General features: G+C 68.3%; 55 protein-coding genes and 1 tRNA gene (2 of these 56 cut by a window edge). 28 read left to right on the forward strand and 28 right to left on the reverse strand.

Going from position 1 to position 54,408, the window contains the following annotated elements; all coding sequences use genetic code 11:
* Nucleotides 1-234: the 5' end (the start) of a sulfate ABC transporter substrate-binding protein gene (locus FM069_RS11390; RefSeq protein ID WP_143488429.1), read on the reverse strand. The gene continues 765 nt to the left of window position 1, outside the view; the window shows 234 of its 999 coding nt (coding positions 1-234); the start codon lies at nt 232-234; its stop codon lies off the left edge, out of view.
* A gap of 74 nt (nt 235-308) precedes the next feature.
* Nucleotides 309-491, reverse strand: a complete 183-nt coding sequence (oscA, locus tag FM069_RS11395) for a sulfur starvation response protein OscA (RefSeq protein ID WP_143488430.1) — start codon at nt 489-491, stop codon at nt 309-311.
* Between the two features lie 422 nt (nt 492-913).
* Between oscA and desA the strand changes: the two genes are divergently transcribed.
* A complete protein-coding gene (gene desA / locus FM069_RS11400; protein WP_143488431.1) occupies nt 914-2,104 on the forward strand; it encodes a delta-9 fatty acid desaturase DesA in 1,191 nt (396 codons plus the stop codon).
* A 145-nt stretch (nt 2,105-2,249) separates the two neighbouring features.
* On the opposite strand, the gene FM069_RS11405 is transcribed toward desA, so the two are convergent.
* Nucleotides 2,250-2,438 (reverse strand): hypothetical protein, encoded by a 189-nt coding sequence (locus FM069_RS11405; RefSeq protein WP_143488432.1) that lies wholly within the window; start codon nt 2,436-2,438, stop codon nt 2,250-2,252.
* An 89-nt stretch (nt 2,439-2,527) separates the two neighbouring features.
* A complete protein-coding gene (locus FM069_RS11410) occupies nt 2,528-3,487 on the reverse strand; it encodes a LysR family transcriptional regulator (protein WP_143488433.1) in 960 nt (319 codons plus the stop codon).
* Between the two features lie 141 nt (nt 3,488-3,628).
* On the opposite strand from FM069_RS11410, the gene FM069_RS11415 reads away from it, so the two are divergent.
* Genes FM069_RS11415 through FM069_RS11425 form a run of 3 tightly spaced genes read left to right on the forward strand, consistent with a single transcriptional unit; the run spans nt 3,629 to nt 6,750 of the window.
* Nucleotides 3,629-4,690 (forward strand): HlyD family secretion protein, encoded by a 1,062-nt coding sequence (locus FM069_RS11415; RefSeq protein WP_143488434.1) that lies wholly within the window; start codon nt 3,629-3,631, stop codon nt 4,688-4,690.
* Entirely contained in the window at nt 4,690-5,721 is a 1,032-nt protein-coding gene (locus FM069_RS11420; RefSeq protein WP_143488435.1) for a DUF2955 domain-containing protein, read from the forward strand. Before FM069_RS11415 ends, FM069_RS11420 begins: the two co-directional genes overlap by 1 nt.
* Nucleotides 5,722-5,781: 60 nt before the next feature.
* A complete protein-coding gene (locus tag FM069_RS11425; RefSeq protein WP_143488436.1) occupies nt 5,782-6,750 on the forward strand; it encodes a GGDEF domain-containing protein in 969 nt (322 codons plus the stop codon).
* 249 nt (nt 6,751-6,999) lie between these two features.
* On the opposite strand, the gene FM069_RS11430 is transcribed toward FM069_RS11425, so the two are convergent.
* Entirely contained in the window at nt 7,000-8,763 is a 1,764-nt protein-coding gene (locus tag FM069_RS11430; protein WP_143488437.1) for a M14 family metallopeptidase, read from the reverse strand.
* Nucleotides 8,764-9,070: 307 nt separating this feature from the next.
* Between FM069_RS11430 and FM069_RS11435 the strand changes: the two genes are divergently transcribed.
* From FM069_RS11435 to FM069_RS11445, 3 genes are all read left to right on the forward strand, one after another.
* Nucleotides 9,071-9,520 (forward strand): hypothetical protein, encoded by a 450-nt coding sequence (locus tag FM069_RS11435; protein ID WP_143488438.1) that lies wholly within the window; start codon nt 9,071-9,073, stop codon nt 9,518-9,520.
* 100 nt (nt 9,521-9,620) lie between these two features.
* Nucleotides 9,621-10,949, forward strand: coding sequence for a hypothetical protein (locus tag FM069_RS11440; RefSeq protein WP_143488439.1), 1,329 nt, complete (start codon nt 9,621-9,623; stop codon nt 10,947-10,949).
* Nucleotides 10,946-11,599, forward strand: coding sequence for a LysE family translocator (locus FM069_RS11445; protein ID WP_143488440.1), 654 nt, complete (start codon nt 10,946-10,948; stop codon nt 11,597-11,599). The genes FM069_RS11440 and FM069_RS11445 overlap by 4 nt, the downstream gene beginning before the upstream one ends.
* 6 nt (nt 11,600-11,605) lie before the next feature.
* Here FM069_RS11445 and FM069_RS11450 read toward each other — a convergent pair whose 3' ends face one another.
* Nucleotides 11,606-12,430 carry an AraC family transcriptional regulator gene (locus FM069_RS11450; protein WP_178106723.1) on the reverse strand — a complete coding sequence of 275 codons (825 nt, stop codon included), beginning with the start codon at nt 12,428-12,430 and terminating at the stop codon, nt 11,606-11,608.
* A 216-nt stretch (nt 12,431-12,646) separates the two neighbouring features.
* Here FM069_RS11450 and FM069_RS11455 point away from each other — a divergent pair, with 216 nt between their 5' ends.
* From FM069_RS11455 to FM069_RS11465, 3 genes are all read left to right on the forward strand, one after another.
* Nucleotides 12,647-14,065: a sodium:proton antiporter gene (locus FM069_RS11455; protein WP_143488442.1), complete on the forward strand. Its 1,419-nt coding sequence runs from the start codon at nt 12,647-12,649 to the stop codon at nt 14,063-14,065.
* 134 nt (nt 14,066-14,199) lie between these two features.
* Nucleotides 14,200-14,778, forward strand: a complete 579-nt coding sequence (locus FM069_RS11460) for an RBBP9/YdeN family alpha/beta hydrolase (RefSeq protein ID WP_143488443.1) — start codon at nt 14,200-14,202, stop codon at nt 14,776-14,778.
* 90 nt (nt 14,779-14,868) lie between these two features.
* On the forward strand, nt 14,869-15,792 hold the full coding sequence (locus tag FM069_RS11465) for a sigma 54-interacting transcriptional regulator (protein ID WP_143488444.1): 924 nt from the start codon (nt 14,869-14,871) through the stop codon (nt 15,790-15,792).
* A gap of 63 nt (nt 15,793-15,855) precedes the next feature.
* Here FM069_RS11465 and FM069_RS22150 read toward each other — a convergent pair whose 3' ends face one another.
* Nucleotides 15,856-16,203: an STY0301 family protein gene (locus tag FM069_RS22150; protein WP_325063569.1), complete on the reverse strand. Its 348-nt coding sequence runs from the start codon at nt 16,201-16,203 to the stop codon at nt 15,856-15,858.
* A gap of 392 nt (nt 16,204-16,595) precedes the next feature.
* Between FM069_RS22150 and FM069_RS11470 the strand changes: the two genes are divergently transcribed.
* Entirely contained in the window at nt 16,596-17,378 is a 783-nt protein-coding gene (locus tag FM069_RS11470) for a MetQ/NlpA family ABC transporter substrate-binding protein (RefSeq protein WP_143488445.1), read from the forward strand.
* 162 nt (nt 17,379-17,540) lie between these two features.
* Nucleotides 17,541-18,731, forward strand: a complete 1,191-nt coding sequence (locus FM069_RS11475) for a trans-sulfuration enzyme family protein (protein WP_143488446.1) — start codon at nt 17,541-17,543, stop codon at nt 18,729-18,731.
* 71 nt (nt 18,732-18,802) lie between these two features.
* On the opposite strand, the gene FM069_RS11480 is transcribed toward FM069_RS11475, so the two are convergent.
* The 5 genes from FM069_RS11480 to tauA all read right to left on the reverse strand — a co-directional run bounded on the left by FM069_RS11480 (nt 18,803) and on the right by tauA (nt 24,721).
* Nucleotides 18,803-20,827: an OPT family oligopeptide transporter gene (locus tag FM069_RS11480; RefSeq protein WP_143488447.1), complete on the reverse strand. Its 2,025-nt coding sequence runs from the start codon at nt 20,825-20,827 to the stop codon at nt 18,803-18,805.
* A 401-nt stretch (nt 20,828-21,228) separates the two neighbouring features.
* Nucleotides 21,229-22,062: a taurine dioxygenase gene (gene tauD, locus FM069_RS11485; protein WP_143488448.1), complete on the reverse strand. Its 834-nt coding sequence runs from the start codon at nt 22,060-22,062 to the stop codon at nt 21,229-21,231.
* A gap of 36 nt (nt 22,063-22,098) precedes the next feature.
* Complete coding sequence (gene tauC / locus FM069_RS11490) at nt 22,099-22,932, reverse strand: taurine ABC transporter permease TauC (RefSeq protein WP_143488449.1); 834 nt, start codon at nt 22,930-22,932, stop codon at nt 22,099-22,101.
* On the reverse strand, nt 22,929-23,714 hold the full coding sequence (tauB, locus tag FM069_RS11495; RefSeq protein ID WP_143488450.1) for a taurine ABC transporter ATP-binding subunit: 786 nt from the start codon (nt 23,712-23,714) through the stop codon (nt 22,929-22,931). Before tauB ends, tauC begins: the two co-directional genes overlap by 4 nt.
* 26 nt (nt 23,715-23,740) lie before the next feature.
* Nucleotides 23,741-24,721, reverse strand: a complete 981-nt coding sequence (tauA, locus tag FM069_RS11500; RefSeq protein WP_143488451.1) for a taurine ABC transporter substrate-binding protein — start codon at nt 24,719-24,721, stop codon at nt 23,741-23,743.
* Between the two features lie 342 nt (nt 24,722-25,063).
* Between tauA and FM069_RS11505 the strand changes: the two genes are divergently transcribed.
* Nucleotides 25,064-25,504: a hypothetical protein gene (locus FM069_RS11505; protein WP_143488452.1), complete on the forward strand. Its 441-nt coding sequence runs from the start codon at nt 25,064-25,066 to the stop codon at nt 25,502-25,504.
* Nucleotides 25,505-25,515: 11 nt separating this feature from the next.
* Here FM069_RS11505 and FM069_RS11510 read toward each other — a convergent pair whose 3' ends face one another.
* The 5 genes from FM069_RS11510 to FM069_RS11530 form a co-directional block, all read right to left on the reverse strand.
* Nucleotides 25,516-25,998, reverse strand: a complete 483-nt coding sequence (locus FM069_RS11510) for a DUF3828 domain-containing protein (RefSeq protein WP_143488453.1) — start codon at nt 25,996-25,998, stop codon at nt 25,516-25,518.
* Nucleotides 25,999-26,529: 531 nt separating this feature from the next.
* A tRNA-Phe gene (locus tag FM069_RS11515) sits at nt 26,530-26,605 on the reverse strand.
* A 75-nt stretch (nt 26,606-26,680) separates the two neighbouring features.
* The gene (locus tag FM069_RS11520) at nt 26,681-26,953 is read right to left on the reverse strand and encodes an oxidative damage protection protein (protein ID WP_143488454.1); all 273 of its coding nucleotides are present in this window, start codon (nt 26,951-26,953) and stop codon (nt 26,681-26,683) included.
* Between the two features lie 37 nt (nt 26,954-26,990).
* Nucleotides 26,991-28,055: an A/G-specific adenine glycosylase gene (gene mutY / locus FM069_RS11525; RefSeq protein WP_143488455.1), complete on the reverse strand. Its 1,065-nt coding sequence runs from the start codon at nt 28,053-28,055 to the stop codon at nt 26,991-26,993.
* On the reverse strand, nt 28,052-30,280 hold the full coding sequence (locus tag FM069_RS11530) for an AsmA family protein (RefSeq protein ID WP_143488456.1): 2,229 nt from the start codon (nt 30,278-30,280) through the stop codon (nt 28,052-28,054). The genes mutY and FM069_RS11530 overlap by 4 nt, the downstream gene beginning before the upstream one ends.
* Nucleotides 30,281-30,501: 221 nt before the next feature.
* Here FM069_RS11530 and hisB point away from each other — a divergent pair, with 221 nt between their 5' ends.
* The 9 genes from hisB (at nt 30,502) to FM069_RS11575 (ending at nt 37,257) form a co-directional block, all read left to right on the forward strand.
* Nucleotides 30,502-31,095, forward strand: coding sequence for an imidazoleglycerol-phosphate dehydratase HisB (gene hisB / locus FM069_RS11535; RefSeq protein ID WP_143488457.1), 594 nt, complete (start codon nt 30,502-30,504; stop codon nt 31,093-31,095).
* Nucleotides 31,095-31,733: an imidazole glycerol phosphate synthase subunit HisH gene (gene hisH / locus FM069_RS11540; protein ID WP_143488458.1), complete on the forward strand. Its 639-nt coding sequence runs from the start codon at nt 31,095-31,097 to the stop codon at nt 31,731-31,733. The genes hisB and hisH overlap by 1 nt, the downstream gene beginning before the upstream one ends.
* Before the next feature lie 3 nt (nt 31,734-31,736).
* Nucleotides 31,737-31,997 (forward strand): DUF2164 domain-containing protein, encoded by a 261-nt coding sequence (locus tag FM069_RS11545; protein WP_143488459.1) that lies wholly within the window; start codon nt 31,737-31,739, stop codon nt 31,995-31,997.
* 73 nt (nt 31,998-32,070) lie between these two features.
* Nucleotides 32,071-32,814 carry a 1-(5-phosphoribosyl)-5-[(5-phosphoribosylamino)methylideneamino]imidazole-4-carboxamide isomerase gene (gene hisA / locus FM069_RS11550; protein WP_143488460.1) on the forward strand — a complete coding sequence of 248 codons (744 nt, stop codon included), beginning with the start codon at nt 32,071-32,073 and terminating at the stop codon, nt 32,812-32,814.
* 109 nt (nt 32,815-32,923) lie between these two features.
* Nucleotides 32,924-33,694, forward strand: a complete 771-nt coding sequence (gene hisF / locus FM069_RS11555; protein WP_143488461.1) for an imidazole glycerol phosphate synthase subunit HisF — start codon at nt 32,924-32,926, stop codon at nt 33,692-33,694.
* A gap of 182 nt (nt 33,695-33,876) precedes the next feature.
* Nucleotides 33,877-34,641, forward strand: coding sequence for a substrate-binding periplasmic protein (locus FM069_RS11560; protein ID WP_143488462.1), 765 nt, complete (start codon nt 33,877-33,879; stop codon nt 34,639-34,641).
* A gap of 185 nt (nt 34,642-34,826) precedes the next feature.
* Nucleotides 34,827-35,561 carry a substrate-binding periplasmic protein gene (locus FM069_RS11565; RefSeq protein WP_143488463.1) on the forward strand — a complete coding sequence of 245 codons (735 nt, stop codon included), beginning with the start codon at nt 34,827-34,829 and terminating at the stop codon, nt 35,559-35,561.
* Nucleotides 35,562-35,646: 85 nt separating this feature from the next.
* Nucleotides 35,647-36,405 carry a substrate-binding periplasmic protein gene (locus tag FM069_RS11570; RefSeq protein WP_143488464.1) on the forward strand — a complete coding sequence of 253 codons (759 nt, stop codon included), beginning with the start codon at nt 35,647-35,649 and terminating at the stop codon, nt 36,403-36,405.
* Nucleotides 36,406-36,504: 99 nt separating this feature from the next.
* Nucleotides 36,505-37,257, forward strand: a complete 753-nt coding sequence (locus FM069_RS11575; protein ID WP_143488465.1) for a substrate-binding periplasmic protein — start codon at nt 36,505-36,507, stop codon at nt 37,255-37,257.
* Between the two features lie 67 nt (nt 37,258-37,324).
* Here the strand turns inward: FM069_RS11575 and FM069_RS11580 are convergent, their stop codons facing one another.
* The 3 genes from FM069_RS11580 to gpmI form a co-directional block, all read right to left on the reverse strand.
* Complete coding sequence (locus tag FM069_RS11580; RefSeq protein WP_143488466.1) at nt 37,325-38,650, reverse strand: S41 family peptidase; 1,326 nt, start codon at nt 38,648-38,650, stop codon at nt 37,325-37,327.
* 33 nt (nt 38,651-38,683) lie between these two features.
* Complete coding sequence (locus FM069_RS11585) at nt 38,684-39,970, reverse strand: murein hydrolase activator EnvC family protein (protein ID WP_143488467.1); 1,287 nt, start codon at nt 39,968-39,970, stop codon at nt 38,684-38,686.
* Nucleotides 39,971-40,215: 245 nt separating this feature from the next.
* Nucleotides 40,216-41,748: a 2,3-bisphosphoglycerate-independent phosphoglycerate mutase gene (gene gpmI, locus FM069_RS11590; protein ID WP_143488468.1), complete on the reverse strand. Its 1,533-nt coding sequence runs from the start codon at nt 41,746-41,748 to the stop codon at nt 40,216-40,218.
* A gap of 237 nt (nt 41,749-41,985) precedes the next feature.
* Here gpmI and FM069_RS11595 point away from each other — a divergent pair, with 237 nt between their 5' ends.
* From FM069_RS11595 to secB, 3 genes are read left to right on the forward strand one after another with little or no spacing between them, the layout of a single operon-like run.
* Nucleotides 41,986-42,399, forward strand: a complete 414-nt coding sequence (locus FM069_RS11595) for a rhodanese-like domain-containing protein (RefSeq protein ID WP_143488469.1) — start codon at nt 41,986-41,988, stop codon at nt 42,397-42,399.
* A gap of 1 nt (nt 42,400) precedes the next feature.
* Complete coding sequence (gene grxC / locus FM069_RS11600) at nt 42,401-42,661, forward strand: glutaredoxin 3 (protein WP_143488470.1); 261 nt, start codon at nt 42,401-42,403, stop codon at nt 42,659-42,661.
* Nucleotides 42,662-42,686: 25 nt separating this feature from the next.
* On the forward strand, nt 42,687-43,160 hold the full coding sequence (secB, locus tag FM069_RS11605) for a protein-export chaperone SecB (RefSeq protein ID WP_143488471.1): 474 nt from the start codon (nt 42,687-42,689) through the stop codon (nt 43,158-43,160).
* Nucleotides 43,161-43,219: 59 nt separating this feature from the next.
* On the opposite strand, the gene FM069_RS11610 is transcribed toward secB, so the two are convergent.
* The 3 genes from FM069_RS11610 to trmL all read right to left on the reverse strand — a co-directional run bounded on the left by FM069_RS11610 (nt 43,220) and on the right by trmL (nt 45,157).
* Nucleotides 43,220-43,540, reverse strand: coding sequence for a protealysin inhibitor emfourin (locus FM069_RS11610; RefSeq protein WP_143488472.1), 321 nt, complete (start codon nt 43,538-43,540; stop codon nt 43,220-43,222).
* The gene (locus FM069_RS11615; RefSeq protein ID WP_143488473.1) at nt 43,537-44,583 is read right to left on the reverse strand and encodes a M4 family metallopeptidase; all 1,047 of its coding nucleotides are present in this window, start codon (nt 44,581-44,583) and stop codon (nt 43,537-43,539) included. Before FM069_RS11615 ends, FM069_RS11610 begins: the two co-directional genes overlap by 4 nt.
* Before the next feature lie 112 nt (nt 44,584-44,695).
* On the reverse strand, nt 44,696-45,157 hold the full coding sequence (trmL, locus tag FM069_RS11620; RefSeq protein WP_143488474.1) for a tRNA (uridine(34)/cytosine(34)/5-carboxymethylaminomethyluridine(34)-2'-O)-methyltransferase TrmL: 462 nt from the start codon (nt 45,155-45,157) through the stop codon (nt 44,696-44,698).
* Between trmL and FM069_RS11625 the strand changes: the two genes are divergently transcribed.
* Nucleotides 45,156-45,599 carry a hypothetical protein gene (locus tag FM069_RS11625; protein ID WP_143488475.1) on the forward strand — a complete coding sequence of 148 codons (444 nt, stop codon included), beginning with the start codon at nt 45,156-45,158 and terminating at the stop codon, nt 45,597-45,599. The two genes, trmL and FM069_RS11625, sit on opposite strands and share 2 nt — an antisense overlap.
* Before the next feature lie 262 nt (nt 45,600-45,861).
* On the opposite strand, the gene ntrC is transcribed toward FM069_RS11625, so the two are convergent.
* The 5 genes from ntrC to glnA all read right to left on the reverse strand — a co-directional run bounded on the left by ntrC (nt 45,862) and on the right by glnA (nt 51,415).
* Nucleotides 45,862-47,298 (reverse strand): nitrogen regulation protein NR(I), encoded by a 1,437-nt coding sequence (gene ntrC / locus FM069_RS11630; RefSeq protein WP_143488476.1) that lies wholly within the window; start codon nt 47,296-47,298, stop codon nt 45,862-45,864.
* Complete coding sequence (gene glnL / locus FM069_RS11635) at nt 47,295-48,380, reverse strand: nitrogen regulation protein NR(II) (RefSeq protein WP_143488477.1); 1,086 nt, start codon at nt 48,378-48,380, stop codon at nt 47,295-47,297. Before glnL ends, ntrC begins: the two co-directional genes overlap by 4 nt.
* 274 nt (nt 48,381-48,654) lie before the next feature.
* The gene (locus FM069_RS11640; protein ID WP_143488478.1) at nt 48,655-49,266 is read right to left on the reverse strand and encodes a DUF4124 domain-containing protein; all 612 of its coding nucleotides are present in this window, start codon (nt 49,264-49,266) and stop codon (nt 48,655-48,657) included.
* Nucleotides 49,267-49,269: 3 nt separating this feature from the next.
* Nucleotides 49,270-49,803 (reverse strand): DUF4124 domain-containing protein, encoded by a 534-nt coding sequence (locus tag FM069_RS11645; protein ID WP_143488479.1) that lies wholly within the window; start codon nt 49,801-49,803, stop codon nt 49,270-49,272.
* A 205-nt stretch (nt 49,804-50,008) separates the two neighbouring features.
* Entirely contained in the window at nt 50,009-51,415 is a 1,407-nt protein-coding gene (gene glnA / locus FM069_RS11650; protein ID WP_143488480.1) for a glutamate--ammonia ligase, read from the reverse strand.
* Nucleotides 51,416-51,740: 325 nt separating this feature from the next.
* On the opposite strand from glnA, the gene thiI reads away from it, so the two are divergent.
* Both thiI and typA read left to right on the forward strand, forming a co-directional pair.
* Nucleotides 51,741-53,195, forward strand: coding sequence for a tRNA uracil 4-sulfurtransferase ThiI (thiI, locus tag FM069_RS11660; protein WP_143488482.1), 1,455 nt, complete (start codon nt 51,741-51,743; stop codon nt 53,193-53,195).
* Between the two features lie 154 nt (nt 53,196-53,349).
* Nucleotides 53,350-54,408, forward strand: the 5' portion of a protein-coding gene (typA, locus tag FM069_RS11665) for a translational GTPase TypA (RefSeq protein WP_143488483.1). 759 nt of this gene lie beyond the right edge of the window; 1,059 of the gene's 1,818 nt are visible here — the first part of the coding sequence; the start codon lies at nt 53,350-53,352; the stop codon falls past the right edge of the window.

The following is a 54,408-nucleotide window of genomic DNA, read 5'->3' on the forward strand; positions in this document are numbered from 1 at the left end:
CTTCAGGCCGTCGATCACCGAGCGCGCCTGTTTGCCGGAGCCGCCGTGGGACTGCTGGATCTTCACGTCTTCGCCGCTTTCCTGTTTCCAGTGCTTGGCGAAGGCGGCGTTGTATTCCTGGTACAGCTCGCGGGTCGGGTCGTAGGACACGTTGAGCAGCTCGGTGGCGGCGCTGGCCTCACCGGCGAGCAGGGCAGCGGCCAGGGCGGCCAAGGCGAAACGGCGGATGGACATGCTACGGCTCCTGTTCATTCCGGCTGGCGGCGCCGGCGGGGTCGGGCGACGGCATCGGCTGCCGCCCGGCGGGGTCAACTGGTCTTGTTGGAAGGCGCTTGCAGGCGGAATTTTTCCTTGCGCTCGATCTGCACCACCTGGCCGTTGTGCACTGTGATTTCCACCGCGCCGAAGCGCAGGCCGGTGAGGGCGGTCTGGATTTCCCGCAGGATGACGGTTTCGTCCTGGTGATCGACGCTACGAAGTGTTGCGCTCATCTCGTGCTCCTTGTCTGGTGGAGGCCCGCGGTCCCTGAGGGCGCCTCGCGTGGCGTTGGGCGCATTTAAACAGCGGCGGATTATTCTTAAAAATACTGTTTAAGAATTTTTATATAACCGTAATTCGCTATCGCGTAGACGGCTATCCCGCGGCGGGTCGTATCGGCCGTGCCGGCCTATCGGACGAACGGGGCCAGGCGCCTGGCCGCACCCGGCAGGCGGTTGCCGTTGCGCTGGACAGGCCATGCGCCGGGGCTGGGGCACAAGGGGGTGGACCCGGGAGCGGGCCTGGTCACGAAGGGTTACAGTTGTTCACCGAGCGAGAGGCAAATCCGCGCTGGTTTTACTACCCTCCTTGGTAATAATGCCGGCCTGCGCGGCGCGGCCGCGTCTCCCGATTACACAGCGAGGCCTCCCTCCCGATGTGGTACAACGGTTTGCTCGACCTCTCTCCCTGGCAACTGGTGGCGGTGACCCTGGCGATCACCCACGTCACCATCGTCGGCGTCACGGTCTACCTGCACCGCTTCTCTGCGCACCGCGCCCTCGACCTGCACCCGGCGCTGCAGCATTTCTTCCGCTTCTGGCTGTGGCTGACCACGGCCATGAACACCCGCGAGTGGACCGCCATCCACCGCAAGCACCACGCCAAGTGCGAAACCCCCGACGACCCCCACAGCCCGGTGCACAAGGGCCTGGGCACCGTGCTGCGCAGGGGCGCCGAGCTGTACCGGGCCGAGGCCGAGAACGAGGACACCCTGCGCATCTACGGCAAGAATTGCCCGGACGACTGGATCGAGCGCAACGTCTACAGCCGCTTCCCCACCGGCGGCGTGGCGCTCATGGCGGTCATCGACCTGGCCCTGTTCGGCGCCCTCGGCCTGACGGTATGGGCGGTGCAGATGGCCTGGATCCCGCTGTGGGCCGCCGGCGTCATCAACGGCCTTGGGCACGCCATCGGCTACCGCAACTTCGAGTGCCGCGACGCCGCCACCAACCTGGTGCCCTGGGGCATCCTCATCGGTGGCGAGGAACTGCACAACAACCACCACACCTACCCCAATTCCGCCAAGCTTTCGGTGAAGAAGTGGGAATTCGACCTGGGTTGGGCGTGGATCAAGCTGTTCAGTGCCCTGGGCCTGGCCAAGGTGGCCCGGGTGGCGCCCATCGCCCACCGGGTGGAGGGCAAGGGCAGCCTGGACATGGACACCGCCATGGCGATCCTCAACAACCGCTTCCAGATCATGGCCCAGTACCGCAAGCTGGTGATCGCGCCCCTGGTCGCCCAGGAAGTGGCCAAGGCGGATGCCTCGGTGCGCCACCTCTACCACCGCGCCAAGCGCCTGTTGTCCCGGGAGACCAGCCTGCTGGAAGAGCGCCACCACGCGCGCATCCAGGACCTGCTGGCCCAGAGCCAGGCCCTCAAGGTGATCTACGAGAAGCGTCTGGCGCTGCAGCAGATCTGGGCCCGCACCAGCAGCAACGGCCACGACATGCTGGCCGCCATCAAGGACTGGGTGCAGGAAGCCGAGGCCAGTGGCATCCAGTCGCTGCGCGAGTTCGCCGAGCAGCTGAAGACCTACTCCCTGCGACCGGCGCCGGCCCTGGCCTGACGCGGCAACGTTGCACCCGAGGCCGGCTCCTGCCGGCCTTTTTCATGCCCGCCGGTTTTTCACGGGCAAAAAAAAGGCCGCTCGGGGCGGCCGGGAAGGGACGTCGATAAAGGAGCATCGGGTATCGACGTCAGGAGGAGTGGGCTCAGCTGTCGCGGCGCGCGGCGCTCTCGGCATTCAGCCGGGCGATGGTCTCGTCGTGGGAGGTGGTCTGCGCGGCGCCTTTCTGGACGGCTTCGACATGAGCGATGAAGGCGGGCGACTCTTCGGCATGGCCAAGGGTGGCGAACAGCAGCGCGGAGGCGGACAGCAGGGCAGTGGCAAGGGTTTTCATGGGTCGGTCCTCTGCAGGCACGTTTGGAACACCCGTGCAGGTTATTGCGTTGCGCTGGCCGGAAAAATCCCCTTGAATGGGAATGACTGTTACTCTCGCTGCAACAATCCATCCGGGACCGCCCAATGGGCCGGGTTTTCCAGGACACGCTCGTCCTCGGCGAAGGCTCGGGGCAGCTCGTCGCGCAGGAAATCCACCCAGGTCTTGATCTTCGCGTCCAGGAACAGCCGTGACGGGTAGAGGGCGAAGATGCCGCGCTTCTGCAGGCGATAACCCGGCAGCACGCGCAGCAGCTTGCCTTCCCGCAGGGGTTCGGCGGCGACGAAGAACGGCAGCAGGCACACACCCATGCCGGCCTGGGCCGCCTTGGCCAGGGACTCGGCGACGTTCACCTGGAAGGTCTGCCCTGGCTGCAGGGCGTGTTCCCCTTCCGCATCGCGGAAAGTCCAGGTGTCCGGGTAGATCGGGTCCAGCAGGCGCAGGCAGCGGTGCTGGCGCAGGTCGTCCGGGCGCTGCGGCACGCCGTGCCGGCGCAGGTACTCCGGCGCCGCGCAGACCACGCTGTAGAGCTGGCCCAGGGGCTGCGCCACCAGTTGCGAGTCCGGCAGCTCCCGGGCGAAGGTGATCACCACGTCCTGGCCTTCCTCCAGGGGATCGGGGTTGCGCTGGGAGAGGGTCAGCTCGATCACCACCTGGGGGTAGGTCTCGCAGTAGCGGGCGATCAGCGGCGTGATGTGCAGGCCCAGCCCGGTGAGGCTGTGCAGCCGCAGCCGGCCGCTGGGGGTGAGATGGGCGCCGCGGGCCTCGGCGGTGGCCTCGTCGATCTGGGTGAGGATCTGCCGGCAGCGCTGCAGGTAGCGCTCGCCGGCCTCGGTCAGCGCCAGACGCCGGGTGGTGCGGTGCAGCAGCCGCGCCTGCAGGTGCTGCTCCAGTTCCGAGACCAGCCGGGAAACCTGGGCGGTGGACAGGTCCAAGGAGCGGGCTGCGGCGGTGAAGCTGCCGGTTTCGATGACCCGTACCCAGACGCGCATGCCTTGCAGGGTGTCCATTGTTGCTCCTTGCGTAAAGCTGATTCTCGATGTCGAGGGATTATCCCAGAAAACCTGCTGAATATACTGCGCGACCTTGAGCGCGCAGGCGTCGGCTTACGCCTGTCCGTCGTTCCCGCTCCCTGTTGCATGAGATGACCCATGACCCCGGATCAACGCTTCGCGCGCCGTGTCCAGATCGCGATCGCCGCGTTCGTCCTGCTTTTCGTCTATTTCCTGGCCGCCGACCTGTGGATGCCGATCACCCCCCAGGCCCAGCTGACCCGCCCGGTGCTGCGCATCGCGCCACGGGTGGCGGGCCAGGTGCTGGAGGTGGCGGTCGCCAATAATGGCCTGGTGCAGGCTGGCCAGGTGCTGTTCCGACTCGACCCCGAGCCGTTCCGCCTGGCGGTGGAGGCTGCTGAGCTGGCGATGGAGCAGGCCCGCCAGGACAACCAGCGGCTCGACGCGTCCCTGGCGGCGGCCCGGGCCGAGCAGGCCGCCGCCGAGGCATCGGCGCGGGAGCTGGAGCAAGAGGCGACGCGCCTGCGCCAACTGGTGGACCGCCAGCACGTCTCCCGCCAGTTGTACGAGCAGACCGAGGCGCAGCGGCTGGCGGCCCGGGCCAAGGTGCAGGCCAGCGCCGCGCGGATCCGCGAGCTGGTGGTGCAGCGCGGCGCCGGCGGCGAGGACAACCTGCGCCTGCGCCAGGCCCATAACGACCTGCAGCGGGCGCGGCTGAACCTGGCCTACAGCGAGGTCCGCGCCGAGCGCGACGGCGTGGTCAGCAACCTGCAGCTGAGCCCTGGCGCGTTCGTCGCCGCCGGCGCGCCGGTGGCCGCCCTGGTGGCGACCGACGCCGACATCAGCGCCGACTTCCGCGAGAAGACCCTGCGCTACGTGGGGGCTGGCGACCGCGCCTCGGTGGTGTTCGACGCCCTGCCGGGCCAGGTCTTCGCCGCCCGGGTCAGCGCGGTGGACGCCGGGGTGCGCGAGGGCCAGTTGGAAGCCAACGGCTACCTCGCCGCGCCCGCCGCCTCCGACCGCTGGGTGCGCGATGCCCAGCGCCAGCGCCTGCACGTTCACCTGGAGCAGCCCCTGGACCGCAGCCTGCCCAGCGGTGCCAAGGCCACGGTACAGCTCTACCCCCACGGCTCGCCCCTGGCCGCTGGCCTTGGGCGCCTGCAGATCGCCGCCATCAGCCTGCTGCACTACATCTACTGATGGCGCTCAAGGCGGGGCTCGACCTCAACGACCTGCGCCAGTGCCTGCGGCTGGCCGGTGGCGGCACCCTGGGGCTGTTCGTCTGCAAGCTGTTCGCCCTTGACAACGGCTCGTTCTTCTGTGTCTACCCGATGCTGCTGCTGGGCCTCACGCCGCGCCTGGACGCCCATGCGGTGCGCCAGTTCCTGGCCCAGGCGGTGGTGGTGAGCGTCGAGGTGCTGCTGCTCCAGGGCCTGTTCGGCGACCGCCCGCTGCTGATGCTGCCCCTGGTGTTCGTGCTGTTCCTGCACCGCTTCGCGCTGATGGCCCGGGGTCCGCTGTTCCTCTACGGTGCCCTGGGGGCGGTGTTCCTGTCGATGCAGCTGCATTTCGCCAGCTACCCGGACACCCACCTCTACGACCTGGTGGCGAGCAACCTGGTGGCGGCCCTGCTGACGGTGCCCATCGCCTGGCTGATGGTCTACCTGTTCCCCGATGCCGAACCGCGACCGCCCCGCACGCCCTCGGCCAAGGACACGCCGAGCCGGCGCCACGAGGCGCTGCTGGGGGCGACCATCGCCACCCTGTCGTTCACCCTGTTCCAGTGCCTGGACCTGCGGGACTCGCTGTCCGCCCAGGTGGCCTCGATCCTCGTGCTGTTCCCCATGCACTGGCACGGCATCCGCTTCGCCGGCCGCATCCGCGCCCTGGGCACCCTGCTGGGCTGCGGGGTGGGGCTGCTGCTGCAACTGCTGCTGTACGACCACTACGACGTGCTGCCCCTGGTGACCCTGCTGTACTGGATCGCCGCCTTCTGCTGCGCCCGGGTGCATACCCTGGAGCACGGCGTGCCGGGGGTCGGCTTCGGTGCGCTGACCACCCTGGCGATCCTCTTCGGCCAGTACCTGACACCGCGCCACGACTTGTTCTACAGCATCGTCTACCGGCTCAGTTCGGTGTGCGTCGCCGTATACATCACATTGCTCGCGGTGTTCCTCATCCATCGACTCTTGAATCGTTTTTCTGCCACCCGTCACATCAGCCACAGCTGACCGTCGTCAGGGCCCGCCGCCCCGCATAAGCTGGGCCGACCCCTTCACGAGACGGCAGCGATGGACGATTCCCCCCAGGCGCCCAGCGAACTGGAACAACTGACCCTGGCCCTGCTGCACAGCCGGGCCGAGGCGGAGCGCCTGCGGGAACGCGAGCAGCTGTTCAGCACCCTGCTGGGCAGCGTCAACGCGGTGCTCTGGGCGTTCGACTGGAACGCCGGGCAGATCATCTACGTCAGCCCCGCCTACGAGACCGTCTTCGGCCGCTCCGCCGCACTGCTGCTGGCCGACTACGACGAGTGGCGCAACAGCATCTACCCGGACGACATGGAGTACGCCGCCCAGAGCTTCGCCGAGGTGTTCGCCCGAGGCTCGGTGGAGACCCGGGAGTACCGCATCATCCGCGGCGACGGGCAGATCCGCTGGCTCAGCGACAAGTGCTTCGTCAGCCCCTACGACGACAGCCAGCCGCCCATCGTGGTGGGCATCGCCGAGGACATCACCGAGAAGAAACGCATGGAGGGCGAGCTGCACCGCCTGGCCACCCTCGACGTGCTGACCCAGAGCAGCAACCGCCGCTACTTCTTCGAGTGCGCCGAGCGGGAATACGAGGTCGCCCGGCGCAACGGCAGCGCCCTGGCGTTCCTGCTGCTGGACGTGGATGACTTCAAGAAGGTCAACGACACCTACGGCCACCAGGTGGGCGACCAGGTGCTGCAGCGGGTCGCCCAGTGCGCCGCCTCGGCCCTGCGCCGCGCCGACCTGTTCGGGCGTATCGGTGGCGAGGAGTTCGCCGCGGTGCTGCCGGGCTGCGACCCGCAGCAGGCCCGGCAGATCGCCGAGCGGTTGCAGCGGGAGGTGCAGCGGCAGACCTTCAATGCCGAGGGCGCCACGTTCGGCGTCACCCTCAGCCAGGGGCTCACCACCCTGCGCAGCAGCGACCGTGACCTGGACGCGCTCTACAGCCGGGCGGACGAGGGCATGTACCGGGCCAAGCGCCAGGGCAAGAATCAGGTGGTGGACAACTAGCGGAGGGCTGTCCGGGGCGACTTCTCCTGTCCGGCTGCGGCGAGAGCCGTGCTCGGCCGCCTCCCTACGCTTTCGCTCTCGGCGTCGGCGTCGGCGTCGGCGCTTGCTTGCGGGGTTCGGCAGGTGAAGGTGCCCTTCGGGAGTTCCGCCTTCACCTGCCGATGCACGTCTTCCAACCCCGGGCTTTTAATCGCGCCATGAAAAAACCCGCCCGACGCGGAAGCGCCGGGCGGGTTCGTCGCGTGCCGGTTACGGCCGGCTGCCGGCGGTGCTGTCGATCACCAGGAACGTCGCGCTGACCGCGCCCCAGGTACCGCCCGTGTCACGGCTGCGCACGTAGACCAGGTGCTTGCCGTTGGATAGCCCGCCGGTGGCGATGCTGCCGCTGAGGCTCTCGGTCTTGGCGTTGAACGCACCGTCGGTGGCCTGCAGCGGGTAGGCGGTCGCGCCGGTTTCCCAGGGCGCCTTGTCGATGTAGTACTCGGCGGCGGCGATGTTCTGGGTCGGCTCGGTGCCGTTGCTGTTGTTGTAGCGGCTGTCGGTGGTCACCGCTTTCAGGGTCACCACGGTGCCCGGGCGCACGCCGCTGGTGGAGGCGAGGCCGGCCAGGCCGAGGCTGGTGATGTCCGGGCCGCCGGGGGTGACGTAGGGGGTGCGCACCACCTTGGCGGCGTAGATCAGCGCCGGCAGGTTGCCCTTCTTCACCGCGTTGTCGTAGCTGGAGCAGCTCTGGAAGAACGCCGTGCCCAGCTCGATGGTGTAGGCGGCGACGCCCAGTTCGCCATAGCTCACGCCATCGCTGGTGCCGTCGGTGGGGTACAGACCCACCGACTGCTGCGGGGTATAGCCGTTGAAGAAGGCGAATTTGCGCCCCAGGGTCTGCAGCGCCGTGCCGTTGGGCGCGGCCTGGGAGGTGTCGCCCCAGGGCCACAGCACCAGCTGGCTGTAGCTGTGGATATCCAGGTGGATGCCGCTGGTGTCGCGGGGCGCGGCGTCGTTGCGGTTGGGCCCGCGGCGGTCCGGCCAGAGGCCGCGCACGTAGCGTTCCAGGGCTTGTACCTCGGGCTCGGAGCCGGCGGAGCGGCCGCGGTAGGTCTCGTTGCAGGTGTTGCCGCTGGAGCCCTGGCCGTTGGTGCTGTTCCAGCCGAAGGTGAAGTTGCGGTTGAGGTCGGCACCGCGGCTGTTGCTGGTGGCGCCGCAGTAGGCCTGGTTGGTGTTCTTGCGCCAGGACAGCCCGGTCTCGGCCTTCTTGCGGCCGTCCGGGTTGGTCTGCAGCATCAGGTGCACTTCGTGGTGGTCGAGAATCCAGGTGGCGTCCGGGTCGGTGCCGTAGCCGTCCACCAGCCAGCGGGCGAAGTCCAGGGCCAGGGGCGCGGTAGCGTACTCCCGGGCGTGGATGGCGCTGTTGACGAACAGCTTGGGCTTGTCGCCGCCCTTGGCCTTGTTGGTCAGTTTCAGCACGCCGATCTCGTAGCCGCCCAGGCCCTGGGTCTTCTGCCAGGACTCGCCGACGTCGATCCATTGGGCCAGGTTGGGCTTGCTGCTGGCCAGGCTCTTGGCGATGGCGTAGGTCTCTTCCACCGTCGGGTAGCAGCTGTAGCCGGGGATGCCGGCCACGGCGACGTTTTCCACCTGGCGCGTGGCCTTGGCGGTCTCGCCACCCAGGGCGCGGGCCTGGGCGGCGTCCAGGGCCTGGTTGCGCTTCTCGATGAAGGCGGTGTCGCGCTGGAAGGTGAAGCCGAAGGGGCGCAGCTTGTCCAGGTCCGCCGGCTCCAGCTCCATCACCAGGTAGCCGTCGCGGTAGTGGGACTCCAGCAGTTGCGAGTGGAAGCTGATGGCGGCCTTGCGGGCGATCTCCTGGCTCGGGAAGTAGGCCCGGTAGATGTTGGTGGAGGCCTTCTCCTGCTCGATCAGCTGGAGGTTTTCCTGGGTATCTTCATGGGCGTAGAGCGCCGGACTGAGCAGCGCGAGGGCCAGCAGGGTCCGCGAGAACAGCGTGGAAGTGGGTTTCACGTTTCGATTCCTTGACGTGTCATCTTCCCGACGAGCCTCGTGGTCGAGGCCGACTGCACAGGAGCCGGGCGGGCGCCCGGGGGTTGAAGGAGAGGGGACGATGTCTGCTGCCGGCGTCCGTATCCGTATCGGCCACGACCTTGTACGACCGTACGGATGCGCGCAGCGAGTGGGTTGAACGTAGAAGCGCAACCGGGCCCTGTCAAATGCGCTGTAGCGCCGATGATCCGTGGCCTCCAGCGCAGCGGCGGGCAATTTCCCGAGGGCCTGCTAAGGTGTTCCGGACGCGAGGTCGAGGAGGTCGCTGGTGACCGGTTCCCGTTCATTCCCGCCGCTGCGGGCGGCCCTGCTGGCGCTGGCCCTGTTGGGTGCCGGCATGCCGCCGACGGACGAGCGCGCCCTGGCCACGGACTTCGCCACCCTGCGCCAGACTCGCGGCCACTTCGACGGGGCGCCTTGGAATGCCGAGCTGGACGCCTGGCAGGGGCGCAAGCACCAGGTCATGCAGGCGCTGCTGGCGCGGGTGCGCCAGGGTGGCTACGACGCGGCGCGGGTGCGGACCCTGCTGGGGGCGCCCGACGAGACCTGGCCGGCCGGCGACCCCGAGGGCGCCGCCCTGCGGGACCAGGTCGAGTGGCAGGGCCGACCGGCCGGCGAGCTGTGGGCCTACCACTGGCGCGGGCGCCACGACCGCCTGCTGTTCGCCTTCGAACGGGGCCGCCTGCGCGCCTCCGGCTGGCTCTACGCCGGGGAGTGAGGCGGACCGGGCGGTCAGCCGCCCATAGCGCAATTTTTTACAAGTCGGGGTTCCCGCCGCGTGCCCACACTGGGGGTTCTCAGTGAGGGGGAGCACCATCATGCGGAATGAAACGTCGATCTTCTGGCCCAGCAGCCATCGGCATTACATCAGCAGTCTGCGGCTGGATGTGGAAGAGACCGGCCTGTCCCGGCGAACCCTGTCCCTGATCCCGCCGCTGCTGAAGATCGTCGACGCGATGCGCGACCTGGAATCCCTGCCGTTCACCCTGACCAGCGAGCTGGAGTCCCTGCGCCGGCGCGCGGCGGATACCCTGGAGGCGATCGCCGACACCCTGCGCGACCCGGCCTCGACGCGAAACCTGTACCTGCGCGCGCAGATTCTGCGGGGCAGCGACCACCGCCAGCTGGCCCAGGAGATCATGGGCAGCCTGGAACAAGAGCTGATCGTGGTCTGCGGGCGCCTGAGCACCTGGCTGGGCAAGTCCTCCGGCTACTACAGCTCGGCGCTGTTCGCGGTGCCGGACGGCCTGTCCCAGGCCATCAGCGACAGCGCCGACGACGCGCTGCCGGCGGCCTTCGAGGAACTTCAGGGGCTGTTCGCCGAACGCCTGGAGCTGCGCCGGCACTTCCCGCTGCAGTGGGCGCGGCTGATCGCGGCGGCCGGGGAGGCCAACCTGTACCCGAAACATTTCGCCTATTTCCTGCCGGAGGACGAGGGCGCCAAGTACTCGCCCAACAAGCGCTCCCTGGTGTTCATGAACACCTACCACGCACTGTTCAACCTGATCACCCAGGAAGAGTCCACCAACCACCTGTACCTGCACGACGCCGAGCTGGACATGGCGGAAATCCCCACCTACCTGGTGGCCTGGTTCCGCGGCCACGACCTGGGCCACTCGATCCTGCGCCCGCAGACCGACTTCCGCCCGCTGAACAAGGTGGACCGGTGGGGCTCCATGCAACTGCAGGAGGCCCTGGCCGACAGCTTCGGCCTGCTGCTGTGCAACACCCGCGCCTGGCGCCAGCGGCTGGGCATGCACAGCGGCATGCTGAGCATGGTGTTCGTGCTGGAGATGCTGCGCTACCTGCGCCGCGACCCCTGCTCGTTCCCCGACGCGGGCGCCGCCTTCATCGAGCTGCAGTTCCTGATCCGCAACGGCTACGCCGACATCGACCGCGAGACCCGCAAGATCAGCACCAGCAGCGAGCGGCTGATGGCCGGCATCGCCGCCCTGCTGGACACCCTCAGCCGCAGTGTGCTGGCCAACGACCTGCCGGCCACCCTGGATTTCATCGAGCGTTACGCGCCGCATCGCAACAGCGAGGCCCTGGACGAGCTGATGCAGCTGCTCGGCCAGTCCAGCCATACCCTCGACTACGTGCAGCCGATCTTCCATTGCGCCGGCCAGGTGGGGGTGTCTCCATGAACCCGGCGTCCAACGGCTTCCTGCTGTCCCTGTCGCTGTGCATGGACATCGGCATCGTCAACATCGCGATGATCACCCTGGCCCTGCAACGCGGTTTCTGGAACGGCTTCTGGCTGGGCTTCGGGTCCTGCGTGGGCGACCTGATCTACGCCCTGCTGGCCCTGGGCGGCATGGTCCTGCTGCTGCAGTTCGAGCCGGTGCGCTGGGTGATGTGGGTGGGCGGCAGCCTGGTGATGCTCTGGTTCACCTGGCGCATGTTCCAGGCGGCGCGCCGGGCGGCGCGGCTGGAGCTGGCCGAGGACACCGGCAGCCGCCGCGACCATGGCCGGCAGTTCCTCCGCGGCCTGCTGCTGGCGTTGTCCTCGCCGTCGGCGATCATCTGGTTCGCGGTGGTGGGCGGCGCGCTGATCGCCAAGTCCGGGTCTGGCGGCGACTGGCGGGTGACCGCGCTGTTTCTCTCGGGCTTCTTCGCCGCCGGGCTGGCCTGGACCATCGCCCTGTGCCTGCTGGCCAACCGCGGCGGCACCCTGCTGGGCGACCGCCTGCTGCAGTTCAGCTACGCAGCCTCGGCGCTGCTGTTCGCCTGGTTCTCCTGGCAGGTGATCACCTCCGGCTACCAGAGCCTGATCGTCGCCCCGCCGCCCGTCTGAGGCGGCCTAGCGAAGGCCGAGGGCCGGCCAGGTGGGCTGGGCGAATCGCCGCGGGCTGGCGCCCACGCACTTGCGGAAGGCGTTGCTGAAGTGGCTCTGGTCGTAGAAGCCCAGGTCGTAGACCACGTCCTGAATGTCCTGCCCGGCGCGCAGGCGCCGCTTCGCCTCCAGCAGGCGCAGCTGCATGTGGTACTTGCAGGGGGTGAGGCCGGTCTGGGCGCGGAACGCCCGCAGCAGGTGGTACTTGCTGACGCCGCTGATGCTGGCCAACTCGTCCAGGGACACCTGGCGGCTCAGGTGTTCGTGCAGGTAATCGGTGAGCAGCAGGTCGCGGGGGCCGGGGGTGGCGTCCGGCAGCGGTTCGTCGTCCCGGCCATCGCCCAGCAGCCGCGCCACCAGTTCGTGGAGCAGCGCATCCAGGGCATCGTGCTGGCCGTGCCGGCCCAGCTGTTCCATTTCCACGATCAGTTGGCTCAGCCGCGGGTCGCGTTGCAGCGGCCGGCGCAGCTCGGGATGGTGGCCGCTGATGAGCCCGCCCTGGGTGGCGATGTCGCGCATCAGGTCCGGACTGAGGTAAAGGGAGATGAATTCCAGCGGCGTGCGCTGGCAGGAATAGGAGGACGCCTGCAGGGCGTTGGGGTTGTAGGCGGTCACCTCGCCGGGGCGCACCTCGAACTCGCGACCGTCCAGCCAGACCGACTCGCTGCCGGACAGGTTCGCGCTGATCACGTACTCGTCGTGGGTATGCTTGGGAAAGGCGTCGGCATTGCTGGCGCGGATGCGCACGATTTCGAGTCCGGCACGACGATACAACCCTATTAGCTTCGGCATGGCGCCACTCCTTGCGAATAGGAAATTCGGTGGGATCGTATCAGTGTGCCAGATAGCCCGGGGCGCAAGGCAACCCCGTCGGTCCTTTCGCCGCAGCGTGGCAGGAAACATCCGGTCGCGCGGCGGGCTAACGCCTTGCCTGCAGGGGTGCTTAAAATCGACGTCTTTTACCGGCGCTGCCCTCGACGCGGTTGCCGCTCAGTACGAGGACCCCCGATGCGCCCATTCCGCCCCGGCCTGCTGTTGCCGATCCTGACGCTGCTTCCCGGCCTGGCCCTGGGCGCCGAGCTCGACGGCGCGTCCCTGAGCCTCGCCTGGACCCTGCCGTTCGCCGGCATCCTGCTGTCCATCGCGTTGTTCCCGCTGTTCGCCGCAGGTGTCTGGCACCACCACTTCGGCAAGATCGTCGCGCTCTGGAGTCTGGCCTTCCTGGGGCCGTTCGTGGCCGTGCACGGGCTCCACGACAGCGCTGTCCTGGTGGCCCACGCGCTGATCGCCGAGTACATCCCGTTCATCGTCCTGCTGTTTGCCCTCTACACCATTTCCGGCGGCATCCTGGTCTGGGGCCACCTGCACGGTTCCCCGCGGCTCAACACCGGCCTGCTGGCCATCGGCACCCTGCTGGCGTCGCTGATGGGCACCACCGGGGCGGCGATGCTGCTGATCCGGCCTTTGTTACGGGCCAACGAAAACCGCCAGAACAAGGTCCACGTGGTGGTGTTCTTCATCTTCCTGGTGGCCAACGTGGGCGGCGGCCTGACGCCCCTGGGCGACCCGCCGCTGTTCCTGGGTTTCCTCAAGGGGGTCGACTTCCTCTGGACCGTGGAGCACATGGCACTGCCGGTGCTGATCGCGTCCCTGGCCCTGCTGACGGCGTTCTACCTGTTGGACCGCCACCTGTACCGGCGCGAGGACCCGGTGAAGACCGCGGACATTTCCCGTGACACCCCACTGCGCCTGTATGGCAAGGCGAACGGCCTGCTGCTGCTGGGGGTGATCGGCGCGGTGCTGATGTCCGGCCTGTGGAAGCCCGGCATCGGCTTCCACGTGCTGGGCACCGAGGTACAGGTGCAGAACCTGCTGCGCGATGGCCTGCTGCTGGCCTTGGCTGCTGCATCCCTGCTGCTGACCCCGCGCCAGGTGCGGGCCGGCAACGAATTCAACTGGGCGCCGATCCTTGAGGTGGGCAAGCTGTTCGCCGGGATCTTCGTCACCATCGCCCCGGCCATCGCCATCCTCCGGGCCGGCCGGGAGGGGCATCTGGCGGGGCTGGTGACGCTGGTGAGCGACGCCGACGGCGCGCCGCTGGACCTGATGTACTTCTGGATGACCGGCCTGCTCTCCAGCTTCCTCGACAATGCGCCCACCTACCTGGTGTTCTTCAACCTGGCCGCGGGGGACGCCACGACTCTGATGCAGCAACTCCCCGGCACGCTGCTGGCGATCTCCATGGGCTCGGTGTTCATGGGCGCCCTGACCTACATCGGCAACGCGCCGAACTTCATGATCAAGGCGATCGCCGAGCAGCGCGGGGTGGCGATGCCCAGCTTCTTCGGTTACCTGCTCTGGTCCTGCGCGATTCTCCTGCCGTTGTTCGCGCTCATGAGCGTGGGGTTCTTCGTGCTGGCGACCTAGGATCGGCCTGCGCCGGAGAAGGACGGAACAAAGCGAATTAGCTTATAAGTAATAAATAAATAATTTCTTATTACTTAACAGTTATATGAACGGTGCCTAGACTGGCCCCCATCGCCAGCCAAGGAGGTGCCGCCATGGGCAGCCAAGCCGTTCGTTATCTGATCCTGCCAGGATGGCAGGGCTCGTCCGATGCCCACTGGCAGAGCCACTGGCAGCGCAGCCTGCCCAATGCGGCGCGGGTCGAGCAGGCCGACTGGGACCAGCCCGATGCCCAGGCCTGGGTAGCGGAGCTGGAGCGGCAGGTGGCCGCCGAGGACGCCCCGACGATCCTCATCGCCCATAGCCTGGGCTGCGTCACCGTGGCGCGCTGGGCGACCCGGGCCACCCGCTCCCTGCCGCGGGTGCGCGGCGCGCTGCTGGTGGCGCCCGCGGACGTGGAGCGGCCCGGCTGCCCGGACGTCCTGCGCGGCTTCGCGCCGATCCCCCGCCAGCCGCTGCCGTTCCCGGTGCAGGTGGTGGGGTCCGACAACGACCCGGCCTCCAGCGCCGGCCGCACCCTGCAACTGGCCCGGGAGTGGGGCGCCCAGGCGGCGATCCTCAGTGGCGCCGGGCACATCAACGTGAAGTCCGGGCACCACCGCTGGGAACAGGGCTTCGCCCACCTCTACCGCCTGCAGAACCGCATCGAGCAGATGCAGCGCCGACGCGCCTGATCCGCGTCGTCCTCCGCCCTTTTCCGCCACGCCGCGGGCGCCCGTCCGGGGCGCCTGCCCGCGTTCGCTTCACCGTTTCGAGAGACCGCCATGAGCCGATTCCATACCCCCCTGCCCCCCCTGCTGACCTTCGCCGATGCCGACCGCAGCCCGCTGAGCATCCGCGCCCGCGCCCTGGTGTTCGTCGACGCCCGTTCGCGGCGCCTGCGGGAAGACGTGGAGGCCTTGGCGCCCGGCAGCGTGCCGGTGCTGATCCGCGGCGAGATGGGCACCGGCAAGGAGCTGCTGGCCCGCCACATCCACCGCGGCAGCGAGCGGCCAGGGCTGTTCGTGGCGGTCAACTGCGGCGCCATCAGCAAGGCCCACGCCGAGGCCGAGCTGTTCGGCCACGTCGCCGGCACGCACCCGGGCTCCGCCAGCAGCCGCGCCGGCTGGTTCGGCTCGGCCAATGGCGGCACCCTTTACCTGGACGAGATCGGCGACCTGCCCCTGCCGCTGCAGGCCAAGCTGCTGGCGGTGCTGGAGAGCCGCGAGGTGGTGCGGGTGGGCAGCCGCCAGCCGACACCGGTGGACGTGCGCCTGGTGGCCGCCACCAGCATCGACCTGGCCCAGGCGGTAAGGGCTGGCAAGTTCGACGGCCGCCTGTACCGCTACCTAGAGGCCGGCGCCCTGGAACTGCCGCCGCTGCGGGAGCGGCCGGGGGATATCCTGCCCCTGGCGGAATACTTCCTCGGCATCTACGCCCAGCGCCTGGACCTGCCCCTGCCGCTGATCGGCGCCGATGCCCAGGCGGCGCTGGAGCAGTACGCCTGGCCCGGCAACACCCGTGAGCTGGAGAACAGCATCCATTTCGCCCTGCTGGTGAGCGACGGGGAGGAAATCCTGCCCCGCCACCTCAACCTGCCGGCGGCCGCCGGGGTGGCGGTCCTGGAGGCGAACCTGCGCGCCCTGGCGGCCGACCCTGCCCAGCGCGAACGCTTGCAGCGGCTGCTGGTGGCGCTGACGGACGCCTGAGGTCGCCGTTTTTTTCCCAAACCCGTGACCACCCGCTGGGCCGGCTTTCATCAGGGCCCGGCATCACTCGCAGGCGAAGCGTTCTATCCGCGGCGTGTGGTAGTCAACGCGCTCGGTCAGGGTGCAGCGCGTCACCCGGGCGGGAAGGGGCTGGCTCAGCAGGGTCAGGCTCTTCTGGTAGGTGCAGGCGAGCCAATAGCCCTGGCTGTCAGGCGTCAGGACCCAGGTAGTCACGCGCCGGGCACCGTGGGTGCGGCTGGACGCGGGAGTAAGGCTACCCCGCCGTTCGGGCGGGCCGATGTAGAGCGCCATGTCCTCCAGGTTGCGATCTGTCCCTCGATCTACCGAGACGTGCCAGGGGGCCAGGGGCGCCGAGACAGTCTCGGTGGCATCCAGCACCTCCGGACACACATAGTCGCCCGCCAGGAGCTATGCCGGCAGCAGGGCGGCCAGCATGCTCGTCCACCCGGTCTTACGGGGTGAGGGTGGGTGTCGCTTCAAGTTCGATGAGTCGTACATTCTCGTTTCTCGCTCGAAAGGCGCCGTCTACAAGCGTCCGCCGCCGTCTGCGGATAGTCATCGGCAGGGGGCCGAAGTCCGTATCCGCCGGGGTTGTGGTCATCGCTCTGTCGAGCGCACCGCCGTTGGAAATACTTATGCAAATATGAACTTAAATTTAGTAAAAATATTATTTCTAAGGAATAAGCATTCCTCGTACTGTGCGCCCCATGCCAGCCATCGTTTTGCTGGCACCTTTCACCGGTTCTCTCGTTTCGGGCCGTTGCCCTCTTAAGGATTGCTCCATGAAGAAGACGTTGCTGTTGACCGCGCTGGCCGCTGCCCTGAGTGCCACCCTTGCCCAGGCGGGCGAGAAGCTGCAAGTCGCCGCCACCCCGGTGCCCCATGCGGAAATCCTCGAGCTGGTGAAGCCGCAGCTGGCCAAGGAAGGGATCGACCTGGAGATCAAGGTGTTCACCGACTACGTGCAGCCCAACCTGCAGGTGGACCAGAAGAACCTCGACGCCAACTACTTCCAGACCAAGCCCTACCTGGACAACTTCAACGCCGGCAAGGGCACCCACCTGGTGATCGTCCAGGGTGTGCACGTGGAACCCTTCGGCGGCTATTCGAAGAAGTACAAGACCCTAGCCGAGCTGCCGGACGGCGCCACCGTCGCCATCCCCAACGAAGGCAGCAACAGCGGTCGCGCCCTGCTCCTGCTGCAGAAGGCCGGCCTGCTGAAGCTGAAGGACCCGGACAACGCCCTGGCCACCCCGAAAGACATCGCCGAGAACCCCAAGCACCTGAAGTTCAAGGAGCTGGAATCGGCCCTGCTGCCGCGGGTGCTGGACCAGGTGGACCTGGACCTGATCAATACCAACTACGCCCTGGAAGCCAAGCTCAACCCGGTGCGTGACGCCCTGGTGCTGGAAGACCGCAACTCCCCCTACGTGAACTACCTAGTCGCCCGCCCGGACAACAAGGACAGCGATGCCATCAAGAAACTGGCCGCCGCCCTGACCAGCCCCGAGGTGAAGAAATTCATCGAGGAGAAATACCAGGGCGCGGTCGTCCCGGCGTTCTGATCGCCCGCAGAAGCCCACGGCGGTGAGGAGGCCGTTACCTTCCTCGCCTCTGCTTGCGCCGGCCCGGTCACTCCGAGCCGGCGTTTTTTTGTCCGCGCCGCCCCGGCATCCCGCCTTTGCTACAGTGGCGCCCCTGACGAAGCGGCCTTCCAGGAGTACCCCATGTCCGATTCCAAACCCGGCGTTTCCACCCGCGCCGTGCACAGCGGCAACGCCATCGATCAGCGGATGGTCACCCGGGCCAAGAGCCTGCCGATCTACGAGACCTCGGTGTTTGTCTACGAGTCCCTGGCCCAGGTGGACGACTTTCTCGCCGGCAACCCGGACAACTACATGTACACCCGCCTGGGCAACCCCAACACGGCGGCTCTGGAGGCGTTGATTCGCGACCTGGAAGGGGGCGAGGCGGCCCTGTTCTCGGCGTCCGGGATGGCCTCGGTGAGCGCGGCGCTGATGGGCCGACTGGGCGCCGGCGACCATCTGATCGCCAGCCGCGAGCTGTATGGCACCACCCAGAGCCTGATCGAGAAGGAGCTGAGCCGCTTCGGCATCGGCGCCACCCTGGTGGACATCGGCGACCTGGCGGCGGTGGAGGCCGCCATCACCCCGGCCACCCGGCTGATCTACACCGAGACCGCCTCCAACCCGCTGGTGCGGGTCAGCGACGTGCCGGCGCTGGCGGCCCTGGCCCGGCGCCGCGGCCTGAAGCTGATGGTGGACAATACCTTTCTCTCGCCAGCCCTGTACCAGCCCCTGGCGGATGGCGCCGACCTGGTGCTGCACAGCACCACCAAGTACCTCAACGGCCACAGCGACGCCACCGGTGGCATCCTGGTGGGGGATGCCGAGTGGATCGCCCAGGCGCGGCGCTTCCAGATCAACGCCGGCGGCAGCGCCAGCCCCTTCGAGGCCTGGCTGACCTTCCGCGGCGCGAAGACCCTGGCCCTGCGCATGAAGGCCCATTCGGCCAATGCCCAGGTCCTGGCCGAGGCGCTGGAGGCCCATCCGCAGGTGGCGCGGGTGCACTACCCGGGGCTCACCTCCCACCCGGACCACGCCCTGGCGGGCCGGCTGTTCCCGAAGGGCGCTTCGGGCATGCTCAGCTTCACCCTGCGCGGCGGCCTGGAACAGGTGGACCGGCTGATCCAGGGCCTGCAGCGCACCGCCTTCGCGCCGTCCCTGGCGGGGGTCGCCAGCAGCATCACCCACCCGGGCAAGACCTCGCACCGTGCCCTGTCGGCCGAGGCCCTGGCCGAGCTGGACATCCACGACGGGACCATCCGCGTGTCGATGGGCATCGAGGACGCCGAAGACATCGTCGCCGACTTCCGCCAGGCCCTGGATCGCCTCTGACCCGAGCAGCGGTGCCGCACAGGAAAACGGCCGCATCAGCGGCCGTTTTCGTCAGGGGCGGGGCGCCTGCCTCAGGTGCGGCGGTCGCGCACGTAGGCGTTGAACGCCACGCAGATCAGCACGAAGACGATCAGCCCCAGCCACTCGGCGGTGCCCTCGAAGCCCGCGCCCACCAGGGCCAGCGGAGCGTCCTTGCCGGTGGTGCCGATCAGCGCCGCCAGCAGGATGCCCATCAGGCTCTCGCCGACGATCAGCCCCGAGGCCAGCAGCACGCCGCGCCGGCGCGGTTCCTCGGCATAGGCGTCGAAGTCGGCGCCTGCCGCCGCGGCGCGCCGCTTGAGGCGGTTCTCCACCAGCCAGGACAGCAGCGCGCCCACCACCAGGGTCATGCCGATGGTGGGCGGCAGGTAGATGCCCAGGCCCACGGCCAGCACCGGCAGGCTGGCCTTGCCGGTACGACGCAGCATCACGTCCACCAGGATCAGCGCGATCCCCAGCACCACGCCGATGAGGATCATGTTCCAGTTCAGGGCGTCGCGGAAAATGCCGCTGGCGATGGCGGTCATCAGGGTCGCCTGGGGCGCCGCCAGGGCCTGCTGCGGGTCCATGCCGGGCCGGGGCAGGGCGCCGACGAAGCCATAGGCGTTGTACAGCAGGTCGAGCACCGGCGGGATTACCAGGGCGCCCACCAGGCAGCCGACGATCAGCGCCACCTGCTGGCGCCAGGGAGTGGCGCCCACCAGGTAGCCGGTCTTCAAGTCCTGCAGGTTGTCGTTGGAGATGGCCGCGATGGCCAGCACCACCGCGGTGGTGAACAGCGCCAGGGCGATGGCCAGCTTGCCACCGGTACGCTGCAGGAACTCACCCTCCACGCTGCCCATGGCGAGGATCAGCAGGGAGACCAGGATCACCGCGATGATGCCGATGCCGGAGATCGGGCTGCTGGACGAACCCACCAGGCCGGCCATGTAGCCGCAGGCGGCGGCGATCAGGAAGCCGAAGATGAAGGCGAACACCACGCAGCCGCCCACCAGGCCCCAGAAGGCGAAGCCGGACAGGTCCGGCGCGGCGCTGTGGAGGAACTGGGCGAACACGCCGAACAGCGCCAGCAGCAGCAGGCCGGCGATGCCGAGGATGGCCTTGGCCGGCAGGTCGCGCTCGGTGCGCAGCTCGCTGGCCGGGCTGTCGCCGCGCACCGCCCGCAGGGAAATCCACACCCCTTCCACCATGGGCTTGAACAGCGTGGCCAGGGTCCACAGGGCGGCGACGCCGATGGTGCCGGCGCCGAGGAAGCGCACCTGGCTGCTCCACAGCGAGGTGGCCAGGGCGCTGAGGGACTGGCCGTCCTGCAGGGTGCTGTTGACGGTCAGCAGCGGCACCGCCACGCCCCAGCAGATCAGCACGCCGACCAGGATCGCGACGCCGGCGGTGATGCCCATCATGTAGCCGGCGCCCACCAGGGCCAGGGAGAAGCCGGTGCTGAAGCGGAAGGCCGCCTGGCCGGCGTTGACCCACAGGCTGATACTCTCGCTGAGCACCCGGAAGCCGCTGCTGCAGAGGCTGAACGCGGCGGCGATCACCCCGCCGGTGACGATGTCGCGCATGCCCGGGCCGTTGCCCGTGGTGGCCGGCGCGCCGTCCTCGCCGCTGCCGACCCGGAGGATTTCCGCCGCGGCGACGCCTTCGGGGTAGGGCAGGGCGCTCTGCACCACCATGACCCGGCGCAGCGGGATGGTGTAGAGCACGCCGAGGATGCCGCCGATGGCGCAGATCGCGGCGGTCTGCCAGAACGGGAAGCCGGCCCAGTAGCCGATCAGCAGCAGGCCCGGGAGGATGAAGATGATCGACGACAGGGTGCCGGCCGCCGAGGCCTGGGTTTGCACCATGTTGTTCTCGAGGATGTTGGAGCCGGAGAAGTAGCGCAGCACCGCCATGGAGATCACCGCGGCGGGGATCGACGAGGCGAAGGTCAGGCCGACCTTGAGGCCCAGGTAGACGTTGGACGCGGTGAAGACCACGGTGATCAGCGCGCCGAGGATCAACCCGCGCAGGGTCAGCTCGGCAAGACTTCGTTCGGCGGGTACAGCGTTCAGCATGGGGGCTCTCCTTGCGGTGCAGCACCTGCGGCGAGGCGGGGCGGCCGGCAGGATCGGTGGACGGGTGATGCGATCGGCGGGATGCGGATGGCACGGGGGACGGCGGACGCCGTTTCGAGCACGCGAGCATAGCGGCCGCCGCGCGGTCTGGATATCCACGCAGGCGACGTCGACTTCCGCGATATGGACGCGAACCTGTGCCGAAGCCGCATCCTGACCGAGGCCCGCGCCCGGTCCGTGGCATGACGCCACAGCCAGGCCGTCAGAGGGGGGTGGGGTGAAAGGGGCCATCGCGTCCAGCAAGGGCCGGGCAGCGCGTCCTGCCGGGGCGCTTGCAGGAAAGCGCCGGTCACGGCGACCGGCGCGCGGGTCTCGCGGTGTTCGCCCGAAGGCGCCGGTTCTCAGGCCGGTACGTCGCCGAGGATGGTGGCGCGGTGCATGACCCGCCGGTGCGGGCGGTAGTCGTCCACCGCGTAGTGCTGGGTGATGCGGTTGTCCCAGAAGGCCAGGTCGTGGGCCCGCCAGCGCCAGCGCACGGTGAATTCCGGGCGGCTGGCGTGGGCGAAGAGGAAGCGCAGCAGGGCGTCGCTCTCCGCCGCCGACAGCTGCTCGATGCGGGTGGTGAAACCGTCGTTGACGAACAGCCCCTTGCGCCCGGTGACCGGGTGGGTGCGCACCACCGGGTGGGCCCGGGGCGGGTGGTCCCGTTGCGCCTGCTCGTAGCGGGCCAGGGCCTCCGGGGTGTTGCCGAAGCGCTCGCGGGGAAACGAGCGGGTCAGGTCGTGGATCGCGGTGAGGCCGTCCAGCATCGCCCGCAGCGGTGCCGAAAGGGCCTCGTAGGCGGCGCTGCTGCTGGCCCACAGGGTATCCCCGCCGTGATCCGGCACCTCCCGGGCGCTGAGCACCGCGCCCAGGGCCGGGGTTTCCAGGAAGGTCACGTCGGTGTGCCAGATGGCGTTGTCGCGCACGTCGGTGACCGCGGTGTCCAGCACCAGGATTTCCGGCTGCTCCGCCACGTGGGGGTAGATTGGGTGCACGTGCAGGTCGCCGAAGCGCCGGGCGAAGCGTGCCTGCTGCTCCGGGGTGAGGGGCTGGTCGCGGAAGAACAGCACCTGGTGATCCAGCAGGGCGCGCTCCAGCGCCTGGTACTGCGTGTCCGCCAGGATGCGGGTCAGGTCCACACCCTCGACGAGGGCGCCGAGGGCAGGGGTCAGGGGCGTGATCTGCAGGGTCATGTCGGGAGTCCTGAAGGGGGCCGCGGGGTCGGAGGGTTACTGGCCCTGGCCGTGCCAGGGCACCAGCCGGCGCTGCAGGGCGCGCAGGCCGAGTTCGAGGGCGAAGGCCACCAGGGCGATGATCAGAATGCCCAGCACCACCACGTCGGTGACCAGGAACTGCGCCGCCGACTGCACCATGAAGCCCAGGCCGCGGGTGGCGGCCACCAGCTCGGCGGCCACCAGGGTCGACCAGCCGACCCCCAGGCCGATACGGATGCCGGTGAGGATATCCGGCAGGGCGCTGGGCAGGATCACGTGGCGCAGCAGCTGGGTGCGCCGGGCGCCCAGGGACTGGGCCGCCCGCAGGCGTGCCGGGTCGACGTTGCGCACCCCGTTGGCGGTGGCGATGGCGATGGGGGCGAAGATCGCCAGGTAGATCAGCAGCACCTTGGACAGCTCGCCAATGCCGCACCAGATGACGATCAGCGGCAGGTAGGCCAGCGGCGGGATCGGCCGGTAGAACTCGATCAGCGGATCGAGGACACCCCGGGCGATGCGGTTGCGGCCGATGGCCAGGCCCACCGGGATCGCCGTCGCCAGCGCCGCCAGCAGGCCCAGGGCGATGCGGCCGAGGCTGGCGCCGATGTGCTGCCAGAGGCTGGCGTCCAGGTAGCCCTCGCGGCTCAGTTGCCAGAGCTTGCCCAGCACGGCGCCGGGCGACGGCAGGAACAGCGGCTCGATCAGGCCGAGGGCGGTGACTGCCCACCAGACCAGCAGCAGGGTGCCGAGGGTGGCGGCCCCCAGCAGGCCGAGGCTGGCGGGGCGCCGGGTACGCCGGCGGGTGGTTTCGGCGAGGGCGGGCGTGGTCAGGGTGGCGTCGAGGCTCATGCCGGGCTCCTCTGCTGGCGTTCGGCGAAGACCCGCGCCAGCACGTGCTCGCGGGCCTCGATGAACAGCGGGTCGGACTTGATCGACCGGACGCTCTCGCCGGCGCCGTGGCGGCGGCCGAAGTCCAGGCTCAGGCGCTCGACGATGCGCCCGGGCGCGGGCGCCAGGAGGATCAGGTCGGTGGCGAGGAAGACCGCTTCCTCGATGTCGTGGGTGATCAGGAACACCGGCTTGGCGGCGCGCTGCCAGACCTGCAGGAGCAGCGCCTGCATCTGCTCGCGGGTGAAGGCGTCGAGGGCGCCGAACGGTTCGTCCAGCAACAGCAGGCGCGGGTCGGCGGCCAGGGCACGGGCGATGCCGACCCGCTGCTTCTGGCCACCGGAGAGCTGCCAGACGCGGCGCGTGGCGAAATCGGCGAGCCCCACCAGGGCCAGCAGCTCACGGGCCCGGGCCTCCCGCTGCAGGCGCGGCACCCCGGCCAGCTGCAGACCGAAAGCGACGTTGTCCAGCACGTCCTGCCAGGGCAGCAGGGCGTCGTCCTGGAACACCACGCCGCGCTCGGCGGACGGCCCCTCCACCGTCGCGCCATCGAGGCTGATGCGCCCGGCGCTGGGGGCGACGAAGCCGGCGATCAGGTTGAGCAGGGTGGTCTTGCCGCTGCCCGACGGCCCCAGAGCCACCAGCAGCTGGCCCGGCCCCAGGTCGAACGAGAGGTCCGCCAGGACCGGTTCCTGCTGGCCGGGGTAGGTGGCGCTCACCCGATGCAGTTGCAGAAGGGCCATGTGCTGCGCTCCTCGCCGGTCGCCGCTCAGCGCGGCAGGAACCGGCTGCTGACGTAGGCGGAATAGTCGTCGCGGACGCTGTCCACCTTGCCTTGTTCCTTGAGGAAGGCGGCGGTTGCGGCGATGTCGCGGGCGGTCTCGCCGTCCAGCAGCGGCTTCTGCGCGGCGGCTTCCGGGAAGGCCGAGCCGGCCAGCAGGGCCGGCACGTCCTTGACGTCGGAGCCGGTCAGCCGGGCGATCTTCGCGGCGTTCTCGGAGCCTTCGCCCCAGGCCGAGGGGTTGGCGTTGTAGTCGGCGAAGGCCTGCAGGCTGACCTTGGCGAACTGCGCCACCACCTCGGGATGCTGCTCGGCGAAATCCTTGCGCGCCACCCAGACCTCGAAGGTCGGCGCGCCCCACTGGCCCACCTCGGCGGCATCGGTGAGCACCTTGCCGGTCTTCTGGATCTCGCCCAGGGCCGGCGACCAGACGAACGCGCCGTCGATGTCGCCACGCTTCCAGGCGGCGGCGATCTCCGCCGGGTTGAGGTTCACCACCTTCACCTGGCCGGGCGCGATGCCCCAGTGCTTGAGGGCGCCCAGCAGGCTGTAGTGGGAGGTGGAGACGAACGGCGTGGCGAGGGTCTTGCCGCGCAGGTCCTCGGGTTTGTCGATGCCGCTGCCGGTGCGCACCACTAGCGCTTCGGCCGAATGGATCTGCGCGGAGACGATGAAGGCGACGAGGGGCAGGCCCCGGGATGCCGCCGCGGCCAGGGGGCTGGAGCCGAGGTTGCCGATCTGCACGTCGCCCGAGGCGATGGCGGTGAGCACCTCCGGCCCGCTGTTGAAGCGGCGCCAGTCCAGCGGCTGGCCGATGGCCTTCTCGTAGGCGCCGTCCGCCTGGGGCACCTTGGTGGGGTCGATGCCGGTCTGGTAGCCGATGGTGATGTCGGCGGCCTGGGCGACACCGCCCAGCACGGCCAGGGACAGGGCCGCCAGCAGGCGGCGGGGGAATGCGAACGGGATCATGACGGGCTCCTCGCCGGACAGTCGTGCCGGCAACGGAGCGTGACCGGACCACGGAAAAGGAAAACGAGACTGCGATCCGGTGGTCCGGTGAGGAGAAGCTAAACGATCTAAAAATTCTGAAATAAATACTTATTTGGAATTAGCTTAGGCAGCCGTGTTCGCCCGGTTCGGGTGATGGAAGGGCCGGCTGTGGCGCGGCGTGGCGGCTTGCGAGTCAGGGACATCCGGGAAGCCGCTCGGTAGACGGGTAGCGCCATTGGCGAAGGGGCGCGGCGCGGCCCATTGCAAGGCTGGAAGAGGACGCCGAGACTGGCCCTTCCTTCCGTGTCAGGAGCGATACACATGGACGCCCGTTGGTTGTGCCCCCTCGCCTTGCTGCTGGCGGGACCCCTCCAGGCCGCCAGCGTGCTCAAGTGCGTCGATGCCACCGGCAACGTCACCTTCACCCAGAAGGTCTGCCCCGGCGGCTACCGGCTGGAGCGCCAGCTCGAGGTGGTCAACGAAGCGCCCCGGGGCAGCGGCGCGCCAGTGCTCATGGCCGAGCCTCCGCCCCCTGCGCCGATCCAGGCACCGGCTCCGGTAGTAGTCGCGCCACCCCGTTCGGTCGCCCCGCCGCCCCTGCCGCCGCCCCGGGATTCGTCCTACATCCGCTCCCCGGACCTGCCCTACTACCCGCCGGCCTGGCCCTCCGCCCCGATGTGGCACCACCGCCCGCCGCCACCTCCGAAGGAGCCGCCACCGCCGCCCCCGCCGGCGATCCGGGGGATGCCAACGCGGGATTGAGCGACGAAGGGCTAATCGGGCTGGGCAACGCAGGGGTCGTCCTGCGTTTCGGCGTTGTCCGCACAGAGGCGTTGCACACGTTGAATCTTCCAGCCGTCCGTTTCATGGCGCATCTGGACGGACAGACGGTGTTGGCTCTCGGGGGTGGTACCCAAAGTAATGGAAAGCGTGGCCACATCGCCGTCCTGCTTGGCGGGGGTCGATGCGATATTGCCTGGCCAATCTTCGAGATAGTCCTGGGCCTTCAGGAAATAGTCCGATCCCGCGTCATCCATGCGCATGTCTTTCCTGAGCGCCTTGAACCGTGAGGCCGAGACATAGGCCGACAGGGTTTTCCGGTCCCTGCCAGGTTCCTGATTGGACTCCAGCGATTTCAAGTACCAACGATAAAACGCCACGGCCCTTGTCTCGGGTTCCGCCGGGCCGGCGAAGGTCGAACCGGGGCCGAGCAGCAACGCGAGCAGGAGCGCAAAAGAGGGAATTCGCTTGGGCATGGGGGTCGAACCGTCCTTTTCAATTGTTCTGTTTGAGCGATCGGTAGAGGGCGAATCCGGTCCTTGCCCCGTAAGCGGGGTCGGGTAGAAGCCGTGCAGCTGCTTGAGTCAGCTACCCCGATACGCCCGTTGAACATCGCCCCTATGCCTGTCCTCGTGGCCAGGAATGCCTTGGATAATGACGATGTCGCCCACCACAGGGAAGGTCGAGCCGGCCCTTCTGGAGATGCCCGCAGCGAGCGGTCGGCGCCCGTGCGATCAAATGAAATTCGCCCGTGTGGCGGTACAAACAGAAGGGCGCATGGGGTGTGATACCTGCGAATCAAAGATGCGATGGATCTGCTCACGTCTTGCTTCACCCACGTCCCGGTTGTCGAGTTCGACCGAGGGCACAGCACGGGGCCCCGCGTGGCCGAAGGTGCTTGGGAGTCTGCACATCCCTTGCGAGGGATATGACCGTGGGAAAACACCAGGCATAAAAAAACCGGCCCTTGGGCCGGTTCTTCGTATCCACCTGGGTGGACTATGTCTTGGTGCCCAGGGACGGAATCGAACCGCCGACACGGGGATTTTCAATCCCCTGCTCTACCAACTGAGCTACCTGGGCAACGGGGCGCATTAAACGGATTTCGCGAGGGGGTGTCAAGCCGGACGCGAAAAAATTTTCAGGCTTTACGGACGTTTACGCGCTGGGCGGGACATAGCCGTCGGCCTGGGCGTAGGCCTCGCCAGACAGGAACTTGTCCATCTCGGCCTGGAGGAACTTGCGATCCTCGGCGTTCATCATGTTCAGCCGGCGCTCGTTGATCAGCATGGTCTGGTGCGCCTGCCACTCGTCCCAAGCCTTCTTCGACACGTTGGCGTAGATGTCCTCGCCCTTGGCGCCCGGGTAGGGCGGGCGGTCGAGGCCCGGCAGGTCTTCGTGGTACTTGCGGCAGTGGACGGTGCGGCTCATGGGGGTTCTCCTGCGGTGTCACGGGCATCGCCGGCGTTCAGGCCGGCTGTACCGTCAATTCGGCTTCCGCGCGCTTGAGCAGTTTCTTCACCGGGGCTGCGAGGCCCAGGCGCGGCGGGGTGGCGAGGTTATACCAGAGCCAGTCGGCCTCGACCACGGCGGGCGCCTCGCCCTCGACCCGCACCAGCCAGGGCTCGATGGCCAGCTGGAAATGGCTGAAGGTGTGCACCAGGCCGGGTAGCGCGCGGCGTTCGCCCAAGGCCAGGCCGTGGCGCTGGGCGAGGGCGTCCAGCGCCTCCTGGCCGTCCAGCTCCGGCAGACTCCAGAGGCCGCCCCAGAGGCCGGTGGACGGGCGCCTGTAGAGCAGCACGGTGCCGTCTTCCCGCACCAGCAGGGGCATCAGCGTGCGTTTCTGCGGCAATTCCTTGCGCGGCTTCGGCCACGGGTATTCGGTCTCGCGGCCCAGCAGGTGGGCGCGGCAGCCGGCCTGCACCGGGCACAGCAGGCACAGCGGCCGGCTGCGGGTGCAGAGGGTGGCGCCAAGGTCCATCATCGCCTGGGTGTAGTGGGCGACCCGCTGCGTCGGCGTCAGGCGTTCGGCGATGGCCCACAGCTGGCGGGCTACCTTGGGTTCCCCCGGGTAGCCCTCCTGGGCCACGTAGCGGGCCAGGACCCGCTTGACGTTGCCGTCGAGGATCGGTGCGCGCAGGCCCATGCCCAGGCTGGCGATGGCGCCGGCGGTGGAGCGGCCGATGCCGGGCAGCTCGGCGAGCCGGTCCACGTCCCGCGGGAATTCGCCGCCGAAGCGCTCCACCACCTCCTTCGCCGCCTTCTGCAGGTTGCGCGCGCGGCTGTAGTAGCCGAGCCCGGTCCACAGGTGCAGCACTTCGTCCTCCGGCGCGGCCGCCAGGGCCTCCACGGTGGGCAGCGCCTGCATGAAGCGGTCGAAGTAGCCGAGCACGGTGGCCACCTGGGTCTGCTGCAGCATCACCTCGGACACCCACACCCGGTAGGGGGTGACGGCCTGCTGCCAGGGCAGGTCCTTGCGCCCGTGGCGGTCGTACCAGTCGAGGACGGCGCTGGAGAACTGCTCGGGGCTCATCGCTTGAACAGGCCCTTGAGCGCGTCCTTGAGTTCCGGGCTCACCTTGTCGCCGAGCTTCTCCTCGATCTTCTCGTTGAGCTTGTCGCCGGCCACCTTGGCGGCGACCTTGCCCAGGCCCTCCTTGTCCAGCCGGCACGCCTTGGCGCCCAGCTCCAGCGGGCCGCGGCAGCGCAGCGGCCATTCCAGGCCGACGTAGCGTTTGTTCACCTGGCAGGCCGGGTCGGGCATGGCGTGCTGGTCGCCCTCGATGATCACGCCGACGCGGTAGTCCATGCCCAGCACCCGCAGGTCCAGGTCGCCCTCGCCGTTCACCGTCAGGCCGGGGATGCGCACCTTGAGGTCGGGATTGGTGGCCACGCCGTTGCGCACGGTGAGGGTGCCCTTGAGTTCGTCGAAGGGGGTGTCACGGCCGCGGGGCTCGCCGCTCAGGGGCTTGCGGTTGAGGGTGGCGATGCCCTGGCAGAGCTGCTGCTCCAGGTTGGCGTCGGGCAGCATGCCCTTGTCCAGGGCGAAGCTGGCGGTACCGTCGAGGGCGTCGATCCAGGCCTTCTCGCTGTTGCCGCGGGTCTGGAAGTCGCCGTTCAGGGACAGTTGGCCCTTCACCGGCGGCTTCGGCTGCTGGGTCTTCAGCAGTTTCTCCACCGGCACGCCGGCGAGTCGCGGCTGCACGCTCAGGGTCGGCATGTCGGTGCGGGCATCCAGGGCGCCCTTGATGTCAACGTTGCCGTTCCACAGGTCGGCGCGCAGCGTCTTGAGGGTCAGCAGGCCGGCCTTGGCGTCCAGGGCGAGGGCGGCGCCTTCCAGGGGCAGGCGCTGTACGGTCAGTTGACCGACGCCCAGGTCCGCCTCCAGGTCCAGCTTGCGCAGACGCTCCAGGGGCAGCAGCGGCGTTTCGCTCCAGGCCTGCTGGGAGGGCGCGTCGGGCAGCGGCGTGGTGCCGGCGGCGCCGGCCTCGGCGACGCTGGCCTGTACCTGGTTCTGGCGCGCGGCGCTTGCGCCCTCGGCGGCCTTGTCCTGGGGCGGCAGGTAGCGGTCCAGGTCCAGCCGGTCGCCCTTGAGCTGCACGCGCAGGGCCTGGCGGGCGAGGTCGGGCGAGGCGACGCGGCCGCTGAAGCGGCTGTCGTCCAGCTTCAGCTTGAGGTCGTCCAGCACCAGGCTGTTGGGCGTGCCGCTCAGGCGGCTGGAGAACTCCAGGCTGGCGAGGGTCTTGGGATCGGCCATGGGCGGCAGCTGGACGCCGATGCCGTCGAGGAAGGCCCGCAGCTCCAGCGGCGCGATGGACAGCCCGCCCTCCAGCTTGGGCGCCTTGTCCAGGTCGCGCACCTTCAACTCGCCCAGCAGGCGCAACTGGTTGGCGGAGAGCTTCAAGCCGTTCCATTCGGCCACCTGGGCCGCCTGGTCCAACAGCAGCTGGCCCTGGGCGGAGAAGGTAACGGTCTTGCCGGCCAGCGGCTCGCCGGACGCCTCGCCGCCGAACTTGGCATCCTCCAGCTGGTAGCGCTTGAGCACCCGGTCGAAGCGCAGGTTGCCGGTGAGTTCGGTCTTGGCCCGCAGCACCGGCTGGTTGGTGCCGAAGAAGCCGGTGAATTTGAGGGGGATGCTGGCGCCCTCGCGGATCGCCCTAGTGCTCAGCTGCGCGCTTTCCAGGCTGTACTGCTGGCCGCTGGCGGCGTCGTGGTAGTCGAGGCGGGCGTCGTTGACGGTCAGGCTGTCGATGTCCAGCTTCAGCGGTCGTGCCGGCTGCTCGGGTTCCGCCGGCGGGGCGGGCGGCGCCTCGGGGGCATCGCCGGCGGGCGGGACGGGCGTTCCGGGCGGCGGCACCTGGCGGCCGATGCCCTCCCAGTTGCCGTGGCCCTGCTCGTCGCGCTGCAGGGTGAGGTTGAGCCCCTCGACGCGGATGTCGCTCATCTGCACCTGCTTGCGCAGCAGCGGCATCACCCGCACCGAAAGCCCCAGCATGCGCACGTCGGCGAACGGCTTCTGCGGGCTGCTGGCGCTGGCCACCGTGGTGTCGTGCAGCTCCAGGCCGAGCCAGGGGAACAGGCTCCAGCCGATCTCGCCGTTGAGGGTCAGGTCGAGGTTGGCCTTGTCGTGGGCCAGGCGCCGGATGTCGTCCTTGTAGTCGTTGGGATCGAACAGGTGAGTCAGGGCGAAGCCGAGAGCCACGAGGATCAGCAACAGTCCGAGGAATAACAGGCCCAGGATTTTGCCGAGCGCTTTCATGACGCGTCCTTTGAGGTCTTCGGTGGATGGCCGCGAGTATAACCCGCGCGGTCTGCCGGTCAGGGCAAGCCTTGGAGGGGCACGCCGGCGGGCGGTTCCCTGGCGGGCCGGGCGCGGCGGCTCTGGCGCTCCGTCGCGGGGGCGGGCGGGCAGCTTCAAGGTTTCGCGATTATCGGCCTATAATGCCGGCCCTTTCGCCCCCTGATTTCGCGGAGTTGCTGATGGCCGAACGTACGGCGTCCGTCGAGCGCAATACCCTGGAAACCCGGATCAAGGCTTCGATCAACCTGGATGGCACCGGTCAGGCACGCTTCGACATCGGCGTGCCCTTTCTCGAGCACATGCTCGACCAGATCGCCCGCCACGGCCTGATCGACCTGGACATCCACTGCAAGGGCGACCTGCACATCGACGACCACCACACCGTCGAGGACGTCGGCATCACCCTGGGCCAGGCCTTCGCCCAGGCCATCGGCGACAAGAAAGGCATCCGCCGCTACGGCCATGCCTACGTGCCCCTGGACGAGGCGCTGTCGCGGGTGGTGATCGATTTCTCCGGCCGCCCCGGCCTGCACATGCACGTGCCCTACACTCGCGCCAGCGTCGGCGGCTTCGACGTGGACCTGTTCATGGAGTTCTTCCAGGGCTTCGTCAACCATGCCCAGGTGACCCTGCACATCGACAACCTGCGCGGGCACAACACCCATCACCAGATCGAGACGGTCTTCAAGGCCTTCGGCCGCGCCCTGCGCATGGCCATCGAGCCGGACGAGCGCATGGCCGGGCAGATGCCGTCCACCAAGGGGTGCCTGTGATGCAGACGGTGGCCGTCATCGACTACGGCATGGGCAACCTGCACTCCGTAGCCAAGGCCCTGGAGCACGTGGGTGCCGGCCGGGTCCTGGTGACCAGCGACGCCGCGGTGATCCGCGAGGCCGACCGGGTGGTGTTCCCCGGGGTCGGCGCGATCCGCGACTGCATGGCGGAGATCCGCCGCCTGGGCTTCGACCAACTGGTCCGCGAGGTCAGCCAGGACCGCCCGTTCCTCGGCATCTGCGTGGGCATGCAGGCCCTGCTGGAGCGCAGCGAGGAGAACGCCGGGGTCGACTGCATCGGCCTGTTCCCCGGTCAGGTGCGCTTCTTCGGCAAGGGCCTGCGGGAAGACGGCGAGCTGCTCAAGGTGCCCCACATGGGCTGGAACGAGGTGCAGCACAGCCTCGACCATCCCCTCTGGCACGCCATTCCCGACCGCGCCCGCTTCTACTTCGTGCACAGCTACTACATCGAGGCGGGCAACCCGCGGCAGGTGGCGGGGCGCGGTCACTACGGCGTCGACTTCGCCGCGGCCCTGGCCGACGGCTCGCGCTTCGCCGTGCAGTTCCACCCGGAGAAGAGCCACACCTGCGGGCTGCAACTGCTGCAGAACTTCGTCGCCTGGGATGGGCGCTGGTAAGCCATGAGCCGCGGCCGGGCGAAGGCGCCGATCCTGCAACTGGACGCGGCCCAGGAGCAGGCGGCGGTCACCCTCATCCAGCGCGTGCTGGAAGACCGGTTCGAGGTGTCCCTGGGCTCGTTCGAGGCCCAGGAACTGCTGGAGCTGTTCGCCAGAGAGCTGGCGCCGCACTACTACAACAAGGCGATCCTCGACGTGCAGACGCACCTCCGGGAGCGCTTCGAAAGCATCGAGAGCGACCTCTGGGCCCTCGAGAAACCCTGACGACCCCCGCCGGGCCGCGGGCCGCCGCCCCTTGCGCCGGTTCCGCGCCCGTTGCGCCTGCGAAGGAACAGACATGCTGATCATTCCCGCTATCGACTTGAAGGACGGCGCCTGCGTGCGCCTGCGCCAGGGCCGCATGGACGACTCCACGGTGTTTTCCGACGATCCGGTGAGCATGGCCGCCCGCTGGGTGGACGCCGGCTGCCGGCGCCTGCACCTGGTGGACCTCAACGGCGCTTTCGAGGGCCAGCCGGTGAACGGCGAGGTGGTCACCGCCATTGCCCACCGCTACCCCGACCTGCCGATCCAGATCGGTGGCGGCATCCGCAGCCTGGAGACCATCGAGCACTACGTGCGGGCCGGGGTCGCCTACGTGATCATCGGCACCCAGGCGGTGAAGCGCCCGGAATTCGTCGGCGAGGCCTGCCGGGCCTTCCCCGGCAAGGTGATCGTCGGCCTGGACGCCAAGGACGGCTTCGTCGCCACCGACGGCTGGGCCGAGGTCAGCCAGGTACAGGTGATCGACCTGGCGCGGCGCTTCGAGGCCGACGGGGTGTCCGCCATCGTCTACACCGACATCGCCAAGGACGGGATGATGCAGGGCTGTAACGTCGAGGCCACCGCGGCCCTGGCGCAGGCCACGCGGATCCCGGTGATCGCGTCCGGCGGCATTCACAACCTGGGCGACGTCCAGGCGCTGCTGGACGCCAACGCGCCGGGCATCATTGGCGCCATCACCGGCCGGGCGATCTACGAGGGCACCCTGGACGTGGCCGAGGCCCAGGCCCTCTGCGACCTGAAAGACAAGGTGGAGTGACGGCGCCTGCCGTCCTTTTCGGAGCCGGGCCAGTGGGAAGACCGCAGGGCGGCTTCCCCGGCCCTGGTGGGCGCGCGATGCGTTGCCCACCCTACGTGAGAGCATTGACATGGCACTGGCCAAACGCATCATCCCCTGCCTCGACGTGGACAATGGCCGCGTGGTGAAGGGCGTCCAGTTCGAGAACATCCGCGACGCCGGCGACCCGGTGGAGATCGCCCGGCGCTACGACGAGCAGGGTGCCGACGAGATCACCTTCCTCGACATCACCGCCAGCGTCGACGGTCGCGACACTACCCTGCACACCGTGGAGCGCATGGCCAGCCAGGTGTTCATCCCGCTCACCGTGGGCGGCGGCGTGCGCACCGTGCAGGACATCCGCAACCTGCTCAACGCCGGGGCCGACAAGGTGTCCATCAACACCGCCGCGGTGTTCAACCCGGAGTTCGTCGGCGAGGCCGCCGCCCGCTTCGGGTCCCAGTGCATCGTGGTGGCCATCGACGCGAAGCGGGTCAGCGGCCCCGGCGTAACGCCGCGGTGGGAAATTTTCACCCATGGCGGGCGCAAGCCCACCGGCCTGGACGCGGTGGATTGGGCGCGCCGGATGGAAGACCTGGGCGCCGGCGAGATCCTGCTCACCAGCATGGACCAGGACGGCATGAAGAACGGCTTCGACCTGGGCGTGACCCGCGCCATCAGCGAAGCGGTGGGCATTCCGGTGATCGCCTCCGGCGGCGTCGGCACCCTTGAGCACCTGGCGGCCGGCATCCTCGAAGGCAAGGCGGACGCCGTGCTCGCCGCGAGCATCTTCCACTTCGGCGAATACACCGTGCCCCAGGCCAAGGCATACCTGGCCGAACGAGGCATCGTGGTGCGCTGAAACGGTGCATGCCCTGCGCGCCGTTCGGGTGCCGGGCGATGGCATATGAATTGCTGGGCAATGGTTGGGAGCGGCTCATGGGCCGTTCCGGCGGGTCTGCGATCCGCCGCCAGGGAGGGTGATCGCGGGCGAATGCCCGCCGGAGCAGGGACGCTTCCGACCACTCGTTGCGGGCGCTCGCCATGCCGAAGACACGCTGCGTATCCCTCGTTCTGCTGCTCTGCGCGTTCCTGATCAATTCCACCGCCTGGGCGGCCGACGCCGGCGATGTTCAGCCGGTGACCCTGCTGACCGAGAACTTCCCGCCGTTCAACATGGCCCAGGGCGGCAAGAACTTCGCCCGCGATCCCGACGTGTCGGGCATCAGCACCGAACTGGTGCGGGAGATGTTCAAGCGCGCCGGCGTCCGCTACAACCTCAGCCTGCGCTTCCCCTGGGACCGCATCTACAAGCTGACCCTGGAAAAACCCTACTACGGGTTGTTCTCCACCACCCGCACCCCGGAGCGCGAGGCGCTGTTCAAGTGGGTCGGCCCGTTGGTGAAGAACGAATGGGTGCTGCTGGCCCGGCCCGACAGCCCGATCGCGGTCAAGGACCTCAAGGAGGCCGCGGCCTACCGGGTCGGCGGCTACAAGAACGATGCGGTGAGCGAATACCTGCAGACCCAGGGGGTGCCCACCAGCAACACCCTGCGCGACCAGGAGAACGTCACCAAGCTGGAGCGCGGGCAGATCGACCTGTGGGCCACCAGCGACCCGGCAGGGCTCTACCTCGCCCGCCAGGCCGGCGTCACCGGCCTGAAGACGGTGCTGCGCTTCAAGAGCGTGGAGATGTACCTGGCCCTGAACAAGGACACCCCGGACGCCCTGGTGCAGCGCCTGCAGGGCGCCCTGGACCAGATGGACCGGGACGGCGAGGCGGAGCGCATCCGCAGTGCCTACCGCTGACGGGATGCGAACCGGTGTGCAACTTCGTCGGCAGGTCGCGATTCTGCCCGAAGGCGGTTGAAACTCGACAGCCAGGCGGCTGGCGCTCCGTTAAACTACTGGGCCTGCGTCCGGCCTTATTCGCAGTCATGCCACGACGGCCATGCGCGCCCCATCCGTCCTGTCTCTTCCGAAATGGAGTTTCTATGTCCATCGCCCGGCTCCTAGCCGTTGTCCTGATGTCGCTCGGCGCCACGCTCGCCCGCGCCGAATCCCTGGTGCTGCTCACCGAAAACCTGGCGCCGTTCAACATGAGCAGCAACGGCAGCAACTTCGCCAAGGACGATGCCGTGAAGGGCATCAGCGCCGATACCCTGCGCCTGGTCTGCGAGCGGGCCGGGGTCGAGTGCCAGATGATCCTGCGCTTCCCCTGGGACCGGGTGTACCAGCAGGCTCTGAAGGACACGGGCTACGGCCTGTTCTCCGCCGCCCGTACTCCCGAGCGCGAAGCCCTGTTCAAGTGGGTGGGGCCCATCGCCAGCAACGACTGGGTGCTGCTAGGCCGCGCCGACACCCCCATCAGCGTCAACAGCCTGCAGGACGCCGCCAAGTACCGCATCGGCGGCTACAAGGGCGATGCGATCAGCCAGCACCTGATCGACCGCGGCCTGGCGGTGGAGACCTCGCTGCGGGACAACGAGAACGTGAAGAAGCTGGAGAAGGGCCAGATCGACCTGTGGGTCACCGCCGATCCCAGCGGTTCCTACATGGCGCGCCAGGAAGGTCTTTCCGACATCAAGGTGGTGCACCGTTTCCATACCGCCGATCTGTTCCTCGCCCTGAACAAGGACACGCCCGACGATCTGGTGCGCAAGTTGCAGACGGCGCTCGACGCCCTGCGCGCCGAAGGCGCCCTGGAGAAGGTGCGCGCCAGCTATTGATGGCCTTTCGCCGGCAAGGGCTGGGCGGTCCTGCCGGCGCTGGGTATGCTCTCGTCGTCCCCGTGGTGAATGGAGAAACATCGCTATGTGCAAACGCCTGCTGTCGGTTCTCTGTGGCTTCCTGATGATGCTGTCCGCCGGCGCCCGCGCCGAGGTGGACCCGAACTACACGGTCGTCTTGCTGACCGAGAATTTCCCGCCCTACAACATGTCGATCAACGGCAAGAACTTCGCCCCCGAGGACAATATCGACGGCATCGCCACCGATATCGTCAAGGAGATGTTCAAGCGCGCCGACATCAAGTACACCCTCAGCCTGCGCTTCCCCTGGGACCGCATCTACAAGCTGGCGCTGGAGAAACCCGGCTACGGCGTGTTCGTCACTGCGCGGCTGCCGGAGCGCGAGGCGCTGTTCAAGTGGGTCGGCCCCATCGGCCCGGACGACTGGGTCCTGCTGGCCAAGGGCGACAGCCCGATCCAGCCCATGAAGAGCCTGGCCGAGGCCAAGCGCTACAAGGTCGGCGCCTACAAGGGCGATGCCATCGCCGCCTCCCTGGCGGAGCAGGGCATCGAGCCCATCACCGCCCTGCGGGACCAGGAGAACGCCAAGAAGCTGGACAAGGGCCAGATCGACCTGTGGGCCACCGGCGACCCGGCCGGCCGCTACCTGGCCAAGCAGGAAGGCGTCAGCGGCCTGAAGACCGTGCTGCGCTTCAACCAGGCCGAGCTGTTCCTGGCCCTCAACAAGGACGTGCCGGACGAGGTGGTGCAGAAGCTCCAGGCCGCCCTGGACAAGATGCGCGCCGAAGGCTTCGTCGACGACATCCTGAATAACTACCTGTGACCGCGCGGCCGCCCCGGCGGCCGCGGACACTGTTGCCGCGTCGAGCGGCCCGCCCGGGCCGCCCACAATAATCACAATCCACGCTGACGGTATCCACCGATGTTCAAGACGTTCAAACGCAGTCTGTTGTGCCTGGCGCTGGTCGCCGGCGCCGCCCAGGCCGAGCTGCCGGCGGGCTACAAGATGGTCCTGCTGACCGAGAATTTCCCGCCCTTCAACATGGCCGTGGACGACAAGAACTTCGCCCGCGACGACGGCATCGACGGCATCAGCGCGGAAATCGTCCGAGAGATGTTCAAGCGCGCCAAGATCGACTACAGCCTGTCCCTGCGCTTCCCCTGGGACCGCCTGTACAAGCTGACCCAGGAAAAGCCCAACTACGGGCTGTTCTCCACCACCCGCACGCCGGAGCGGGAAGCCACCTTCAAGTGGGTAGGCCCATTGGGCAAGACCGCCTGGGTGCTGGCGGCGGCGCCCAACAGCGGCATCACCGTGAAGGACCTCAAGGACGCCGGCAAGTACAAGATCGGTGCCTACAAGAACAACGCGGTCACCCAGTCCCTGGAGAGTCAGGGCGTGCCGCTGATCATCGCCCTGCGCGACCAGGAGAACGCCAAGAAGCTGGAGCGGGGTCAGATCGACCTGTGGGCCACCGACGACCCGGCGGGGCGCTACATGGCGCGCCAGGAAGGCGTCAGCGGCCTTCGCATCGTGCTGCGGCTGAACGAGGCGGAGCTTTATCTCGCCCTGAACAAGGAGACCCCGGACGAGGTGGTCAAGCGCCTGCAGCAGGCCCTGGACCAGATGCGCGCCGAAGGCTTCATCGACGACATCACCAAGAACTACCTCTGACGCCCGGCGGCGGACGGACAGAAAAAAGCCCGGACCTGGTCCGGGCTTTTTTTCGTGCCGGCGAAACTCAGTTGCCGCCGCGGGTGACGTTCAGCCCCTTGAGCAGGCTCAGGGCCTGGCTCAGCTGGAAGTCGTCGTCCTGGGGGCGCGGCTTCTGCGGCGCCGCGGCCTTGCCGCTGGGACGGTCGGCGCCGCCGTTGCCGTTACCCAGGTGGCCGGCCAGGTCGGCTTCCTTGAAGACCTCGCCTTCCTGTTCGCGGGTCACCTTGGCGCGGCTCACCGGGACGTCCGGGACGATACCCTGGGCCTGGATGGAGCGGCCGTTGGGGGTGAAGTAGAGGGCGGTGGTGAGCTTCAGGGCGCGGTCGTTGTTCAGCGGCAGCACGGTCTGCACCGAGCCCTTGCCGAAGCTGTCGGTGCCCATGAGGATGCCGCGCTTGTGGTCCTGCAGGGCGCCGGCGACGATTTCCGCCGCCGAGGCGCTGCCGCCGTTGATCAGCACCACCAGCGGCACGCCCTCGCTGGCGTCCGCCGGGTCGGCGCTGAAGCGCAGCTCGGAGTTGGCGATGCGGCCCTTGGTGTAGACGATCAGGCCCTTGGTGAGGAAGTGGTCGGCCACCTCCACCGCGGATTGCAGCACGCCGCCCGGGTTGTTGCGCAGGTCCAGGACCAGCCCGCTCAGACGCGCGCCGTTCTCCTTGCGCAGGGCCGCCAGGGCCTTGCCGACTTCCTCGCCGGTGTTCACCTGGAACTGGGTGATGCGCAGGTAGCCGTAGCCTTTCTCCAGCAGCTGGCTGCGCACGCTCTTGACCTTGATCACCGCCCGCGCCAGTTCCACGTCGAAGGGCTTGCCGCCGTCGCGCACCAGGGTCAGACGGATCTTCGAGCCGGCCTTGCCGCGCATCTTGTCCACCGCCTCCATCATCGACAGGCCCTTGGTGGGCTGGTCGTCGATCTTCACGATCAGGTCGCCGGGCTGGATGCCGGCCTTGGACGCCGGGGTGTCGTCGATGGGCGAGACCACCTTGACGAAGCCATCCTCCAGGCCCACCTCGATGCCCAGGCCGCCGAACTCGCCGCTGGTGCTCTCCTGCAATTCCTCGAAGTCCTTGGGCTCCAGGTAGGCGGAGTGGGGGTCGAGGTTGCTCAGCATGCCCTTGATGGCGTTTTCCAGCAGGGTCTTGTCGTCCACCGGTTCGACGTAGGCGGCCTTCACCCGGTCCAGCACCTCGGCGAAGGTGCGCAGCTCGTCCAGCGGCAGCGGGCCCTGGTTCGGCGTCGGCGGGGCGTCCGGCGGCGGCGCCAGGGAGGCGGGCGGCTCTTGCGCCCAGGCGCCGCCGGCACCCAGGGTCAGGGCCAGGGCAAGCGTGGCGGGGCGAAAGAAATGCGGCATGTCGAACGACTCCTAATGAGGTAGAGGTGGCGCTTATCCCTGCGCGCGGCACCACTGCACCGGGTCGCTGGCGCGGCCCTGCTGGCGGATGGCGAAATACAAGGCGGGGGTGTCCTGTCCGCCGCTGTTGCCGACGGTGGCGATCGGCTCGCCGGCCTTCACCAGGTCGCCGGCATCCTTGAGCAGGCTCTGGTTGTGGCCGTACAGGCTGAGGTAGCCGTTGCCGTGATCGAGAATGACCAGAAGGCCAGCGCCGCGCAACCAGTCGGCGAACACCACGCGGCCACCGTGCACGGCACGTACCTGGCTGCCGGCGGAGGCACTGATCAGCACCCCGTCCCACTTGGTGCGTTCGTCGCCGCCCCGGGGGCTGCCGAAGCGCGCCAGCAGCCGGCCGTCCACCGGCCAGGGCAGCTTGCCGCGGGCACTGGCGAACGGGCCACCATAGGCGCCGCCGGCGCTGGAAACCAGCGGGCCGGGCGTGCGGGGACTCGGACGGGTCGCGGGGGCTTCCTGGCGCTGGCGGCTCGCCTCGCGCTGGCGCGCTTCCTCGGCCTGGGCCTCAGCGATCGCCCGCTTGCGGGCTTCCTCGGCTTCCCGGGCCTGGCGCGCCAGGGTCTCCTCGATGGTCTTGAGCACCTGGCCCAATTGGGCCTGCTCCTGCTCGCGGGACTTGAGCTTGCGGTCGCGGTCGGACACGTCCTTGTCCAGCTTGGCCAGGGCCTGCTGGCGCTCCTTGCGCAGCCCGGCGAGCTGCTCGTAGCGGCTGTCCAGCTCGGCCTTGCGGGCGTTCAGCTGGCCCTGCTGGGCGTCGATGTCGCGTTCCACGTTAGCCAGCTGGCGCAGGGTTTCGTTGAATGCCTTGAGCTGGTCCAGGCGCGCCTGGCCGAGGTATTCGTAATAGGTGAGGGTGCGGGCGAATTTCTCCGGCTGCTGCTGGTTCAGCACCAGCCGCAGCGGTTCCTGGCGGCCGCTCTGGTAGGCGGCGCGGGCCTGGATGGCGATCAGTCGCTGCTGTTCAACGCGCGCGTCCTGGAGTTTTTTTTTCTCCTGATCGAGGCGCTTGAGCTCGGCCTCGCCCTGGTCGAGCTCGTTCTTCAGGTCCTTGACTTGCTTCTCCAGCGTGCCCATGTCGGTCTCGGTCTTCTTCAGCTCCTTCTGCACGCCGGACTTTTCCTGCTGCAGCTGCTCCAGCAGCTTCTTCAGCTCGGTCACGTCCTTGCGCGCCTGGTCCAGTTGCTGCTGGGTTTCCACGCGCGGGTCGGCATGGGCCGGGCTCAGCAGGCAGGCGAGAAAGGCGAGGAGGAGGGCGCGGAACATGGAGGCAGGCGGCACCGGGGCAGGGGAACGACCTAGTATGCCCGCGGCGTAGGGCAAAAAGAATGCCCGCCAGCCGGCCACGGGCAGGCGGCGCGGCCGGCCCGACCGAGTGTCGTCGGCGACGCGCGCCAACGGCGTCGGCCCACAGGGCTGGCACGGGCAGGGATGGAGGCGAGGAGGGGCCATGGCGCGGGGCTCCGGTCCGGGCGCACCGGGACGTGGCCCCGGCGCGACGCGGGGCGCGGTCAGTCCAGGTGGACGATGCTGGTGCCGGTCATTTCCGGCGGCACCGGCAGGCCCATGAGGGTCAGCATGGTGGGCGCCACGTCGGCCAGCACGCCGCCCTCGCGGATGCTCAACGTGCGCTTGCCGACGTAGATGAACGGCACCGGCTCGCAGGTGTGGGCGGTATGGGCCTGGCCGGTGGACTCGTCTTCCATCTGCTCGACGTTGCCGTGGTCGGCGGTGATCAGCGCCTCGCCGCCCACCTTCTCCAGGGCGTCGACGATGCGGCCCATGCAGGTATCCAGGCACTCCACCGCCCTCACCGCGGCCTCGAACACGCCGGTGTGGCCGACCATGTCGCCATTGGCGTAGTTGACCACGATGACGTCGTAGCGCTGCTGCTCGATGGCCTCGACGATGCGGTCGGTGACTTCCGGCGCGCTCATCTCCGGCTGCATGTCGTAGGTGGCCACCTTCGGCGACGGGATCAGGATGCGTTCCTCGCCCTCGAAGGGTTCCTCGCGGCCGCCGGAGAAGAAGAAGGTCACGTGGGCGTATTTCTCGGTCTCGGCGATGCGCAGCTGGGTCTTGCCGTTGCGCGCCAGGTACTCGCCCAGCACGTTGTGCAGGCCGCTCGGGGCGAAGGCGCAGGGGGCGTCGATGCTGGCGGCGTACTGGGTCAGCATGACGAAGCCGGACAGCCGCGGCTGGCGGACGGGGAAGGCGTCGAAGCCCTGCTCGACGAAGGCGCGGGTCAGCTCCCGGGCTCGGTCGGCGCGGAAGTTCATGAACACCACGGCGTCGCCGTCCTCCACCGCGGCCGGCGCGCCGATGCGGGTGGCCTTGACGAACTCGTCGCTCTCGCCGCGGGCGTAGGCGGCCTCCAGACCGGCCACGGCGCTGTCGGCGCTGTACTCGGCCTTGGCGTCGACGATCAGCTCGTAAGCGGCCTGCACCCGGTCCCAACGGTTGTCGCGGTCCATGGCGAAGTAGCGGCCCACCAGGGAAGCGATGCGACCCTTGCCGAGGCGGGCGAAGGTGGCATCCAGCAGCTCCAGGGACGGCTGCGCGCTCTTCGGCGGGGTGTCGCGGCCGTCGAGGAACGCGTGCAGGTAGATGCGCTCGGCGCCGCGCTGGGCAGCCAGTTCGGCCATGGCGACCAGGTGGTCCTGGTGGCTGTGCACGCCGCCGTCGGAGAGCAGGCCGAGGATGTGCACCGCCTTGCCGGCGGCCACCGCCTTGTCCACCGCGCCGGTGAGCACCGGGTTCTCGAAGAACTCGCCGTCGCGGATGGCCTTGGTCACCCGGGTGAAGTCCTGGTACACCACGCGGCCCGCGCCCAGGTTCATGTGGCCCACCTCGGAGTTGCCCATCTGCCCGTCGGGCAGGCCGACGTCCATCCCCGAGCCGGAGATCACCCCGTTGGGCTGGGTGGCGCAGAGACGGTCGTAGACCGGCGTGCGGGCGGCGAGGATGGCGTTGGAGTCCGGGGTGTCGCTGTGGCCGAAGCCGTCCAGGATGATCAGTACCAGGGGTTTGGGCGTGGCGGTCATGGGGCTGTCCTGAGCTGGGTGGCGCACGGGCGCGCGGAGCCGATTCGCGCCATCCGCCGGGCCGGTGTTTCCGCGGGCGCGGACGGGTGGCCCGGGGCGGATGGCCCCGTGGAAAGCGGGGATCAGAAAGGGAGCGGCATTTTACGGTGAAGTTCCAACCGCGTCACCGCCGGGCGGTTTTGGCGGCCCGGCGGCCCTGTGTATACTGGCCGGCATTTTATCGTCCGGAATCCGTCGATGCTTCCCCACCTGATCGAATTCGCCACCCGCCACTACGTGCTCAGCGGGGCCTTCGTCGTCCTGCTGATCCTGCTGATCGTCACCGAACTGCGCCGCGGCGGGCGTACCGTCAGCAACCGCGAGCTGACCGCCCTGGTGAACGGCGAACAGGGCGTCGTGCTCGACGTGCGCAACGCCAAGGATTTCGCCAGCGGCCACATCGTCGGCGCCCTGAACATCCCCTTCGACAAGCTGGCCAGCCGCCACGCCGAACTGGAGAAATACAAGGGCAAGACCCTGGTGGTGGTGGACGCCATGGGCCAGCACGCCGGCACCGCCAGCCGCGACCTGAAGAAGGCCGGCTTCGACGCGGTGAAGCTGTCCGGCGGCATCGGTGGCTGGCGCGGCGACAACCTGCCCGTGGTGAAGTGACATGGCGCCGGTGATCGTCTACTCCAGCGCCTGGTGCCCGTACTGCATCCGCGCCAAGCAGTTGCTGACGCAGAAAGGCGTGGCCTTCGACGAGATCAGTGTCGACGGCAAGCCCGAGCTGCGCGCCGAGATGACCCGCAAGGCGGGCCGTACCTCGGTTCCGCAGATCTGGATCGGCAGCACCCACGTCGGGGGATGCGACGACCTGTTCGCCTTGGAGCGCGCCGGCACGCTGGACGCGCTGCTTAATTCAACCGTTTGAACCGCTAATGGAAGAGAATCCCGTCATGACCGAACAAGCCAACGGCGTTGCCGCCGACAACGACCAGAACCCGCAGTTTTCCCTGCAGCGCCTGTATGTGCGCGACCTGTCCTTCGAGGCGCCGAAGAGCCCGGAGATCTTCCGCCAGGAGTGGAACCCCAACGTTTCCCTGGACCTGAACACCCGTCAGCGTTCCCTGGACGGCGACTTCTACGAAGTGGTGCTGACCCTCTCGGTCACCGTGAAGAACGGCGAGGAAACCGCCTTCATCGTCGAAGTGCAGCAGGCCGGCATCTTCCTGATCAAGAACCTCGACCCGTCCTCCATGAGCCACACCCTGGGCGCGTTCTGCCCGAACATCCTGTTCCCGTATGCCCGCGAGGCCCTGGACAGCCTGGTAGTGCGCGGTTCGTTCCCGGCGCTGATGCTGTCCCCGGTGAACTTCGATGCCCTCTACGCCCAGCAGCTGGAGCGCATGCAGGCGGCTGGCGAAGCCTGATTCGCCCCGCTGATGAAAAAAGGCGCCCGAGGGCGCCTTTTTCGTGTCCGCACGGCGGATCAGCCCCGGCGTTCCTGCCACAGCTTCACCAGCCCGTCGGGGGCGCGGGCCTCCGGCACCTTGAGGTCGACGACGCTGTCGTCGTCCCGGGCCAGTTGCACCTCGATGCGGAAATAGCGCTGGTCGCCGCGCCCCGCCTGCTCGGCATCGGCCTGCTGGGCGCTGACTTCCAGCACCCGGCAGATGGCCTGGCGCTCCGCCTCGCTGCAATCCTCCAGGGCAATGGCGGCGGGCCGCATGAGGGCCGGCAGGTAGGCCATGCCGCCTTCGCGCCAGAGGCGGATGACGGCGGTCGGCCCCAGGGGCGGCAGGCGGCTCACGGCTCCACTCCGACGCTCTTCCAGGCCGACTTCAGCGCACGGAACTCGGCCCCTTCGGTGCCGTACAGGCGCCCGGCCACGTCGCCGGTGAGGGCGGCGAACGCGGCGAAGTCGGCGTCGTTGGCCAGGCGCTTGTCGCACAGGGTCTCGTACCAGATGCGCCCGGCCTTCTCCCAGGCGAAGCCGCCCAAGTCGCTGGCCAGCAGGTAGAAGGCGCGGTTGGGAATGCCCGAGTTGATGTGCACGCCGCCGTTGTCCTGGCGGGTCTCGACGAAGTCGCGCATGTGCCCCGGCTGCGGGTCCTTGCCCAGCTGCGGGTCGTCGTAGGCGCTGCCGGGTGCCTTCATGGAACGCAGGCCGACCGCCTTGACCGCGTCGGTGAACAGCCCGGCGCCGATGATCCAGTCGGCCTGATCGGCCCGCTGGCGCGTGTGGTACTGCTTGACCAGGGTGCCGAAGACGTCGGACAGCGACTCGTTCAGCGCGCCGGCCTGGTTCTGGTAGACCAGCCCGGCTTCCTGCTCGATGACCCCATGGCTCAGCTCATGGCCCACCACGTCCAGGGCGATGGTGAAGCGGTTGAACAGCTTGCCGTCACCGTCGCCGAAGACCATCTGCGCGCCGTCCCAGAAGGCGTTCTCGTAGTGCTCGCCATAGTGCACGCTGCCCACCAGCGGCAGCCCGGCCCCGTCGATGGAGTGACGGCCGAAGACTTCCCAGAAGAACGCATAGGTGGCGCCCAGGTGGTCGTAGGCATCGTCCACCGCCAGGTCGCCGCGCTGGGACTGGCCCTCGGTGCGCACCAGCGTGCCGGGCAGCTCGGTGCGGCCGCCGGCATCGTAGATGTGTCGCTCGGCGGAGCCCGGCTGCCCGGCGGCGATGGCCGGCCGGGTGCCGGGATCATGGCCGAGCAGGTCGCGGCGGTGGTCCAGGGACAGGGTATTGCTGGCGCAATGGCGCAGGTGGTCGTCGCCATGGCGCGACAGGTGGTCCAGCAGGTAGGGAGGCAACACGCCGGATCGTCGTGCGCGGTAAGTGGTCATGGGGTCGCCCTCGTGCGGATGAACGGACTCCGGCAAGGACGCCGGGACGGCTGTTTCCGTTCGACTGCGAGGCGGGGCGGGATAGCTTCCGCGGGCCGACCGGCGGCAGCGATCACACCAGGCTGAAACCGTTCTGCCGCCAGGCCTCGTAGACCGCCACCGCGACGCTGTTGGACAGGTTGAGGCTGCGGCATTCCGGGCGCATGGGCAGGCGCACGCGGCGGTCGGCCGGCAATGCGTCGCGCACCTCCGCCGGCAGGCCACGGCTTTCCGGGCCGAAAAGGAAGGCGTCGCCCGGGCGGTAGGCGACTTCATGGAACGGTTGGGAGCCCTTGGTGGTGAAGGCGAACAGACGCGGGTGGCCGAGGGCGGCCAGGCAGGCCTCCAGGTCCGGGTGGCGGCGCAGGGTGGCGTACTCGTGGTAGTCGAGGCCGGCCCGGCGCAGGCGCTTGTCGTCCAGTTCGAAACCCAGGGGCTCGATCAGGTGGAGGTGGCAGCCTGCGTTGGCGCACAGCCTGATAATGTTGCCGGTATTGGGCGGAATTTCCGGTTGGAAGAGGATGACGTGGAACATGGCTGGCTCCGAGCCCGAGGACGGGCGGCATTCTACCGCCGAAGAGGAAGACCCGCGGCCGCGCCTGTGGCTCCGGGTACTGTTTTCCCTGGCGCTGTTCGGGCTGATGCTGGGCTTGATGCTGGGTCGCCTGACGGCGCCGGAGCCTGCTCGCCTGGAGCGGGTCGAAGTTCTCCCCGACGGACTGGCCCTGCGCTTCAACGTTGAGCCAAAACTGCACGCCCAGCACCTGGATGGTGCGTTCGCTATGCTGTTCCTGGCGGCCGGCCAGGCAGCCGAAGGCCGCCTGGCGCTTGCCAGCGGGCCGGGCAACTGGCGCATTCAGCGTACGGAGCGGGGGTTGTTGTTGCATCTTGTGGCGGCCCGCCCGCTGCACGCCCAGTGGCGGGGTGCAGCGGCGGACGGCGGGTGGCGGCTGACGATCAGCGCGCGGGAGGAATAAAAGAGGGGAATCCCCGGCCTGCCTGTACCAAGGCCCCCAAAACGGTAGGTACGTTTGACAATGCAGGGCGCGTGCCAGGTTTTGTGGGGAAGGCGAGACGGCGTGAAGAACGGGCCGCCTGGCGGTGCCCCGGGCATGACTGATACCCGTTTCAGGGGACTCTTACCTAGGTCTGGGCGAATGCCCCGGGCCGACAGTGCTGAGGCTATCCCCGGCCATGAAAAAGCAGGCCGAAGCCTGCTCGTTCACCGCCCTGGATCGATCAGCTGTCTTCGCCGTCGTCCTCATCGCCGCCGGCGACCTTCATGCCCAGCTCCTTGATCTTGCGGGTCAGGGTGTTGCGACCCCAGCCCAGCAGCACGGCGGCGTCGCGGCGGCGGCCGGCGGTGTGCTTGAGGGCGGTCTCGATCATGATCCGCTCGAAGGCCGGCACGGCGATATCCAGCAGGTTGGACTGGCCGCGGCCCAGGGCCTGGTCCGCCCATTGCCGCAGCGCCTGTTCCCAGTTGGTCACCGGCGCCGAATCCTGGGGCTGGGCCAACAGTTCCGGCGGCAAGTCGCCGACGTGCACCTCGCGCCCCGAGGCCATCACGGTGATCCAGCGGCAAGTGTTCTCCAGCTGGCGCACGTTGCCCGGCCAGGGCAGGTGGCGCAGGTAGTCCTCGGTCTCGGCCTTGAGCACCTTCGGCTCCACCGCCAGCTCCAGGGCTGCCCGGGCGAGGAAGTGCCGCGCCAGGGAGGGGATGTCCTCGCGGCGGTCGGAAAGCCGCGGGATGTGGATGCGGATGACGTTCAGGCGATGGAACAGGTCCTCGCGGAACTTGCCGGCCTGCACCAGGTTTTCCAGGTTCTGGTGGGTGGCGGCGATGATCCGCACGTCCACCTTCACCGGCACGTGGCCGCCGACCCGATAGAACTCGCCGTCGGCCAGCACTCGCAGCAGGCGGGTCTGGGTGTCGGCCGGCATGTCGCCGATCTCGTCGAGGAACAGCGTGCCGCCATCGGCCTGCTCGAAGCGGCCGCGGCGCTGGTTGGCGGCGCCGGTGAAGGCGCCCTTCTCGTGGCCGAACAGCTCGGACTCCATCAGGTCCTTGGGGATCGCCGCCATGTTCAGCGCGATGAACGGCGCCACCGCCCGCGGGCTGTGGCGGTGCAGGGCGTGGGCCACCAGCTCCTTGCCGGTGCCGGACTCACCGTTGATCAGCACGGTGATGTTGGAATGGGACAGCCGGCCGATGGCGCGGAACACCTCCTGCATCGCCGGCGCCTCGCCGATGATCTCCGGCGTGCGCGCCAGCGGCGTCGGCGCTTCCAGGCCCTGCTGCTCCTGGGCGTGCTGCAGGGCGCGCTTGACCAGGGACACCGCCTCGTCCACGTCGAACGGCTTGGGCAGGTACTCGAAGGCGCCGCCCTGGTAGGAGGCCACCGCGCTGTCCAGGTCGGAATGGGCGGTCATGATGATCACCGGCAGGCGCGGGTACAGCTCGCGGATCCGCGCCAGCAGGTCGAGGCCGCTGGTGCCGGGCATGCGGATGTCGGAGATGATCGCCTCCGGCTGCTGCCGGGCCAGCCGTCCGAGCACGCCGTCGGCGCTGTCGAAACTCTGGGTGGTCAGGCCTTCCTGCTGCAGGGCCTTTTCCAGGACCCAGCGGATGGAGCGGTCGTCGTCGACGATCCAGACGGTTTCGCTTCGGCTCATGTGGCGGTGGCTCCTTGTTCGAGCGGCAGGAAGATCGAGAACACGGTGTGCCCGGGGTGGCTCTCGCACTCGATCAGGCCCTGGTGCTGACTGATGATGGTCTGGGTGATCGCCAGGCCCAGCCCGGTACCGTCCGGGCGACCGCTGACCATGGGATAGAAGAGGGTGTCCTGCAGGTCGGCCGGGATGCCTGGGCCGTTGTCGATGATTTCCATCTTCGCCACCAGGCGGTGGCGGGTGTGGCCGATGGTGAACTGGCGCAGGGTGCGCGAGCGCAGGGTGATCCGCCCCAGGCGCTGGTCCGGCTGGGAGGCCAGTGCCTGCATGGCGTTGCGCACGATGTTCAGCACCGCCTGGATCATCTGCTCGCGGTCGATCAGCACGTCGGGGATGCTCGGGTCGTAGTCGCGCACCAGCACCACGCCACCCTGGCTCTCCGCCTCCACCAGGCTGGCGACCCGCTCCAGCACCTCGTGGATGTTGGTGGGCGCCAGGGACGGCAGCTTGTTGGAGCCGAGCATGCGGTCCACCAGGTTACGCAGGCGGTCGGCTTCCTCGATGATCACGTCGGTGTAGTCCCGCAGCCCCGGTTCGGGCAGTTCCCGGGCCAGCAGCTGGGCGGCGCCGCGGATGCCCCCCAGGGGGTTCTTGATCTCGTGGGCGAGGCCGCGCACCAGCATCTTGGTGGTTTCCTGCTTGGACAGCTGGGCCTCTTCCTTGGTGATGCGCAGCAGGCGGTCGCGTGGGTGCACTTCCAGCAGCAACAGGGTGCGGTTGCGGGCGAGGATCGGTGTCACCGCGTAGTCCACCGTGAGGGTCTGGCCGGCCAGGGAGGTCAGCTGCGCCTCGCGCTTGGTGAAGGGGTGCGCCTCCTCCACCGCCTGGCGCAGGGCACAGAGGGCCTCCTGGGACTCGGTGAACAGTTCGCTGATGAACTGCCCGTGGCTGCGCTGGCCGCTCACCGCCAGGAGCATTTCCGCCGCCGGGTTCATGTACTCCAGCCGCAGTTCGGCATCCAGCAGCAGGGTCGCGGTAGTCAGGTTGTCCAGCAGCAGCCGGTGCAGGGTGTCGTCGATGGTCATGGCGACGGAAGAACCTCTTGCGGAAGGGCCGCTGCCCGCGGCGCACCGGTGCGGGGCGCGGCAGGCGATACGGAATCAGGGGCTCGGGGGCCGCGCCGCGCGCGGGCCGGCGTGTCCGGTCAGGGGAAAATGCAAGAAGCAAACCAAGCCCCGAAACGACGCGTGCCCCGCCTGCCGACGGTGCGCACCGGCACGCCTGGCCAGGCCGGTGAACCAAAATGGGGAGATTATAGGAGGGGGCGTCGGGGTGTGCGCCAAATCGGTGCGTGTCCGATCAGATGAAGGGCACGAAGGGGATGTCGGTCTGCACCGGCGGCTTTTCCTTCAGCGGGCATTCCTCGCGGACCCCGTAGTCCTCGGTCTTGCAGGGGAACATGCGTTTCTTCTGGGACAGGGACATGCGCTGCACGTGCAGGGGCTGGCTGGGGGTGCGTTCGAGGATGCGGCCCTTGGCGTCGAGGATTTCCACCGCCAGGGTGTGGGTGCCGCGGTCCAGGTTGGTCAGCGGGAACACCGGGCTGCGGCCCTCGCCGGCCGGCTTGCCGTCCAGTTGCAGGCGGAAGCTGTGGCCGGCCATCAGCCCCGGCTCGCTGGTGGCGGTGACGATCACGTCGCCGGTGCCGTTGTTCACCATGGCGTCCGGCTCCGGCACGATGATCCGCAGCAGCGAGTAGGACGGCGGCAGCACCGGCGGCGGGACCCGTTGCTGGGGTTGCGGCGCGACCGGCGACATGGCGTTGGACGGAGCCATCTCCAGGCGCTGGGCGTTGCCCGCATGGGGACGGTCGGTGAAGACCCGGTTACCGTCCTTGTCCAGGTAGGTGTAGACCTCCGCCTGCACCGGCAGGGCCAGCGCCAGCAGGGCGACCAGCAGTGCGCGTCCCATGGTTCACGGGCTCCCGTTGCGTGCGGGGCTGTTGACGCTGATGCGCTGGATGGCGACGGTGGCCGGCGCACTCTGCTGCAGCGGCTGGCCGTCCTTGCCGAGCACTTCCGCCACCAGGGTGTGTTCGCCGCGATCGGCCTCGGTGACCTGGAAGTAAGGGATGTTGGTGGGCTGGCCGTAGGGCTGGCCGTCCATCACCAGGCGCAGGCTGTGGCCCGGTTGCAGGCGCGGCTCCAGGGCCACGCTGACGGTGAAGGTGCCGTTGTTGCTGCGCAGTGCCTCGTCGGTGGGCAGGTTCACCAGCTGCAGCACGGTGTAGCGGGTCGGTGCCTCGTCCTTGGGCTTTTCCGGCGCGCTGGCAGGCTTCTGGCTTTCCACGGTGTTGGTCGGTTGCAGCTCGACGGCCTGGGTGTGCTGGCCCTCGGGCGGCTGGTTGGTGAAGACCGTGTTGCCGTTGGCGTCGGTGTACTTGTAGATCTGGGCGGCGCTGGCCGGCAGGGCCACCGCCAGCAGCAGGCCGATGATCGCGGAACGCATGGTCGCTCTCCGGGGGGAATGACAGGGGCGTATGGCGTTCAAGGGTTGCACCGGGCGGGCCGGCTGGCAAGGCCGCGTCGCCGCGGCTGTGCGCTCGCTCGAAGAAAACCCTGGCGGGCGGGGCCCACCACGAAAAAGGGCCTCCCGAAGGAGGCCCCTGCAAGGCGCCCGCATCGGCGGGCGCGCGTCCCGGAGGACGCCTGGATCAGACGCTGTAGTACAGGTCGTATTCCAGCGGGTGCACGAAGGTGCGCACCTTGATTTCTTCTTCGCTCTTGAGCTCGATGTAGGCATCGATGAAGTCGTCGCTGAAGACGCCGCCCTTGGTCAGGAACGCGCGGCCCTTGTCCAGCTCTTCCAGGGCTTCCTTCAGGCTGCCGCAGACCTGCGGGATTTCCTTGGCCTCTTCCGGCGGCAGGTCGTACAGGTTTTTGTCGGCGGCATCGCCGGGGTGGATCTTGTTCTGGATGCCGTCCAGGCCAGCCATCAGCAGCGCAGCGAAGGCCAGGTAGGGGTTGGCCGCCGGGTCCGGGAAGCGCGCTTCGATACGGCGGGCCTTCGGGCTCGACACGTAGGGAATGCGGATCGACGCGGAGCGGTTGCGGGCCGAGTAGGCCAACATCACCGGGGCTTCGAAGCCCGGGACCAGACGCTTGTAGGAGTTGGTCGACGGGTTGGTGAAACCGTTCAGCGCCTTGCCGTGCTTGATGATGCCGCCGATGAAGTACAGGGCGGTGTCGGACAGGCCGGCATAGCCGTCGCCGGCGAAGGTGTTCTTGCCATCCTTGGAGATGGAGATGTGCACGTGCATGCCCGAGCCGTTGTCGCCGTACAGGGGCTTGGGCATGAAGGTGGCGGTCTTGCCATAGGCATCGGCCACGTTGTGCACGCAGTACTTGAGGGTCTGGGTCTCGTCGGCCTTGGCCACCAGGGTGTTGAACTTCACGCCGATCTCGTTCTGGCCGGCGGTGGCCACTTCGTGGTGGTGCACTTCGACGGTCAGGCCCATTTCTTCCAGGGCGTTGCACATGGCGGTGCGGATCTCGTGGTCGTGGTCGACCGGCGGGACCGGGAAGTAGCCGCCCTTGACGCCCGGACGGTGGCCCTTGTTGCCGCCCTCGAAGTCGGCGTCGGTGTTCCAGGACGCCTGCTCGGAGAAGATCTTGAACATGGAGCCGGAGATGTCGGACTTGAACTTCACTTCGTCGAAGATGAAGAACTCGGGCTCCGGGCCGACGAACACGGTGTCGCCGATGCCGGTGGACTTGAGGTATTCCTCGGCGCGGCGGGCGATGGAGCGCGGGTCGCGGTCGTAGCCCTGCATGGTGCTGGGCTCGATGATGTCGCAGACGATGATCAGGGTCGGCTCTTCGGTGAAGGGGTCCAGGACCGCAGTGCTGTCATCGGGCAGCAGGATCATGTCGGAGGCTTCGATGCCTTTCCAGCCGGCGATGGAGGAGCCGTCGAACATCTTGCCGTGCTCGAAGAACTCTTCGTCCAGGGCGTCGCGAGCGGGCATGGTGACGTGCTGCTGCTTGCCCTTGGTGTCGGTGAAGCGCAGATCAACCCACTTCACATCGTTATCTTTGATCAGTTGAAGCGACTTCGACATGGTGTCCTCCAGGTGTATGGGGGCCGGGACAGGGCTCCCCAAAATACGGTTCTGCCACGCGGTGGTTCCGCTCGGGCTACCTGCCTCACAAGGGAGCAATATGCATGCCAGTGCCCCGAATTGGGCAGGGCCGCTCAGGATCGGGCTTCGCGGGGCGGTCCGACGCGGCTGCGCCATCCGAGTGCACCATAATAGAACGTGACCTGACGCACACGCCCCATTTCGGCGCGACGGTCTGATTTGCAATGCGTTTGGTCAAACCTTGAACAATTCCGCTATAATCCGCGCCCCTGTTTTTCGGTCGTTCCCGCATCGCGGCGTTTTCATGAAACTCATCGTCAAAGTCTTCCCGGAAATCACCGTCAAGAGCCGCCCGGTCCGCAAGCAGTTCATTCGGCAATTGTCGAAGAACATCCGCAGCGTGCTGCGCGATCTGGACCCCGCGCTGCAGGTCAGCGGCGTCTGGGACAACCTCGACGTGGAGACCGCCTGCAGCGAGCCGAAGGTGCTCGCCGAGATGATCGAGCGGCTGCGTTGCATGCCCGGCATCGTGCATTTCCTCGAGGTGCACGAGTACCCGCTGGGCGACTTCGACGACATCCTCGACAAGTGCCGGCTGCACTACGGCGACCGCCTGCCCGGGAAGGTCTTCTCGGTGCGCTGCAAGCGCGGCGGCAAGCATGCTTTCACCTCCATGGACGTCGAGCGCTACGTGGGCAGCCGGCTGCGCCAGCAGTGCGGCGCCGCCGGGGTGTCGCTGAACGCTCCGGAGGTGGAGGTGCGCATGGAGATCCGCGACCAGCGGCTGTTCATCGTTCACCGTCAGCACGACAGCATCGGCGGCTACCCGCTGGGCTCCCTGGAGCAGACCCTGGTACTGATGTCCGGCGGCTTCGACTCCACCGTCGCCGCCTACCAGATCATGCGCCGCGGCATGCTCACCCACTTCTGCTTCTTCAACCTGGGCGGCCGTGCCCACGAGCTGGGGGTGATGGAAGTCGCCCACTACCTCTGGCAGAAATTCGGCCGCTCGCACCGGGTGCTGTTCATCAGCGTGCCGTTCGAGGAAGTGCTGGGGGAAATCCTCGGCAAGGTGGACAACAGCCAGATGGGCGTGGTGCTCAAGCGCATGATGCTGCGCGCCGCCACCCGCATCGCCGAGCGCCTGCAGATCGACGCCTTGGTGACCGGCGAGGCCATCTCCCAGGTCTCCAGCCAGACCCTGCCGAACCTCACGGTGATCGACGCCGCCACCGACATGCTGGTGCTGCGGCCCCTGGTGGCCAGCCACAAGCAGGACATCATCGACACCGCCTACGCCATCGGCACCGCCGAGTTCGCCAAGCACATGCCGGAGTACTGCGGCGTGATCTCGGTGAACCCCACCACCCGCGCCAAGCGCGGCCGCATCGAGCACGAGGAGAGCCAGTTCGACATGGCGGTGCTCGACCGGGCCGTGGAGCGGGCGCGGCAGATGGCGGTGGACCGGGTAATCGATGAACTCGGCCGCGAGGTGCAGGTCGAGGAAGTGGGCGAGGCGCTGCCCGGGCACATCGTGCTGGACATCCGTCACCCCGACGACAGCGAGGAGCTGCCCCTGGCCCTGGACGGCGTGGAGGTGCGGTCGCTGCCGTTCTACGCCATCAACAGCCGCTTCAAGGACCTGGACGAGAGCCGCCAGTACCTCCTGTACTGCGAGAAGGGCGTCATGAGCCGGCTGCACGCCCACCACCTGCTCAGCGAGGGCCATGCGAATGTTCGCGTCTATCGCCCGCATTAAGCGCGCCGGGCTGCTGGGCGGCAGCATCCGCCATCGCCCTCCCGACCGGCCCTGAGCCTTCGCGGTACGCCCGGACGGGTGTCCGCCGATTCGTTGCATGCCTTGCCTGTCAGCCTGGACGGGCGCACCGTTTTCTCAACCGAGACCTAGCACAGTGATCGATAAACTTCGCAATATCGCCATCATCGCCCACGTCGACCATGGCAAGACCACCCTCGTCGACAAGCTCCTGAAACTCTCCGGCACCCTCGACCGCAAAGAAGCGGAAAGCGAGCGGGTGATGGACTCCAACGACCAGGAGAAGGAACGCGGCATCACCATCCTGGCGAAGAACACCGCCATCAAGTGGAACGGCTACAACATCAACATCGTCGACACCCCCGGCCACGCCGACTTCGGCGGCGAGGTGGAGCGCGTGATGTCCATGGTGGACTCCGTGCTGCTGGTGGTGGACGCCCAGGACGGCCCCATGCCGCAGACCCGCTTCGTGACCCAGAAGGCCTTCAAGGCCGGCCTGCGCCCGATCGTCGTGGTGAACAAGGTGGACCGTCCCGGCGCGCGCCCGGACTGGGTCATCGACCAGATCTTCGACCTGTTCGACAACCTCGGCGCCACCGATGAGCAGCTGGACTTCCCGATCGTCTACGCCAGCGCCCTGAACGGCATCGCCGGCATGGACCACGAGAAGATGGACGACAACATGGACGCCCTGTTCCAGGCCATCATCGACCACGTCCCGGCGCCCAAGGTGGACGTCGACGGCCCGTTCCAGATGCAGATCTCCCAGCTGGACTACAACAGCTTCCTCGGCGTGATCGGCATCGGCCGCATCGCCCGCGGCCGCATCAAGGCCAACACCCCGGTGGTCGCCATCAGCGACGATGGCACCAAGCGCAACGGCCGCGTGCTGAAGATCATGGGCCACTCCGGCCTGCAGCGCGTGGAAGTGGCCGACGCCGAGGCGGGCGACATCGTCTGCGTGTCCGGCATGGACGAGCTGTTCATCTCCGACACCCTGTGCGACCCGCAGAACGTCGAGGCGCGCCCGCCGCTGACCGTCGACCAGCCCACCGTGAGCATGACCTTCCAGGTCAACGACTCGCCGTTCGCCGGCAAGGAAGGCAAGTTCGTCACCAGCCGCAACATCAAGGAGCGCCTGGAGAAGGAGCTGCTGCACAACGTGGCGCTGCGCGTCGAGCAGGGCGACAGCCCG

Origin of the sequence: Pseudomonas mangiferae (genome assembly GCF_007109405.1) — a bacterium.
Classification (GTDB): Bacteria; Pseudomonadota; Gammaproteobacteria; order Pseudomonadales; family Pseudomonadaceae; genus Pseudomonas_T; species Pseudomonas_T mangiferae.

Bases quoted from the DNA above. Each gene is read 5' to 3' on its own strand.
- oscA (WP_143488430.1), bottom strand. From the start codon at position 491: ATGAGCGCAACACTTCGTAGCGTCGATCACCAGGACGAAACCGTCATC.
- desA (WP_143488431.1), top strand. From the start codon at position 914: ATGTGGTACAACGGTTTGCTCGACCTCTCTCCCTGGCAACTGGTGGCG.
- FM069_RS11405 (WP_143488432.1), bottom strand. From the start codon at position 2,438: ATGAAAACCCTTGCCACTGCCCTGCTGTCCGCCTCCGCGCTGCTGTTC.
- FM069_RS11410 (WP_143488433.1), bottom strand. From the start codon at position 3,487: ATGGACACCCTGCAAGGCATGCGCGTCTGGGTACGGGTCATCGAAACC.
- FM069_RS11415 (WP_143488434.1), top strand. From the start codon at position 3,629: ATGACCCCGGATCAACGCTTCGCGCGCCGTGTCCAGATCGCGATCGCC.
- FM069_RS11420 (WP_143488435.1), top strand. From the start codon at position 4,690: ATGGCGCTCAAGGCGGGGCTCGACCTCAACGACCTGCGCCAGTGCCTG.
- FM069_RS11425 (WP_143488436.1), top strand. From the start codon at position 5,782: ATGGACGATTCCCCCCAGGCGCCCAGCGAACTGGAACAACTGACCCTG.
- FM069_RS11440 (WP_143488439.1), top strand. From the start codon at position 9,621: ATGCGGAATGAAACGTCGATCTTCTGGCCCAGCAGCCATCGGCATTAC.
- FM069_RS11445 (WP_143488440.1), top strand. From the start codon at position 10,946: ATGAACCCGGCGTCCAACGGCTTCCTGCTGTCCCTGTCGCTGTGCATG.
- FM069_RS11450 (WP_178106723.1), bottom strand. From the start codon at position 12,430: ATGCCGAAGCTAATAGGGTTGTATCGTCGTGCCGGACTCGAAATCGTG.
- FM069_RS11455 (WP_143488442.1), top strand. From the start codon at position 12,647: ATGCGCCCATTCCGCCCCGGCCTGCTGTTGCCGATCCTGACGCTGCTT.
- FM069_RS11460 (WP_143488443.1), top strand. From the start codon at position 14,200: ATGGGCAGCCAAGCCGTTCGTTATCTGATCCTGCCAGGATGGCAGGGC.
- FM069_RS11465 (WP_143488444.1), top strand. From the start codon at position 14,869: ATGAGCCGATTCCATACCCCCCTGCCCCCCCTGCTGACCTTCGCCGAT.
- FM069_RS11470 (WP_143488445.1), top strand. From the start codon at position 16,596: ATGAAGAAGACGTTGCTGTTGACCGCGCTGGCCGCTGCCCTGAGTGCC.
- FM069_RS11475 (WP_143488446.1), top strand. From the start codon at position 17,541: ATGTCCGATTCCAAACCCGGCGTTTCCACCCGCGCCGTGCACAGCGGC.
- FM069_RS11480 (WP_143488447.1), bottom strand. From the start codon at position 20,827: ATGCTGAACGCTGTACCCGCCGAACGAAGTCTTGCCGAGCTGACCCTG.
- tauD (WP_143488448.1), bottom strand. From the start codon at position 22,062: ATGACCCTGCAGATCACGCCCCTGACCCCTGCCCTCGGCGCCCTCGTC.
- tauC (WP_143488449.1), bottom strand. From the start codon at position 22,932: ATGAGCCTCGACGCCACCCTGACCACGCCCGCCCTCGCCGAAACCACC.
- tauB (WP_143488450.1), bottom strand. From the start codon at position 23,714: ATGGCCCTTCTGCAACTGCATCGGGTGAGCGCCACCTACCCCGGCCAG.
- tauA (WP_143488451.1), bottom strand. From the start codon at position 24,721: ATGATCCCGTTCGCATTCCCCCGCCGCCTGCTGGCGGCCCTGTCCCTG.
- FM069_RS11505 (WP_143488452.1), top strand. From the start codon at position 25,064: ATGGACGCCCGTTGGTTGTGCCCCCTCGCCTTGCTGCTGGCGGGACCC.
- FM069_RS11510 (WP_143488453.1), bottom strand. From the start codon at position 25,998: ATGCCCAAGCGAATTCCCTCTTTTGCGCTCCTGCTCGCGTTGCTGCTC.
- FM069_RS11520 (WP_143488454.1), bottom strand. From the start codon at position 26,953: ATGAGCCGCACCGTCCACTGCCGCAAGTACCACGAAGACCTGCCGGGC.
- mutY (WP_143488455.1), bottom strand. From the start codon at position 28,055: ATGAGCCCCGAGCAGTTCTCCAGCGCCGTCCTCGACTGGTACGACCGC.
- FM069_RS11530 (WP_143488456.1), bottom strand. From the start codon at position 30,280: ATGAAAGCGCTCGGCAAAATCCTGGGCCTGTTATTCCTCGGACTGTTG.
- hisB (WP_143488457.1), top strand. From the start codon at position 30,502: ATGGCCGAACGTACGGCGTCCGTCGAGCGCAATACCCTGGAAACCCGG.
- hisH (WP_143488458.1), top strand. From the start codon at position 31,095: ATGCAGACGGTGGCCGTCATCGACTACGGCATGGGCAACCTGCACTCC.
- FM069_RS11545 (WP_143488459.1), top strand. From the start codon at position 31,737: ATGAGCCGCGGCCGGGCGAAGGCGCCGATCCTGCAACTGGACGCGGCC.
- hisA (WP_143488460.1), top strand. From the start codon at position 32,071: ATGCTGATCATTCCCGCTATCGACTTGAAGGACGGCGCCTGCGTGCGC.
- hisF (WP_143488461.1), top strand. From the start codon at position 32,924: ATGGCACTGGCCAAACGCATCATCCCCTGCCTCGACGTGGACAATGGC.
- FM069_RS11560 (WP_143488462.1), top strand. From the start codon at position 33,877: ATGCCGAAGACACGCTGCGTATCCCTCGTTCTGCTGCTCTGCGCGTTC.
- FM069_RS11565 (WP_143488463.1), top strand. From the start codon at position 34,827: ATGTCCATCGCCCGGCTCCTAGCCGTTGTCCTGATGTCGCTCGGCGCC.
- FM069_RS11570 (WP_143488464.1), top strand. From the start codon at position 35,647: ATGTGCAAACGCCTGCTGTCGGTTCTCTGTGGCTTCCTGATGATGCTG.
- FM069_RS11575 (WP_143488465.1), top strand. From the start codon at position 36,505: ATGTTCAAGACGTTCAAACGCAGTCTGTTGTGCCTGGCGCTGGTCGCC.
- FM069_RS11580 (WP_143488466.1), bottom strand. From the start codon at position 38,650: ATGCCGCATTTCTTTCGCCCCGCCACGCTTGCCCTGGCCCTGACCCTG.
- FM069_RS11585 (WP_143488467.1), bottom strand. From the start codon at position 39,970: ATGTTCCGCGCCCTCCTCCTCGCCTTTCTCGCCTGCCTGCTGAGCCCG.
- gpmI (WP_143488468.1), bottom strand. From the start codon at position 41,748: ATGACCGCCACGCCCAAACCCCTGGTACTGATCATCCTGGACGGCTTC.
- FM069_RS11595 (WP_143488469.1), top strand. From the start codon at position 41,986: ATGCTTCCCCACCTGATCGAATTCGCCACCCGCCACTACGTGCTCAGC.
- grxC (WP_143488470.1), top strand. From the start codon at position 42,401: ATGGCGCCGGTGATCGTCTACTCCAGCGCCTGGTGCCCGTACTGCATC.
- secB (WP_143488471.1), top strand. From the start codon at position 42,687: ATGACCGAACAAGCCAACGGCGTTGCCGCCGACAACGACCAGAACCCG.
- FM069_RS11615 (WP_143488473.1), bottom strand. From the start codon at position 44,583: ATGACCACTTACCGCGCACGACGATCCGGCGTGTTGCCTCCCTACCTG.
- FM069_RS11625 (WP_143488475.1), top strand. From the start codon at position 45,156: ATGGCTGGCTCCGAGCCCGAGGACGGGCGGCATTCTACCGCCGAAGAG.
- trmL (WP_143488474.1), bottom strand. From the start codon at position 45,157: ATGTTCCACGTCATCCTCTTCCAACCGGAAATTCCGCCCAATACCGGC.
- ntrC (WP_143488476.1), bottom strand. From the start codon at position 47,298: ATGAGCCGAAGCGAAACCGTCTGGATCGTCGACGACGACCGCTCCATC.
- glnL (WP_143488477.1), bottom strand. From the start codon at position 48,380: ATGACCATCGACGACACCCTGCACCGGCTGCTGCTGGACAACCTGACT.
- FM069_RS11640 (WP_143488478.1), bottom strand. From the start codon at position 49,266: ATGGGACGCGCACTGCTGGTCGCCCTGCTGGCGCTGGCCCTGCCGGTG.
- FM069_RS11645 (WP_143488479.1), bottom strand. From the start codon at position 49,803: ATGCGTTCCGCGATCATCGGCCTGCTGCTGGCGGTGGCCCTGCCGGCC.
- glnA (WP_143488480.1), bottom strand. From the start codon at position 51,415: ATGTCGAAGTCGCTTCAACTGATCAAAGATAACGATGTGAAGTGGGTT.
- thiI (WP_143488482.1), top strand. From the start codon at position 51,741: ATGAAACTCATCGTCAAAGTCTTCCCGGAAATCACCGTCAAGAGCCGC.